Origin of the sequence: Radiobacillus sp. PE A8.2 (assembly GCF_045635475.1) — a bacterium.
In the GTDB taxonomy this organism is placed as follows: Bacteria; Bacillota; Bacilli; order Bacillales; family Amphibacillaceae; genus JBJGXI01.
Genome location: NZ_JBJGXI010000015.1, coordinates 1 through 57671, shown reverse-complemented (window position 1 = coordinate 57671; position 57671 = coordinate 1). Strand labels below are relative to the sequence as shown.

Sequence of the window (57671 nt, the reverse complement as noted above, 5' to 3'; positions counted from 1 at the left end):
CCACCGCTCGCATCGCATTTCTTATATTTGGATGAAAGGTATCCTCCGCTTTTGGACCGGCTTCCAACTGTTCGATTGCTAAAGTCATGCTTTTGTTATCGATATATTCACAAAAGATAGGGTCTTTAACTAATTGTTTCAATTCGTCTATAAACACCTCTTTATCTAATATCATCCGGTCCATCCAGTCCGCTGACTGCATTCCACGAGTTCGCTGATTTAATCGTACGTTATCAGGTAAATAACCTTCCGTGGCTCGTCTTATTAACGCTCGTCCAAATCCATCCTGCACAAATTGATCTTCCGGTAGTGCTAAACAAAATTGTACGACACGTAAGTCATTCGATGGATCTCGATTCCATACACCGTATTGCAATGACAATTTAGTAGCTGCCGTGCCAGTTGCATTCCAGACGTTCGTGTTTTCAAAGTGTTTACGCCTAATTTCGTCTGCATCCACCTTCTTTTCCATATCCATAGCCACCTGATGTTTTTTAGCAAAACGCTCATTAATCAATGGGAAACGATTATCAACCAATGTTGGAAAATTATCCCCATAGATTTGCGCTCGCTTTTTTATCACTGCTTTCACACGTCGACGCGTTAAACGTTGATTACGGCTATATTGCTTAACCTCTTTAGAAAGCTTGAGCCAGCGCCCCCTATTTAATAGCTTACGGTAATGGTCGATAGCAGAGCCCCAACCTATCGTATAATTACCTCTATCACCATTTAATAGAACCTTTACGTCGTCATTTTTCGCTTGCTCAAAGATTCCCTTAATCCAAAAAGAGTTCTCGAAAAATTTATACGGCATTTCCATCAGCTGCAACCATTCATCAATCGTTGAATAAGGATTATCACCTGTAAAAGATAAGTAATTTGCATGAATCCCTCCAACATGATCAACAACTTCTTCCATATACGAACGCTCATCTCCAGTTTGATAGCTCGGCGTCCAATCAAAAAAATCCTTTTCCGGTACAAAACTGTATGTGTTTAACTTTTTCCCACGCATCTTTAACGTTTCAGCAGCAAAACTCACCACCGCCCCGGAATTTAGCCCACCACTTAGCTGCGCACCTACCTGACCATAAGTACGGAGTCGATCATCAATCGCCGTTTGAAAAACCTCTCTGAAAGCTTCGACATATTCTTCGTCTTTTTTAAATTTCAACTTATTCAACGGCTTCGTTTCATACTTTTTTACGACAACCTTGTTATCTTCTACTTTCAACATATGACAAGGTGGAAGCTGGTTGATATCCTCCATGATTGTGATCGAACCATCAATCGTATCCGTCATATCTCGAATCGCTAAATATTCCGCAAGCCACTGTTCATTCAACTTCCCTGACACATAAGGTAAACGAACTAACGATTCCATTACCGTACTAAATGCGACACGTTCCGCATCCTGATAATAATAAAGTGTCCGCATCCCTGAAAAATCTCTAGCAGCAAACAGCTTATTGTTTTTTCCATCCCAAATAACAAACGCGAAATCACCAACTAAATAGGTAGGTACCCGCTCTCCCCACTTTGCATAGGCAAGTAAAATTAATTCGCTATCTGTCACTAACTTCCGCTCATATATACTCACCTGCAGCAAATCAAATAGCTCATTACGGTTGTCAATAATCGCATCTGCTGTAATGGTTAATTGCCTTTCCGCATCATAATAAGGTATCCGCTCCCCTATCGATTCTGGTGTAATCCACTGCGCATGACAGCTAAAAAACAGATGATCCTTTTTCCAAATTTGAATATCATCGATAGGAAACTTGTCCAATGATTGCATGATTGGTTCTATCACATCATCCGACACGATTTGCTTATTCATTTGATATATACCTGCGATCGCACTCATTTCTTCCACCCCTTTAATTTGCTTATATATTAACTTTTGCAACAAACCACTCGCTTCAACAGCTGTATGAAATGCTCCTATTCTTTTCGATCATTTCTGCATGGATAATCTTAAGCAGGAATCAACATCTATTACATAAATTACTCTCTGTATTAGTTATAACAAAGGCCATATAATATTCCATATATCAAAAGTTATAGAACTCTTAAAATTGTGAAATTTGACTAAGAGCAGGCATCAACGCTGTCCTCACCGGTTCCAAAAGATGGTAAAGTTCGAATCTAATTCAAAAGCTGCTAACATTGTTTTCAACAGGGATGAAATCGACGCACTCAATGAGGTTAGTAAACCGGGAGTCCATATCCGCAGTGGATGCTTGCCGTCCAGTACCAAAGATCTACTCGTTTTTTATGAGCTCAAATCCTTGGTATCCATTTGGCGCTTTACCAAACTAAATTCGACATAATCCTTTATAAACCGGGAAGCTTCCACAACCATAGACAATGAATCACGAGCGTAAGGGTGTACATGAAGGATGCAATATATGTTAGTGATTTTGCCCCATTTGTTCTTGGAATTTTATCAATGAAAATAAATACAAGTAGAAAAGCAGATAACAACGCTTTTAATACAATAAAAAATACAGGGCTTTGTTCGTATACATGATTCATAATTGGATTTGATTCTTCTATGAACGAATTGCTCAAGCCATATACCGTTAATGCACCATCAATCATATTTACAAGTGCTAAATAGACAAACAAGCGTTTCACCAACATTCCTTCCCCCTTTTTATTTACACACTTATAACCCGAAGACACTATAAAAAAAGCCATGACCCACTCAAATTGGATCATGGCTTTATATACCGTAGCTGAATATGATGGCGGTAATCGATAGAAATATACTTCCTTAACTAGTCTTCTGTTCTAGTAACTTCCTTAACTGATCACGATTACTAATATCCATTTTTTTGTACAGCATGGAAATATAGTTCTTAACTGTGCCTCTAGTAATATCTAATTCTTCAGCGATTAATTTATTCGTCCATCCTCGGTTAATATATTGAATGAGCTTTAGTTCTTTTTCACTAAGTTCCTTCTGTTGAAGCTTTCCTTCTATAAATGCCAAAGAGTCTTCCCTTTCTATTTTATGAAGCTCCGATAGCCTTTCAGAAAATTTATTTATAAAGTACTTTGGGACAACAAATTGATCATCCATTGCTAATAACAATACGTATTTAAATTGATCGAGGCTGGACTCTTTCAATATATATCCATCTATTCCGACAATGATGCCTCGTTCAAGCTGGGGGTGACTTTGCATTTCAGTGAGCATGATAACCTTCGTATTGGGGTAATTCTTTTTAATCCATTTCGCATACTCAAGGCCACTATCCTCTGGAAGCTGCATATCAATCAAACATAAATCAGGCAGTATTTCTCCCGTTTCTATATATGCAATAATTTCCTTACCATTGCTCACATGTGCAAGAACCTGGAATTCTTCCATTTTCATAACAAAGCTTGCAAGCATTTCACAAAAAAGTGTTTGCGGCTCTGCAATCAAGACGTTGTATGTTCCTTTCACTACTCTCATCTCCTTGGGACGAACTCCTTGCTGGCACCTTCTTCACAACCCTCTGTTTAATCAATTCCGAGTTAGGAAGCTTGATTATGATCACTTCTTTCACTATTAAGCTTTCTCCTATGCTTATTCCTTACTTTGATATAGTAATTCCCATCTGAAATACTAAAAAATAACTTTATCCCGAATAGCTTTAATGGCGAAAACACTTCCTTCATTTGAATTAACGGCATTACTCATTCTCCTTTCATTTGAGTCAATTTCATAGCTTTTTTCAGAAATTGTTGATTGGAAATGGTATAAAAGCAGTAATGGGAATTGATTAATTTACCAAAACATAAAAAAGACCAGCAAAATGGAAAGATGCGATCATAAATGGTTGTATATCTCTTATTTCAACATTTTATTATTTCTGGCATAGAGAGGCTCAAAAACACTGATAACGATAAAAGCCAGCATGATTCCAAAACCATCAGCAACAACTACATCAATGAATTGGCCTGTTCTTCCTGGAATAAATGTCTGATGAAATTCATCCAAGTAGGCAATTACAAATGCGAAGATTCCGCTTATTAAAAGTGTTTTTTTATGTGTTATTTTTCTTAGACGAAGGGTCAAAAAGCAAAGCAGCGTTAGTAAAAAATAGCCAACACTATGCCCAATTTTTCTTAATGCAAATTCGATAAATGCATATGGCGCACGAGTAGAAACGACTTGGCTATTGTATGTCATTGTAAATTCCGGCAATGGATGGTCAGAGAAATCTACTAATTTTCTCAACAGTGGCTTTATATCCTGTTGCTGATATGGCATACTTGAAAATAAAAAAATAACGACGAATATAATCGCCGTTACACTTGCAGATACTATAAAAAGTCGTTTTTGATTTAACAATACTGCTCACTTCTCTCAACAATCTTCAAGCCTTTTTGTTCTCTTTATCTATCAGACAGTCACTTTCTGAAATTGCTTTAAGCAATCGATAACGTTATCTCGTAATTCGCTCAACATTCTTTCACCTTCAAAACGGCCTGTTGCTTTCACCCCAAGATAAATACAAAGTGCTGCTTCTTCATCTGATTCCACAATACAAAACCATGATTCATTCAATAACTTTACTTTCAATATATTGGCCATTGGCAGTTGAATAGATTCTGATTTCCGTTTTTGCACAAAAATTCTTTCCCTCGCTCGATAATCTTCTACCTCACTAATTAGCTGATTAGCTAGTTTTGCCTGCTCATTAGCTACCCGGAAATACCGATAAACTTCATCCATGTATGTTTTTTGGTCCTGTTCACCTGGTACAAATGTCGCAACGTCTTCAAGAAAATAGCCGTACGTATCAAATAGCTCTAGCTGTGCATCGTATAACGTCATATCTTTTGATTTATAAAAGGCCGCAACTTCTGCGATCAATATCGCCGCTTGCATCCCATCCTGGTCACGCACAAAATCACTGATTAGATACCCATTACACGCATCATATCCAAATAGAAAACGATGCTCAGTAGCGTGCGCTAACTCGTTTACTTTCTCCCCTATATACTTAAATCCATTCAAAGTATCAATGGTTTTTAAGCCAAACGTAAGAGCAATTTCCCTGCCCAGTTCAGAAGTGACCAAGGTTTTTACGATTGTTCCATGCCTCGGCAGTTCACCTTTGGTTTGCATTTGTGAGATTATATAGTGTAAAATCAGAACCGCTAATTGATTGCTAGACAAGAGTTGATATTCACTACTGCCATCTTTAATAGCAACACGCAATCGACCACCCTCAGGAGCAATCATAAGTAACATATCAGCTCTTACCTCGTTACCATAGCCTGCCATATACTTAACTAACGCACTATTACTAGAAATAGATGAAAAGCTAGCATCTGACACTGAGGCTTCTTCATATTCGTGTATGTTGATAAAACCAATTGATGAAAGAGCAGGTTTAATCAGCTTCTTCGTACTTCCATTTGATGACGTATAAACAATGCACAAATCGTTTTCACTGATAACAGCTGGATTTACAACTATTTTTTGGAGTTCTGCCAAATATGCCTGGTCAACTTCGTCTCCTAAACTAGTAATTAAATTGATCAAGGTTAACTCCGGTACATTTGCTACTTCTACATCCAGAGCATTTTGAATCTTATCCACCTGTTCCATTAATTTAGTTGCTTCTTTTGTACGAAGTTGTGCTCCGTCTGCCCCATACACTTTAACCTCTAGATAGTCTGCTAAATCGTTATTAGTCGTAAACACGATTCCGGCATACGCATTTAGATAGCGTGTCGCAAAAGACAGCACTGGAATCGGAGACGACTGATCAAAGAAATAAATAGGAATACCGTGCAAGCCTATTGTTTTAGCAGCTTCTAAAGCAAATTCTGCTGACTGATTTTGAGAATCATAAGCAATAACGACGCCACGCACACGATCATAAATACTTTTTTCTTTCATGTATTGAGCTAGCCCCTCTGCTACCTTTCTTACATTATATTTATTAATACGATTGGGCCCCGGTCCAAGCTTACCATGCATTCCATCCAACCCAAATTTCAATTCGTCCGAGAAGCAATTGACTAATTGCCTGCAAACACGCTCCATCTCATCCAATTGCCTTCTTAACTCCTGGTCCAGCCCTTCAAATTGCTTCCACTTTTCATATTCCACTTGCCATTCCACTGCCACTCACCCCCTATCGCTCTACAAGTAAATCATGCTATTTGAATCAATTTCATTGTTAGCTTAAAGCCTTATCCAAAACTTGTTGCCTGAACACGACGTAAAATCATTATTAGGAAATTGATTAATATATCCATAAATTTCGATGTATCAGGAATATCCTAAATTGTAATGTTTAGACCCTTATACCAATGCATAAGGGCCAAGTATCTAACACTTCCTCTTGTTAGCTATAGTGAAGCTCAACCGACTCGTCTTCATCACTCCAGAGGAAGTCCACATTAGCTGTCCCAGGTCCCATCATTGTCTGCTTCACGTCAAGTACCTCTAACACCGGCTGTTGCCATTTCTTCATATGTATCACCTCCTTTATTCTCACATAATTTCTTAACATAGCGATATACGATTAAAGCACGCATTAGGACACGCAAAGCAGGGTGAAATGCATATTCCGGTTTTGGCCCATCCCTCGCTTCCTCTATAAAAGACTGGATCAACTCTATGTTTAGATACGGACAAATTACAGGATCTCCTACTAATTGATCTAGTTCTTGTAAAAATTGATCCCACACGGCAGCCATGCGATGAACCCAATCCGCACCCTGAACACCGCGTATTTTTTGATTCAACCGGACGTGATCTGGCAAATATCCTGCAGTTGAACGCCTGACTAATGCACGATCTTGCCCATTTTTGACGAACTGGTTCTCTGGAATCGATAAGCAATACTGGATGACTCGACTGTCATTGGTAGGATCACGATTCCACATTTTATAACGTAATGATAACTTTGTGGCAGATGTACCTGTTGCATTCCACACATAAGCACGTTGGAAATGCTGCCTTCTAACCTCACTAGAGCTCAATGGGCTTGTATCCAAAATATTTTCATCTTGTGCTGCTATTTTCTCGTACACGTTCATGTCCCGTCCAAAACTTTCATTAATTAACGCTGGGAGATGATAGTTTTGCTGTGATTGACGTAGAAATGGAAAAGCCTTTCTGCTAATTACAGAAAGGACGCGTTTTTGTGATACATGCATGTTGTTACTATATAGAGGTAGTTCTCGGTACAGTCGGAACCATTTCATCTTCCTAAGTAACTTACTATAATGCTCCAATGCAGACCCCCATGAGATTGTAAAATTTCCTCTTGCCCCATTTAACATCATCGTGACCTTTTCATTTTTGGCTGCTTCATAAATACCTTTCAACCAAAACGAATTCTCAAAAAATTTGTATGGCATTTCCATAATATCGAGCCATTCGTCCATTTCTGTATATGGGCTTATACCCTGAAAACTTAAGTAATTCGCATTTATATTTCCTACATGGTCAACGATGCCTTCAATCACCGAGCTTTCATCTGCCATTCTGTGGCTCGGGGTCCAGTCAACAAAATCGTGCTCTGGGACATACGTATATGTATGTAATGCTTTATTATCTTTTTTCAATACATTTGCTGCATAGCCTACAATAGCACCCGAATCTAGTCCACCACTCAGTTGCACACCTACTTGACCAGTCGTTCGTAGGCGATCGTTCACTGCGCGTTGAAATACGTCTTGAAATGCTGCTACATAGTCTTGCTCCTGTTTAAACTTAATCTTCTTACTTAAATCTAGGGCTGTATATTTTCTAATCATTATTTTTTCCCTGCTCGCGATTATTGAGTGGTTCGGAGGAAGCTGCTTTATATCTTGCATGACTGTAATTGTTGGATTTATCGCGTCAACCATGTCCGCAATGGCTAAATGCTCGGCAAGCCATTCCTCATTCAACTGTTTTCTTACATAAGGCAAACGAACCAGTGCTTCGATTGTCGTACAAAAACAGAAGCGGTTATCATCCTGGTAATAATAAAGCGTCCGCATGCCAGAGAAATCCCTTGCTCCGAACAACTCCTGACGCTGCTCATCCCAGATCATAAATGCAAAATCACCAACTAAGTACCCTGGAACATCCGCTCCCCACTTGCAATACGCCAAGAGAATGAGCTGGCTGTCAGGCATATTCTTCTGCCTGTCTTTTTGTATGTGCAACTGTTCAAACAGCTCTTTGCGATTATCGATGAGCGCATCCGCTGTAATCAATAATTTTCTTTCGCTATCATAATATGGCAACGGTTCTCCAATTGATTCCGGTGTAATCCACTGTGCATGACAACCGAAAAACACAGGTCCCTGTTCCCAGATTTGCACATCATCTGCTGGAAATTCACGTAATGCACTCATCATCAGCGATACGTTACTTGAGGAAATCGGTTGGTTATCGATTTGAAGAATACCGGCAATCGCACTCATTCCTATCCCCTCCATTGTCCGTTATTTATTGCACTTTAATCACTAATCTACGCTTGATTAACGAGCTTACTAAACAATCCATTCGTTTGCATGGAAAGCTGTTGAAATCCACCTTGTTGGATCACTTGCCCATTCTCCAAGACAATAACTTGATCGGCATTTTTAATTGTAGATAAACGATGCGCAATAATAATAATCGTCATTTTTCCTTTTAAGCGATCAATTGCTTGTTGGATGATTCTCTCATTCTCCGTATCTAGCGAACTCGTCGCTTCATCTAATACAAGCACGGATGGCTTTCGCAAAATTGCTCGTGCTAACACGAGCCGTTGCCGCTCTCCACCCGACAATTTTATACCACGATCACCGATTACTGTATCGAGATTTTCCGCTAAATTGCGCACAAAATCTGCAGCAGATGCGAATTCAATCGCTTCCCAAATTTGCACTTCACTCGCTTCTGGTGCGACTAGTAACATATTTTCTCTTATTGATGTATTAAACAAAAATGGATCCTGCGGAACATAGCTTAATGCGTTTCGTAATGCTCGTATTTTGTCACCCGCAAGGGGCTCACCGTCTATTGTTACACTTCCTGTCTCTGGACGATTAAGACCCATCAATAAGTCAACGAGTGTACTTTTTCCAGCACCAGATTTTCCGGCAATTGCAGTAATCTGATTTGCAGGTATGAAAATATTAGTATCCTTCAACGCATATACCGACTTCTCACTGTCATAGCGGAACGTCGTATTTACACATCTTATCCCATCGTTAATTTGAACAGGTTCTATAAGTTCATCGCTATCAGTAGCGAATTCCAGTTCTTCTTCTGTTTGGTATTGTAAAGCTTGCACAGCCTGGAGGGATGGAATCGTCATCGCGATTTGCTCCATCGAGTTCTGAATACCAGTAACCTGTGGCCACAACCTCGAGAAAATTACGATAATGATCGTCAATTGTGCTACCTGAGCAGCAAATAGTTGAATAGCCGCAAACACAAAGACAGCGATAAATACTGCAGATGCAATTTTGTAAATTGCTTGTGTCGTCGTTTTTAATTTTATAAAATCGACATGTTGTTCTTTCATTTGTTTCGTAATCGAATGATACCAACCTAACCTCGGCGCTTCTAAACTATTACTTTTAATATCTTTAATCCCGTTTATTTGATCGGTTATGCCAGCTAAATATGCTTTGCCGAGTTCTACATTGCGATTCCCTAGCTGCAACGAGCGTTTCAAGTAATTCCGGTTCATAAAAATCAGCACGAGCCCACATAACAAGACAAAAGAAGTAATCGTAGGTGACAGAAAAAAGGCGAGGATAATTTGCAAGGTCGTCAGGATAAACGATGCTAATAGCTTTAAGAAAGCTTGTGTACCTGCGTTCGTACGGGCAATTTCAGCAGATAATATATGGATTAAATCAGATTTTCTCGTTTTTCTAAAGAAGCTCCAATTTGCTTTCAGTAAGGATGTGTACGTTTGGATTTGTAAATAGCGCAAAAATCCTTGTTGAATAATCGTATTTCGTACTGTTATATGACGATGTAATAGATTTTGCCCAACAGCTATACATATATAGATAGACAGAATAAGTAATAGAGCGTATGTAGTTGGGAGTGAATCAAAGATAGTAAAAAGGCTTCCAAACGGCAGTTCAGCAGCATTCATATCGACAATACCGCTTAAGCTAATCATCGGTATAAGCAACAATATCGCAATTCCGTCTAATAAACCGGTCCCCATCATCGCAAGCACATTGATATATAGTTTTTTTCCGGCAAATTCATGTAGCTGTTTAAAAAAGTAAAATATATATTTCATTCGGTATCACCTCCCATGCTTGGATCCTAATTTTTTGCTATTATTCATGAACACGTACGATACCTTCTGCGATTAACTGACAAACAAATTCAATTGTATGTTGCTCACATTGCACTCTTTCTACTTGATATTGCTTCATTAACTCCGTTACCAAAGCTTCGATCGTAATTGGTTTCTCCAGCTGGTCCCAAATCTCGCCACCTAGCTCCCCAAGGTTATAATACTTACCATTTTGCACACTAAGCATTACCTTTTCTCCATTCATATTACTTACAATGTTACCTTCCACTTGACTAACGATTTGTTCTGTAGATATACTTTGTACCTTACTCATGATTTGATTATTCCCCTTTCGATTGTAGATAAAATTATTTCCGCAAGCTCATCAGCGGTAAACCGTGTTATTGGACGCTGCAGTTGATAAACACCAATATGACTAGCCATCTTCACACAGGTTTGAAAATGCCAATCTAGTAATCCTGAACGAGCAATTAATTGATTTCGATACGTATGCTTGAACAACATATGAAACTGATAGAGCCCGTCAATCGGTTGCACCCTTACCTCATTCTTGTCCGTCTTTACTAATTCAAAAACCGCCGCCAAAGGTAGCACGTTTGTTTCGAATTGCTCGGTAACTGGTACAGCGAACTTTGTGTCCCGAAAAACAATCGGCTTGAGCTCACTCGCATCCTGACCAAATTCATTTAATGATTCTAACCATAGCTTTTGATGTGGATATGCCGGCGTTAACATTGGCTGACCATCAGCTGTGAATGTGACAGGAATAATATCATCACTTAACAATTGATACTCCCTTTTCAAAAAAGCTCGTGCAAGCGTTGATTTTCCGGCACCGGAGTCCCCAACAACCGCATACGCTTTTCCGTTAATCGCAATTGCACTACCATGTAGCGGGATAATATTCCGCTGCATCAACATAACACCCATACACGTGCCAAGCAGATAAAGCCTCATATGATCTTGTTTGTTTTCATTGATTGGAGAAACAGCAATATGATTGCCATTCTTAATTAAAAAAGCGGCCGTTTCAGGTACATGGAACAACACCCAATTATCTTCAACGACAAAATAACTACCTGGTTGTGATTTTTCTTCCCACATGCTAACTAAATCAGCTTCCGTCCGGTCTATAATAATATCTGCTTCCGCTTCCAGCACAGGAGTTTCCGGTATTTCTGGTAAAGAAAAAGAACTGATCATATTAAACCCAAACGCTCGGTAAGTTAACTTTTCTCTCGTTTTTATCATCTCGTACGTGTCCCCCCATCGAATAACCTTTTACGAAAATAATGGCCCATTATACGTAATGTATAAGGACCTTATTTCCGTAACCTATCTCACCGCGATATGTAACATATCCGACGAAACAATTCCAATGTAATCATACAATTGCACGCTACCTTAGCTAAAAGTCAAATCGTCAAAATTTGCTCCAGCAGAGAAATCAGCATCCAACTGGTTACCGCTAGCTCCCGCCATTGTCATTTTAACGTCTAGTACTTCAAGCTCAGGCTTGCTCCATTGTTTATTCATCATATCACCTCCTTAAAACCTTCTACTTTCAATTAAATATTTGAACAAATCGATATACAATCAGCGCCCGCATTAACAACTTAAAATCAACATCTGTTGCATATTCTGCTTTCGGGCCTTGCTTCATTTTCTCAACAGCACGTTTCAATACATTGGTATCAAGATATTGTTGCATGCGCTCATCAGAAATTAGTTGCGTTGCTTCTTGTATAAAAGCTTCCCAATGTGTGCGCATCCGGTAGACCGTATCGACGCCTTGAAAACCGCGAACACGTTGATTTAACCGCACTTTATCTGGCAATACATGCTCCGTTGCTCGTCGAATTAACGCGCGGTCTAACCCTTTTTGGACGAATTGATTGGCTGGTAAAGCTAAACAAAAACTTACGACACGAATGTCATTGGTCGGATCACGTTTCAAAACGCCATACTGTAGCGATAATTTACAGGAAAGTGTGTTCCCGCAATTCCAAGGTGAGATGTCTTCATATATCAGTTCCCGCCCATCCCGATTGCTATCATCCGGAAACCAGCCATGCTCGTCAATGCCAAAGCGATCAAGCTTATCAAATACAGCTGTTCGTTTGGCAAATGAAGTGTTAATTAGCATTGGCATTGTTTCCGTCTCTCGTCTGTGCATGTCAAGAAATGGGAGACTATTTTTTGCAATAATTGATAATCTTTGCTTCCGAGAACCACCAACTTTTTGACTATACGCGGTAAGTTCTTGGTAAAGCTTGATTAACCGTAACTTTTTCAGAAGTGACGCATAATAATCGAGCGCCGCTCCCCAAGAAATGGTAAAATTGCCTCGATCCCCATTAAGTAAAATACCAACATCTTGCTCCTGTGCTTTTTCGAACATTCCTGTTAGCCAAATTGAGTTTTCAAAAAATTTATAAGGCATTTCCATCGCAGCTGTTGTTGCATCTATTTCCGAGTATGCATCTTTTCCTGGAAAATCCAGGTAATGTGTGCTTATACCGCCAATCTTGTCTACTGTCGCTTGAATATACTCACTTTCGTTAGCAACAAATGAGCTAGAAGTATAATCTTTAAAATCAGCAGGTGGTATATAACTATACGTATGTAGTTGTTTGCCTTGTTCTTGAAGCCGTTTGGCTGCAAACCCAGCAACCGCTCCAGAATCCAAACCGCCACTAAGCTGTGCACCAACATTACGATGCGTGCGTAATCGAACATCGACAGCATCCTGAAAGATATCTTGAAATGCTTCCACATACGCTTGATCATTTTTTAGTTTGATTTGCTTTCCAGAAGAGAAGCTACCGTATTTTGTTAACCTGCAAGTTTCACTCGTAATCGTGACCGAATGAAAGGGAGGTACTTGTTCAATATTTTGATAAGGTGTTAAACGAGCATCAACCGTATCAATTAGTCCTGATATGGCTAAGTGCTCTGCCAACCATTGTTCATTTAATTGCGACTGTACATTTGATAACGACAGTAGGGCTTCGATCGTTGTACTAAACGCAAATCTCTCTTGGTCACGCACATAATAAAGGGTTCGATAGCCGGAGGCATCCCTCGCACCAAATAGCTGCTGTTTTTTCTGATCCCAGACCATGAAAGCAAAATCACCAACTAAATATTTAGGTGCTTCTTCTCCCCACTTACAATACGCTAACAAGATCAGTTGACTATCGGGTATAGTCTTTCTTTTATCTTTCGGTATTTGTAGCAACTCATATAATGCCTGACGATTATCAAGCATCGCATCAGCAGTAATCGCTAGCTGTCTTTCATTATCTACATACGGCAGAGGTTCTCCAATTGACTCCGGTGTGATCCATTGTGCGAGACAGCCTAAAAACAGGTTATCTTGCTTATATATCCGGATATCATCTGCAGGATATTTACTTAGTGCATCCATCATCTGTGTGATGTTTTCGTCTGATACAGGCTGTTGATTAACCTGATAAATGCCTGTAATAGCACCCATATATATCCCCCCCTCACGCAACAAGTTTACTTTTCGAGCAATTTGGCGAAAACACGTACAACCGTAAAATTATGCATGATTTTACCGCCACTAATATACGCCGTACCACTTCGTAACCAGGCATGTGCAATTAGTTTGCCAGCATCATCTTTCGCCGTACCCATGTAGAGTGTACTTTCAATGTTACGCCGCTCTAGCATTTTCATCGCGGCGATTGCTTGTACAAGACAAGCACTTTCCCAAATCGTGTATTTGCTAATGGTTGTAATTGCTTTTGCCACATCTCTTTTTATAGATAAATCTTCGCTATCCTCTTGCGCTGTCTCCAACCATTCCTCGCCCAACAAGCGAGATACCCTAGAAAACGGCATAGCTTTTAATATTCTCGCTCTTGCAAGATTAAAATAGGCTTCTATATATAACAGTTTTTTACGAAAAGGGATATGAAGGAATCTTTTAATTTTTCGGAGTAACATTACAATCACACCCTTTCCACGAAAAGAAAAATTTTAATTTATGCATAAGTTTCTAATTTTTCATCAAGTAGATGGATCATCATTTCCTCTACCTGTGACCCAAATTCACTACTGTTCAATGCAAATGCTAAAGTTGTCTTAACGAATCCTAAAGCATCCCCAACATCATAGCTTTTGCCCTCATATTCATAAGCACGAACATCTTTCACTCGTTTTAATTGATCTATTGCTTTCGCTAGTTGAAAATCTCCATCAACATTTAAGAATTGGAATAACTCAGGTGTGAAAATATAACGGCCCATCAGCGCTAAATCAGAAGAAGCCGCGCGAGAAGCAGGTTTTTCTAAGCATGCTGCGATTTGATAAAGCTTCCCTTCTCTGCTTGCAGGTTGAACAATTCCGGAACGATGTGTTTTATGATCAGCAACTTGCTGCACGCCAATAACCGATGCACCTGTTTCTTCGTATTGCTCGATTAATTGTTTTAAACAAGGAATGTCGTGATCCACAATAGTATCGGGTAATAAAACAGCGAAAGGCTCATTACCGATAAAATTCCTAGCACACCAAATTGCATGTCCGAGTCCATTGGGCTGCTTTTGTCTAATAAAATGCATGTCTGCAAAAGTGGACGCATGATCTACTTTTGCTAATAAATCTAACTTCCCTTTTTCTGCAAGATGTCTTTCTAAATCAGGCACATGATCAAAATGGTCTTCTATCATTCGTTTTCCGTTTCCAGTAACGATTATAATATCCTCAATTCCTGATTCCACTGCCTCTTCCACTATGTATTGAATCGTTGGTTTATCTATGATTGGAAGCATTTCTTTAGGCATCGCCTTGGTTGTTGGCAAAAATCTCGTTCCAAGGCCTGCCGCCGGAATAATTGCTTTCTTAATTTTCCCCATTGCTTCCTCCCCCTTCCACTAAATCGCTAATGAAACAATACCTTCCAGGTACTATTTCATTAACAATTTAATACGATGACCCCGCCGTTCTTGAACGGCGATTAATCCGTATGTAAAATCACGGGCATCGAACCCACCCTCACATCATGCTATCGCCGACTAGCGCTAAGGTCAGGAATATTTCCAGCCCACAGCATGACCGAGTGCCTCCATTGATATGGGTTAGGAGGCATCACCCTTGTTGTCTTGCTACTTCGTTAAATCTGAGCTAAACATCCAAAGCATGTTGCCTTCTACTACAAAATCCATGAACGTCCAACTCATCGAATTCGCGCTGTTCCTCTTTGAACTATTTATATCAAACCAAAAGTAATAATCCATATACCAAAAGTTATAGATAGACTAATTTATTCCGATTTTTTTGATTTTTTCCACATTTCTAAACAGAAATAGCGACAAAAAGTGCTTTCCGGATAGTGGCTGGCTAAAAAAAGGCATTAGGCGCTGGCGTTAGTTCCATATTTCTCAAAGATGGTGAATATTCCTTACTAGAGGTTCTTTTGGTAAAGTTGGTTGTTTTTTAGACTTCGTAGAAATCAGCCGTACTAAAAAAAGCCCCTCGACAGATAAGAAACTCCTACCTGTCAAGAGGCTAACTACTCACTTAAATTGCGCGTTTCAGAAGGTGCTTTTTGAACAACTTTTTATAAGAAAGATGTAACTCTCATCTCTTTTTTCGCTTGATTACCAACTGTGTCACCTACTTAAAATACAATTGTATTCTGACCTTTGACCAGCTTTATATCGTACTTGCCATTTTCTGTTGCAGCTACTTTGATTTCATTTTCCCCTTCTATTAACGTCACTTGATAAGCACCTACTTCATTAGGTTCTACGATTTCTCCTGCTACCGTTACCTCGATCCCCCTGAAAAACATAGCCATTTAGATTCTATTCAGACAGGTCCTCTCTCCTTTTCCTGAATAATATGTCCGATCGACATGCCCAGACGTTTTTTCACCACCGCAATGACGCTCTCCTGCTATAGTTCCACCTACCAATCTCCCCGCGGCAAAACGCACGCACTCATATAGAACCACTCACACATATCGATCCAGAAGCACAAAAAAAGAGCCCCCAAAAAGGACTCTCTTCATTCACCCACTATAAAGCAACCGCAATTCCTTCGCTTTAAACACTGCTTTCGTGCGACGGTTAACACCTAATTTTGTAAAGATGTTATGATTGTGCACTTTAACCGTCCCTTCTTTTAATCCTAGCTTGCGGGCAATTTCTTGATTGGAGTTACCTGCTGCCATTAAATTAAGCACTTCGATTTCTCTTTCTGTTAACTCATCGAATAACATCATATCTGCTGTATCTTCCGCATGCTTGGTATGCGGTTCATGCTGACTAGGATTAAGTACTTGCAAAAGACTATAGCTGATAATCATCTGTGTACCAAGGTGTTTTACCGTATCTACCTGCTCTTTTGTAAATAATCCTGCGATCCAATGATTTTCCAAATACAAGATGCCTTTAATTTGTCCTTGAACCGATATCGGAAGACAAAGTGCTGATTTGGGCTTATGCCTTTTTACATAAGACAAATGTTTATAAACTTCATCTTCCGTCATATTATCGACCTGTACAATTCGCTGACTTCGTGACACATACCTAATCAGTTCACGGGGAACGTTTAAGGCATTTTCTAACGATTCATTTATGATCGTGCATTCATTTGATCCTGTTACAATCGACGTGATATAGATCTCTTTGTCTTCGACTGTGAAAAAAATTGCCCGCTCTGCTAATGATCTTTGTTTTATCGTACAAAGCCATTCTTTTAATAGCTTTTCGTTATTCACTTCATCTGATAACGTCTCCGAAATCCTCACGATACTTTCTAGATCTGTTTGTTGGTCATCGTTTAACGTGTCTGCTTCCAATCGTGATGTTTGTACTTGCTCCTCATTACAAAATGCTGGATACGCTTGACGAATTAATTTTACTTTTAGCGTTGCTCCCCATTCTTTGTAGTGATTGACTGCTTGTTGGAAATGAAATTTTGCAAGCCGATCCCTTCCAACAGCTAAATAAAATTTAGCTGTTAATTCGTGAGCAATCGCAACATTCCTTCCATAACCACTAGTTTCAGCTGATTTAATCGCTTGTTCATAAAGGCATGCAGCTTTTTCATAAAAGTGTTCTATCCTTGCATATTCTGCACGCAAAAGCCACTCTTTATGTTCGAATGCATTTTTGTTATCTTTTCTCCATATCGAAAATTGCCGTAATACTTTAGCCATTTCCCGTAACAATTGTTTACAATCTTCATGTTGTTTCTGAGACTGTGCGCTCGCCAATGATTTATAAAACAAAAACTCGGGATAGTGTGTGAAGTATTGCATATTTTCAATATTATCTTCAGCTTGACTAGCAAAATCAGTAGCTTCGGTATAGTGCTCATGGATAAAAGCAATTTGTGTTTTATACGTATAATACTGAAACATGCCGTATTGGCCCCTCCCGTTAGCTGATATCTCTTTCACCCACTCCGCTTCATTAAAATCCCCATTTTCTAATGTAAGTGAATCGTCTGTAAGACCTTGCAAGCAACGTGCAAATTGAATATATGCACTGGCTTGTAGCTTATTGTAGGAATCATTAATTTGCTCTAATCTCACCATCGATTGTTTGCTCGCAGCGGTGATATTATCTAATGTTTCATACATATATACAGCACTCATATGCATCGCTAATGCGTTACTCGCAAACACATAATCACCAACATTTAAGGCATGTTTGAGCGCTTTTTTCACATACGGCAAACCATTCTCTCCATGCCCGTACCATTGACAAACCCCTCCACCAAACAACACATATACTTTAGATAGGATCGACGGCATGCAAGAATCCTCAGCCAAGCTAACTGCTAATTGACCGATACGGTACCCTCTCTCTACCTGGTTTAATGCAGTACAGAGAAGGATACCATAGTTTACATACACCGCAGGGGCAATGTTCACCTTTCCATACGCTAGGGTAAGCTCGATGAACTTATGGAGAAGGAGAACGTGTAGATCACGATTTTGATAATAAGAAGGTATCAAGAGCTGATACAACAAGTCCATAGCCATAGCTACCTCTCGATTCCTTACATCTGGAAGATCACGTAATGTTTCAAATCCTTTTGGAAACTGTTCACGCATGTCTGTTAATGCGCGACGAACCTCAATCTTATCAGGATGCATTGCCAGATTTAGACCCGCAGTATTTAAACAGCTAAGCCCTATTTCGATTGCCTTAATAAAATTCCCTTGGCTATTCGCTACAGAAATTTTCCGACTATAGACACGTGCAATTGACTCCCAATCTTGGCTAACTTTCAGCAAGTAATCGTGAAGACATTCGCTTTGGCGATTATTTCCACACAGATATTCAACATCCGCTAGTTCAAGATATAAGTTAAAACAAAAGCTAAAATCACGCACCCACTTTTTATCGTCTAAATAACTAACTGCCTCCCGATAGTATTCGGCAGCCTTTTGATAGGCCACTGTCTTTTTCGCACAGTTTCCAGCATGCTCATTTAAAAGTAATAACTTTTCCTTTTCTTGTACATCTATTAAATCTTTACCTTTGTTATAATGATAGACAACCTTATAAAGCACCGCATCCGTTTGATTTATTTCATTTAAAAACCTACCTATTCGCAAATGCAACTGCTTTTTTTGCTCTTCTTTTAGAAGCGAATAAGCCATCTCACGAATATGATCATGGAAAAATGTAGACCGCTTTTTACCATTAGCTTTATCTGGTCCAAGAACGAGTCCTTCTGCTTGAGCTAATATTAATCCTGCATTCACTTCTGTTGTCGATAATGTAGAAAATCGATGAAGATCATCTTGATAAAATTCGGTACCAAAGCAAGCTGCTACCTTTAACATTTCAAACACATGCTTAGGTAGTCGATTAAGTTTATCGACCATGTGCGCAACGATATAATCTTTATCCGCAATTCCCTCAATTTCTTGCTCATTCCAAGACCATTTTCTTTTTTGTTTATCAAACGTTAGCCAACACTCGGTTTCCATCAACTGTAGTAACTGCTTTACGTAAAATGGATTCCCTGCTGTTTTGCGAAAAATCAATTGAGCTAACCCGAAACACTCATCTTCATCACTGTGAAGGGAGTCAGCAACGAGCTGCGCTACATCATCCACTAAGAGATTCGATAATGTCAACACATCATACTTTTGACCAGCCTTTTCCATCTTGTCGTAGCAAGTTTGTAAAGCAGCAGAAACCATGTCTCCCTCTTGCCTTACTGAAGCGATTACGAAGAACCGCTTACTCATTGGATCAGCTAACAGCGAATCTAGTAAATCCAGTGTCGCATCATCAGCCCACTGGATTTCATCAAGAAACAATACTAATGGTTGGTTCACGGTAGCGAACACCATGACGAAATTGCGAAACACTTGGACAAAGCGGTTTTTAAGCTTTCCAGATGACAATGATTCAACATGAGGTTGTTCACCAATAAGATCGGTTAATTCAGGAATCACATCGGTAATAATTTTTCCATTTCTCCCGATTGCCTTTTGAATAGCCATCCGCCATTCTTCTACTTGATCGTTCGGCTTCATCAAAATTTCTTGAATTACTTTCTTAAATGCCTTTACTAGTGCTTGGTATGGAATGTTTTGTCGAACTTGATCAAACTTCCCCGAAATAAAATACGCACGGTTTTGAATTAACCCCTTGAATTGTTCCTGCACCAACGTCGTTTTCCCGATACCTGCTGGCCCATTAATAAAAACTAGCTCTGTCGCACCGAATGCAGCACGTTGAAATATATCATAAAGCTCTTTTATTTCCTTTTCCCTTCCGTAAAACTGAGCGCTTATTGCAAATTCACCATTATTTGATGTTAGCGATAGCGGAAATGCTTGTATATTACCTGTTTCACAGATTTCTTGGTAGCAAGTAGATAAATCCTTTACAAGATCTACCGTATACTGGTACCTGTTCAACGGATCTTTTTCTAACAATGTCATGACGATATTATTAATCATCGCCGGAACCATTCGATTCATGTTCGTTAAAGCTATTGGTTGCACCGATATATGTAAGTGCTTCCATTTTTGATGTTCAAAATCAGCAAAAGGATACTTACCATTTGTGAATATTTCATACAATAATATACCAAATGCATACAAATCCGCCCTATAATTAAAAGCTTTTCCTTTGTGAAGAATCGACTCCGGCGACTGGTATTTCTGGTCACTATTTATTTCTTTAGGAAGTGGTAAAATACTAATCTGATTATTCGGTTGTAAGATAATTTGCTCTGGAACAATAGTTAGGTAGGCCCGATCTTGTTGATGAAACGCTTGAAGTGTTTGTGCGAGTTGAACAACGATATGCAGTGCATCTTCCGTATTTAATATTTTCTGCTTAAAAGCTACATGAAGAGGAATACCATCCGTATCTTCCAAGACAATGCCATTTTCAATGACAGCCACCGGCCGCAAAACATGCGGTAGTGAAAGTTGTCCATGCGCGTATAATTCCTTTTCTAATGCTTGTCCTCGCTGATTTTCATCCGTACTATTTTCACGTATAATGACATGTTTACTTGTTGAAACCCGGAGAGCTTTAACGAATTTATAACCTTTCACAAACCAACTAGACTCTAACAATTGATACTGATTAGATTTCATCCTATCCCCTCATACCCCTAATTTTTGTTACTTATATAATACAAAAGATATAGGCTTTATGATATATTTATCTGGTAATTTATTCTATAATCGTGTGACAATTTTCTCATGTTTTTGTGAAAAAATGTGTGTTTTTGTAGAAACGGCTCGGTTTTTGCGTGGGATCTATGTCACTTAATTTATGGAGCTAACTAGGAATAATATCTATTGTAGGACAATCTTGCGACTAAACCAACCCACTTTTAATAGTAAGCGACACCTTTGTGCCAAATCTCTAGAAGTGATACCACCCCAACCCTCAAACTCACCAAAAATTCCCAATACACATCCCCTCGATTTCACCTAAACAATCGTCCAATAAATTCGAGGAAAACGGTTATGCAGTGATTGTCCTGCCTGATAGTACATTTCTAACAAATCCAGACCAAGAAAAAATATTAACAGCAAATGTAGCTGACGAGCTATCAAGTGGAACTAATGTTGATCAATTGTTACAAACGGAAAGTGGTCAAATTACTTCGACTGTTGGGGATACAGAATATGAAATACATTATCAAAAGTAGGCTGGAAAATTTCATTGTAAAATCTAGTAATGTCCAAAACATCTCTCATAATACTAGCGATCACGCCAATAGTGTTTCAGCGGCAACTGAAGAGCAAGCATGCGTGATGGGAGAATTTGCCCAAGCTGCGGAATCATTAGCTGAAATGGCAAAAAGTTTACAAAACCAGATTAAACAATTTAGTCAATCAAAGCAGCAGGGTGTCCATTTACTAATTTGATGTGGGCACCCTGTTTTTTTTAAAAAGCCAACTATTTCTTCTACTTGAACACGACATCTTACCACAACAGCGCTAAGTGGCCCCCACCCCAAAAAAGGTTTAATTCTCCAATAACGAGGTAAACAGTACTTATAATATTAGTAGAATAGGAGTGTAATGGCGATGAAGGCATCCGAGGCTGTGGTCAGCATATTAAATGATTGGAAAGTTAACCATGTGTACGGTTATCCAGGTGACTCGGTCAATAACCTGATCGAAGAATTTAGAAAATCTAAAGATGAGATCCAGTTTATACAGGTGCGGCATGAGGAAGTTGCAGCACTTGCGGCATCAGCAGAGGCTAAGCTTTCGAACCAAATTGGTGTTTGTGTTTCGATTGGTGGACCTGGTGCCATCCATTTATTGAATGGCATGTATGATGCTAAAGAGGACCAAGCCCCGATGCTAGTGATTACTGGGCAAATATCACACGATTTGTTAGGAACAGAAAATTTTCAGGAGGTTAACCTCGAACGGTTATTTGATGATGTAGCTGTTTTTAACAGACGTATTACTTCTGGTGAACAGATGGAACCTCTTTTGAAGCAGGCCCTCAAAGAGGCATATGAGAAAAAAGGTGTGTCTGTGATTACCGTACCCGATGATTTGTTTAAAGCGAAAGTCCACAAACCAAAACTACGTTCAACCGTTACGAGTGAATATCATATACTGCCAGACCATACTAGCTTGAAGAATGCTGCTGCACTGATAGAGCAAGCAGAAAAGCCGGTTATTTTAGCCGGCAGAGGCGTACTCGATGCAAGAAGTGAATTAATTGAGTTCGCAGAAAAAATCGCTGCTCCTGTTGTTGTTTCTCTAAGGGGGAAAGGTGTGTTGCCGGACGAGCATCCACTAAACCTAGGGAATCTCGGTCAAATTGGAACGAAACCAGCTTATGAGGCCATGCAGGAAACAGATTTGCTATTACTAATCGGCACCTCTTATCCTTATCGTGAATTTTTACCAAAGCAGGTACCCGCTGTTCAAATCGATATCAATCCAAGCAGTATTGGCAAATGGTATCCGGTAGACGTTGGGCTTATTTGTTCTGCAAAGCATATGCTCACTGGTTTCAATGAACAGCTTAATTACAGGGAAAACCGGAATTTTTTACAAGCATGTCAGAAAAATATGCAAAATTGGTGGAAGCATCTTGATGGGATCGCTGCCGAATCACCCGAAGATAAGTCACTAGAAGGGCCACAGGTTATTGATCAATTACATAGCTTTATTGAGGATGACGCGATTTTATCGGTCGATGTCGGCAATGTTACGTCCTGGACTGCAAGATTTTTTCGACTCACCAATCAGCGGTTTGTAACGTCAAGTTGGTTAGCAACAATGGGCTGCGGATTGCCTGGAGCGATTGCCGCAAAAGTGAATGAACCAGACCGGCAAGTGGTCGCCATTTGTGGTGATGGTGGATTTTCAATGGTGATGCAAGATTTCTTAACCGCGGTAAAATATCAGCTTCCCATTACAGTGATCATACTGAACAATGAAAAAATCGCAATGATAAAATACGAACAGGAGCAATTAGGAAACATACCATACCAGACTGATTTACAACCGTTTCAATATCATCAGTTTGCCGAAATTTCTGGAGGCGAGGGCTATCAAGTAAGAAATAAACAGGAATTAGCAGCTGCTTTAACTGCTGCTAAAAAAAGCAAACGACCTGTAATTATAAATGTGGAAATAGATGATCGTGCACCTCTTCCTGGAAAAATTGAATGGTCACAGGCTGCATCCTATTCCAAGCATCTGTGGAAAAAAGTTATTGAAGGTAATGACGATTTGGATATGCCGCCGTTAAAAACAGTATTGAAGAGACTATTATAGGAGCTTTCAAATGAAATATTTACTAGTGCTTATCTGTTGTCTACCTACTTTATTAACAAGCGGCTGTTCGCTCAGGGTGCTAGATCCTGCGAGTAAAACCGCCAGTGCCCAATCCGATTTAATATATTTCAGTTTTTTTCTGATGCTTGTCGTTCTGCTGATTGTGTTTAGCTTGTTCGCACATTTTATTCGCAAATATCGCGCCGGAAACAGCGCGCACTCAACGTATAACTATCCGGATGATAATAGGCGGTTGGAATTGCTATGGACCATATTGCCAATTATTTTGTTAACCATATTGGCAGTTCCAACCGTTATAGTCACTTATCAGCAATCACCTAATCAGTACGTATCAACAGAAAAACAGCAGGAAGACCAGGTTCATATTCAGGTCACAGCTGAGCGGTACAGCTGGCAGTTCCGTTATGAAAATGGAGAAACGTCTACAAATAATTTGTACCTACCCAGTAATCAGGAAGTCGTCTTTCATCTTCAATCAAACGATGTGATCCATTCTTTCTGGATTCCGTCTCTTGGCGGTAAGGTTGATGTCCTTCCAGATCAGGAAAACAGCCTGACTATTGCCGATATGGAGGAAGGCGTGTACCAAGGAAAATGCGCAGAATTTTGCGGTATTGAACACAGTCGGATGCGTTTCACAGCACATGTATTATCTGCACAGGCATTTCAGCATTGGCTCAACCAATAAATTTTCACGAAGGCTTATTGTTAAAGATTGCTGCTATTGCGCAAAAAATACGCACTGCGGTGGCTTCAGTATTGTTCCTTTGCCAGTAGTAAGTGAAAACACTAACCCAAGATTACGTCGGTTTCTCCATCAATGATGAAGGCTAAAAGTAACTGCCTTCCCTAGGAGAACCCGAAAGAAAGAAGGACCGATATGAATTTCGAAATATCCTATGATACCTTATACCAGGCCTCAGACGTGATTGCTGCCTGGATTGTGTCAATTATTGCATTCTTTTTTCTTATTTATTTAATTTCGAAGCACCAAAAATGGGGAGTGGTATGGAGCTATATTCGAACAACAGATCACCGGAAAATCGGGCTGTTGTATTTACTCAGTGGTGTGTTGTTCTTTTTTCGGGGAGGAATGGATGCGTTACTAATTCGGACGCAACTGCTAGCACCAGAGCTAGATTTTTGGGTATTTCAGGGTGATAAATACAATGGTTTATTTACTACTCATGGTACTGTGATGATCTTTTTTGTGGCAATGCCTTTACTGATCGGTCTGATGAATGTTGCTGTACCATTGCAAATTGGTGCAAAGGATTTAGCATTTCCACTATTAAATTCACTCAGCTTCTGGTTGTTCTTTAGCGGGGCGCTACTCTTTAACCTTTCCTTTTTTCTAGGATCTCCCCCTAATGCAGGCTGGACAGCATATGCGCCATTAAGTGATAACAGCTTTACCTCAAGTGCTGGTAATGATTTTTATGTATTCAGTTTACAAATATCAGGTCTTGGGACACTGCTGACTGCCATAAACATGATCGTGACAATCATCCGGAACAGAACTCCCGGTATGAAGCTATTGCGGATGCCGTTGTTTACGTGGAGTACACTGGTTACCTCTTTTCTTATTATCGTGGCCTTTAGTACATTATCAGCAGCATTATTTTTATTAATGTTTGACAGATTATTCGGAACAGCCTTTTTCAATGCAGACGGGGGAAATCCTGTTTATTGGCAGCATTTGTTTTGGATCTTTGGTCATCCCGAAGTGTATGTGCTTGCTTTGCCTGCTTTTGGAATCTTTTCTGATGTGATTTCAACGTTTTCAAAAAAGGCTGTTTTCGGTTATCGTTCGATGATTTTTTCGATTATCTTAATCGGCTTTTTAGGCTTTATGGTTTGGGTGCACCATATGTTCACGGTCGGACTCGGCCCACTGATTAACACTTTTTTTGCGATTACAACAATGATGATTGCAATTCCAACTGGCATCAAAATATTTAACTGGCTGTTTACGATGCGTGGTGGAAACATTCAATTTACCACCCCGATGTTATTTGCTGTTGGATTTATTCCATCCTTTGTGATTGGCGGAGTAACTGGGGTCATGCTTGCTGTACCAGCTGCAGATTTTCAATTTCATGACAGTTACTTTGTAGTTGGTCATTTTCACTATGTCATCATTGGCGCCACCATTTTAGGAATATTTTCAGGAATTTATTATTGGTATCCTAAAATAACTGGGAAAAAGTTAGATGAAACACTAGGGAAATGGCACTTTTGGTTATTTGTTATTGGCTTTCATTTTACTTTCATGCCGATGCATTTTGCTGGACTGCAAGGCATGCCACGCCGTGTCTACACCTATCTTTGGGAAGATCATGTGTTTGTATTTAATGCGGTAAGCACTGTTGGTGCATTTATGATGGGGATCAGTATGCTGTTCTTTATCTGGAATATTTATCAGACAGCAAAATCCTCTGAACGAGTAGAAGCGGATTGTTGGGATGGCCGTACACTGGAATGGACGGTTGCCTCACCACCGGAGGAAAACCGCTTTGTCCCTTCACCAGTTGTGGAAGGAAGAGATCCTTTAGGGCGGGCAAAAGAAACGAATGAAACGATGAACTATACGAGTAACACCCGTGCCATGCCAGTTTCAACGGATACAGTTTTACCGGCTTTGATTGCCGGAAGCATGCTCTTATTCAGCTTAGCGATGATTTACGGGTGGCTTACCATCGCTGGTGGTTTATCTGTAGCTATTTTAGTACTGATCATTTGTTTTTCCTGGCGTGACCCTAAAAAAGAAGTCTATCGCCAAATACAATTTAGTAAATCGGATCGTCAGTCGCTATTCAAGGACAAAAAACTCGGGTTTTTCGGTTATCTCGTTATCGATGCCACCATGTTTACGATTTTATTTGTTACGTATATCTTGTTCACGCCATCTAAAGCAGGTCCTGATCCATCGCAGCTTTTTGAAGCAAAATCAGTGATTCTCTCTACTATTTTTCTAGTATCAAGTAGCGTAACACTGACCTTCAGCCGGAAAGCTACTAGCAGTAAGCAGTTGATTCAACATCTTGGGATTATTGTGACTTTTCTGCTAGGATTTCTATTTTTAATCGTAGAAGTATACGATTTTTATCATTACTGGGCGCAAGGATATACGATATCATCCAGCCTGTTTCTTTCTTCCTTTTATGTGTTGGTTGGATTTCATGCCGCACATATCTGTTTTGGACTTGGATGGCTGATTCAGTTATACACACAATCTATTCGAAAACATATACCGTTGACATTGTATGATGAAAAAATGACCGTTTTTGAATATTATTGGCACTTTGTAGATTTAATCTGGATGTTTATTATCCTATTCGTTTATTTGCCATATTTAGTATGACAGGAAGGATGTAAGATAAATGGAAACATCAATATTAATCGGAATAATTGTCTTGTTGCTGCTTCTTATTGTCGTCCCTGGTTTTTTGCTATTAAGATTGTACCTGCATGACGGCAAACAGAATCAGCATTCCGTACTAATAAATTATCCGATTTTAGGAAAGATGCGCTATATATTGGAAAAAATAGGACCGGAATTACGACAGTATTTATATTTAAATGACCGCGAAGGAGAGCCTTTTAATCGGAAACAATTTGAATTCGTAGTAAAGGCTGGAAAGTATAACAGCAGTCTGATGAGTTATGGCGCTGTTATCAACTTTGAAGAAGACGGATATTTTCTTGTCAACAATATGTTCCCGTTAATGAAAGATGAACTAAAGATTGGCAAGTACCCAAGCGTCACTAGTCTCGTTTATCAGCTGGAGCAGGAAAATCTGTTTAACAGAAAAGAGCATCAATCTGAAGTTGAAATGGATCCATATCTGCTCGGTCATGATGACACAGTTGTTCTCGGAAAAGAAACAGCCCGACATCCATTCTACATAAATGGATTAATCGGTCAGTCAGCCATGAGTTATGGTGCACTTGGTGAAAATGCGATATCTGCCTTATCGATGGGGCTTGGAATAGCTGGAGGTACATGGATGAATACCGGGGAAGGCGGCGTTTCACCGTATCACTTAAAAGGCAATACAGATCTTATCATGCAAATTAGTCCGGGGCTTTATGACGTGCGTACACATAATGGAGATTTTTCCTGGGAACAGTTTAAAAAACATGCCAACACCGATCAGATTAAAGCATTTGAATTGAAGCTTGGTCAGGGGGCTAAGACAAAAGGAGGACATGTGGATGGCGGCAAAATAACAAAAGAAATTGCTGAAATCAGGAAAATTGATGTCGGACAGGATGTGAACAGTCCCAATCGATTTCCGGGCATTTCTTCTCCAGAACAGTTACTTGCATTTGTAGATGAATTGCGTGAAGTTGGAGGAAAACCGGTTGGCATTAAAATAGTCGTAGGTAATGACAGACAGGTGGAACGATTAGTCAAAGCGATGGCTGAAATTAATATTGTTCCTGATTTTATCACCGTAGATGGTAGCGAAGGAGGGACAGGTGCTTCATACTATGGATTAGCTTATTCTGTAGGTTTACCTGCCTTTGCTGCGATACCACTTGTTGAGGACTGCTTAAAAAAATATCAGCTGAGAAACCATACCAAAATCATCGCATCAGGTAAATTGATAACTCCGGATAAAATCGCGATGGCATTATGTCTTGGTGCAGATCTGATTAATATTGCCAGAGGCTTCATGATCAGTGTCGGGTGTATTATGGCGCAGGTATGTCATACCAATACCTGCCCCGTTGGTGTAGCGACGACTGACGAGAAACTACAAAAGGCCTTGACCGTTGATGAGAAAAAGTATCGAGTTGCTAATTATGTGATTACTTTAAGAAACGACTTATTTGATTTAGCTGCCGTAGCAGGATTAGATAGCCCGACGAAATTTTCAAGAGAACATCTGATTTACCGGTCCCGATTGAAAGAATATCTATCTTGAGACAGGGGACGATTCCGTCCCTACTCTATCCAAAATTCCGGCTCTTTAATAATACAATCGATATGTACGCCTGCTTCGGTTTTTCCTCCGAAGGATTTGTTGCTTCCAAAGGCGATATGTACGGTCCCGAATACTTTTTCATCTTCTAAAACATTTCCAATTAGTCGCGCTTTTTTATTTGTACCAATACCGAATTCGGCAATGGTACGCCCATCTCCATCTCCTAATAGCGCTAATAGTTTTTGTCCATTTGCCCCTGTTGCGTCCACTAATCTTCCTGATTCAATCTTTAAGATAATCGGTTCGTCAAGTACGCCGATATTGCTTACAGACCCGTCAATCATCATCGTACCATTCGCAGAATCTTCTATTGGCGCTATGTAGCTTTCACCCGAAGGCACGTTGCCTGATTCACCTTTTTGTTTAAAAACACCTGTACTTCTGATACTCTTTCTTCCTTTGATAGAGAAAGTTAACTCATGATTTTCTTTCACAATCTTCACAGTCTCACCACGCTCTAATTGCTGACAATATTCTTCAGTAAGCTCTTGAACTTCATTATAATCAGCAGAAATCGCACCGTTTTCAAGCATATCTAATGTTATACCCGGCATGGTAGCCACTCTTGCGCCTGCATCACAAGCTTGTTTTCTAGCTTGTGTGTGCGTCAGTGAATGTTCGGTTACACATAATATCACGTCTGCCACCGTCATTAAGGAAGCAATCATTTGAGATGGTTCTTCACCAGATTTTTGTCGGGTTGGCATTTTGACAATAATAGACTCGGAGGAGAGCGCTTTACCAGCTTGGTAAAATAAATCTGCAATATCATGTTTTTCATCATCTGTTATAACAAGAACACGTTCATCTGTTCTTACATGCATATTTTGTCGTAGTACTGATTTAGCAATATCGATTAAATCCATGCTATATTCCCCTTTCGTTAAAGCAAGCCAAAATTAGAGCCGTATTTCTCCATAGCTGTTTTGAGATCCATATCAGCTTGAGATAACTCGCTAATAAACAATAAAATTTGTTTCTCTTCAATACGATATTTAGGTCCTGATACCGTTAATGAGCCAATAACCTTTTCTTTATTGAAAATAGGAATGGCAACAGCAATTACATCTTCTGTATATTCACCTTCACTAACTGCATAGCCCTTTTGCAAAATCATTTGTAAATCTTCTCTAATTACTTCCGGGTCTACCATCGTTTTATCTGTGTATTTTATAAACTTATTAGCTAAATAATTATCTATAAATTCAGTTGGCATATGCGCTAATATAGCACGATAGGATGCTCCGGCATGTAAAGGAGTTCGACTCCCTATTGAAACCGAGAATCGCACCGTAGTCCTCGCTTCCACTGCATCAAAAGTTAAACCATTTTCTCCATCCAACACAGTAAGAAATACAGATTCATTTGTTCTTTCACTAACTTTTTCTAAAATAGGATGTATTATTTCTTTTATATTGAAGTTTTCCGAGATTGAATTTCCAAGTTCCCAGACTGCAAAACCAAGGGAGTACTTCTTTGTTTCTTTATTTTTAATTAAGAATTGGTGCATTTCTAACGTTTCTAAAATTCGGTATATTTTTGTATGGTTAATATCTAATTCTGCCGCTAATTCTCGCCCTCCCCATGTTGGCTTATTTTTCGTAAACATTTTCATTACTTCTAAAGCAAGGCTTAGTGTTTTTAACATTGATTAAATTACCCTCCTTTAACTGCATAAATGGTGCATATATTAGAAGTATACTAATATATGCACCTTAAAAATCACTTACTTACATTTACGCTTCATATAGATAATCAATAACCGCTGCAATATATACTTTACAGCACCTTACGATATCTTCTACCTTAACTTTTTCATTATATCCATGAATACTTGGTAAAAAGGCAGGGCCATATTGTAGTACAGGTATGTTATGGTTTCTGAAATGTCGTGCATCACTACTAGCCCATTGACTAACACCATACGCATCATGCTCTGTTACATATGTGATATTATCAATGATTGCTCTACATACCGGATCTTCGGCACTAGTGTAGTTAGCGTCACTGCGGAATCCAAATCGGCTAATTTCATATTCGATTCCTAGTGCGTCAAGTTTTTCATGTACATAGTCTGAAACTTCGTCTTGTGTGATACCAAACGGAAGTCTACAGTCAACTTCTACTTCGCAGCTTTCAGGTATCATATTTGATTTTGTTCCGCCTTGGATCTTGCCGATATTTACAGTTATATGATCCATTACTGGTTGAAAGCGCTTGCGGTCTTTCTCAACTTCACGCATGTATCGCTTCGATTTCTCAATTAACGGCTTCACTTCATCTGGAATCTCAATCTCTAAATCCCATAATTTACGAATCTCATTAATTGCATCGATCATACTCACAATCGCGTTATTTCCCGCTAACGGTGATAGACTACCATGTCCTGGTTCGCCATACACTTTTAGTTTAAACCAAAAGGAACCCTTTTGACCAATTGTTGGGTTAAAACGTGATGAAGGCTCTGCAATTAAGCAGCCATCACCAGCAATAAGGTTTCGGTCCAAAAGCCAAGGAACACCAAATTCTCCACCAGTTTCTTCATCTGGTACCACAGCTAATGTTAATTTTCCAGGTAGGTCGATATTTAATTTTTTTAACAGTGCAAAGGTATAAATGAGTCCACCTAAGCCCGCTTTCATATCACTTGCCCCTCTTCCAAGTAACCATCCATCTACGATTTCACCAGAAGTTGGGCTAAAATCCCACTTGGAAAGGTCACCTGCTGGCACGACGTCAGAGTGGCCACAATAAATTAAATGTTTTCCCTCTTCCCCTCCACCAATGGTAGATATTAGATTATACATTTTATCAGTGGATTCATGCCATGCTGTGTCAGCACCTGCATTTTTTAAATAATTATCAATAAATGTCGTAATTTCTGTTGAATCACCTGGTGGGTTTTCACTCGGAATTTTAATCAGTTGACTACAAAAATCGATTAATTCATCTTTATTATTTTCAATTTCTTGAATTAGACGATCTTTAAGCTCCTGTTTGTTTACCATATTTTTAAACATCCTCCTTAGTTAATTCAATTTCATAATACTAATTTCATGCGATTCTCAGGCAACAATTACGAAATTGAAGCATTTACCGCTTTTTGTAAGTGTGTCATCTTTCCGTATAGTTGCTCTAAACGTGCAAATTCTTTCTCGCTATAGAAATCACATTTCGATTGACCATATACTTTTGCCACTTCAATACAATAACGAACAACTTCTTCAATGTCGGTCACACGGCTAGCTCCAGTGCCACAGCCAGCAACTGCTGTCTCTGTTGTAATCGCAACACCTACAACTGGCTTATCCGTTGCTACTGAAGGTTGAAGGATACTGTTAACATGATAAACATCATTCCCGTACGGTGTAATATCTTGAGTAGTAATTGGCATCGTAACAGGAAGTTTACCAACTGATTGTGTATAGACATGAAGTAAGTCATCACTTACTTTTAAGATATATCCTTCTTTAACGGTCGGCGTAATTGCAAACCCACGATGGTTAATAATTTGATTACCTTTTGTTGTATCAATGGAAAGAATAGCGTCCATCTCTTCAGCCACTTCATAATCATTCATCGTTAAGATATCTACCGGTGAATCCATAAATGGTACTGGATCATGTGGTTGCGTAGGTGCATCTGGACAAATGTGTGTCGTCAAGATGACATCTCCATCTAATTGATCTCCTTTATTTTCCATATCTAGTAATTTTGCTGCTGCCGCCATACTAGATAGCGCACCATCTCCATCGGAAACAAACCCAATCATTTCTGGACGAGCGCCAATCCCGCCTAACCGTCCAATAATACCTAGTGTTGGTGCATTACCACCATTGGATTTTCCATTTTTACCTGGAATAAGTACTTTAACAAAATCCGTTTTTCCTTTATTACCTTTGATGGTGTGAACATCTATTTGACCACTCTCATTAATCTCCAATAAATAATCTTTCACTTTTTCTCCAGTAACGGATCGATCATCCATTAAATCATACATTTCTATCACGTGTTTTAACGACATTTTCCTACCTCCTATTGATTAACCAAATGACAAGATGCTTGATGGGAATTTTCTGTTGTGACAACTTTAGGTACTTTTGTTTTGCATATATCTATTGCCACTGGACAACGCTCGTGGAAACTACATCCAGATGGCGGATTCAACGGGCTCGGAACAGTGCCTTTTAAAATAATACGTTCTTTTTCCTCAAATGGACTTTCTTTAGGGATTGCTGAGAACAGTGCCTTCGTATAAGGATGCTGAGGGTTCGAATAGATTTGCTCATACGTACCAACCTCAACAATTTTTCCTAGATACATTACTGCAATACGGTCGCACACATAACGAACAACATTTAAATCATGTGAAATAAAAATATAAGTTAAATTAAATTCCTGTTGTAACCTTTTTAATAGATTGATAACTTGAGCTTGAACAGAGACGTCTAATGCAGAAACAGGTTCATCACAAATGACAAGGTCTGGATTTAAGGTTAAAGCTCTTGCGATATTAATCCGCTGCCTTTGACCTCCCGAGAATTCATGAGGGTAGCGATCAGCAAATCTCTTGTTGAGGCCTACAATTTCAAGTAATTCTTCAACTTTTTTTCTTCTACTTACTTTGTCCCCAACTTTATGAATCACAAGGGGCTCTGCAATGAGCTTGCCTACTTTTTTCCGAGGATCAAGCGAAGCATACGGATCTTGGAATATCATTTGGATTTTCTTCCGAGTCTCTCGTAGTGTTTTGGCATCCATATCAATAAGATTTTTATTTTGGAAATTAACTACCCCATCTGTTGGCTTAATCAGCTGATTGACAAGGCGTGCCATTGTTGATTTACCACACCCAGATTCTCCAACAACGCCTAGCGTCTCACCAGGGTACACATTGAAACTAACTCCATCAACAGCTTTCACACTTTGCGTAGTCTTTTTAAATGGAACGTTATTTGCCATTGGAAAATGTTTCTTTAAATCCTTAACTTCAAGAAGAGCTTCCATCGAGGTATGCATCCTCCCTTCTCTCTAACTTCTCATCTGCTGTTTGAAAATGGCAGGCGACCGCATGTCCATCAGTAGGTTCAAGCAACTGCGGTGGTTTCTCATGACATATACTTTGGGCATATGGACAACGATCGACAAACGGACATCCTTCTATTTCATAACTTAAATCCGGTGGGCTTCCAGGAATCGCTGACAATGAATTGATACTTTCTTGAGCTTCTGTAATTTGCGAATCAAGTAGCCCCCATGTATATGGATGTAATGGATTTTTATAAACTTCTTTCACATCACCGGATTCTACAACTCTACCAGCGTACATCACGATGATTTTGTCACACGTTTCCCATACGACTCCTAAATCATGCGTAATCATGATGATCGACATATTCAGCTTATCCTGTAACTCCTTCATTAGATTAAGAATTTGTGCTTGAACAGTCACATCTAATGCAGTTGTAGGTTCATCTGCAATAAGTAGCTTCGGATCACAAGATAACGCAATCGCAATCATAACCCGTTGACGCATCCCACCAGAAAATTCGTGCGGGTACATGTCTATTCTTTTTTCAGGAGCTGGAATCCCAACTAAATCTAGCATTTCGATTGCTTTTTTCTTTGCTTCTTTCTTGGACATCTTCTTATGATTTCGAATCGATTCTACTAACTGGTCCCTCACGGTAAACACAGGGTTTAAACTTGTAGAAGGATCTTGGAAAATCATTGAAATCTCATTTCCACGAATTTTTCTAATCTCATTGTTGGAAAGTTTTAATAAATCTCGATCTTTAAAATTAATTTCACCACCAGTTATTTTTCCAGGTGGATTCGGAATCAGCCGAAGAATGGAAGTTGCTGTAACACTTTTACCTGAACCCGATTCCCCAACAATACCTATATTTTCATTTTCATTAAGGTCAAAACTAACACCATTAACAGCTTTCGTAATAATTGATCCTGATTTAAACTCGACTTGTAAGTCCTTCACACTTAATAATTTCTCTGACATACGTTCACCTCCTGCTATAACTTCATCTTAGGATCAAGCGCATCTCTTAATCCATCACCAAACAAGTTAATACCGAGCACCGTAATTAATATCGCTAATCCTGAGATCGTTGCTAACTCTGGACTAAGCACTAGAAAGTCTTTTCCCTCTTGTAACATACTTCCCCAAGAAGCTGTTGGAGGTTGTACACCTAGTCCTAAGAAACTTAAAGATGCCTCAGATATAATTGCTCCAGCAACTCCCATCGTCGCATAGACGATTAATGGCGCTATACTATTTGGCACAATGTGCATAAACAAAATCCTTCCATGCTTGGCACCTAATGAACGAGTTACTTCTATAAATTCAGACTCCTTAACATTTAACACCTGACCTCTAACCACTCTAGCAAAACCAGGAATGTTAGAGATCCCGATGGCGATAATTACATTTACTAGACCTTGTCCTAATACGGTCATTAAGGTAATAGCTAGTAAGATGAAAGGAAAAGCCATCATCCCATCCATAAATCTCATGATGATTGCATCCGTTCTTCCGCCAAAATATCCAGAAATCAAACCCAATGATGAGCCGAAAACAGCTCCAAATAATACAGCTGAGATTCCGACAATTAAAGATACACGCGCACCATAAACAATACGACTAAATATGTCACGACCGTAGCTATCTGTTCCTAAAATGTGGCCTGCTTCACCCGGACCTAACAAAGTATTCGTCACATCCATCACGTAGGGATCATGCGTCGCAAAGAAGGGTGCAAAAATCGCCGTTAGGATTAAAACTAATATGACAAATAAACCTAATGCAGCAAATCTATTTCGCAATAATTTACGCATAAAAGACTGTTCTTTTTTAGATTTCTTATATTGAAGCTCTTTTGCCTGTTCAAGCTCTTCCATAGTATTCATTCTTATTTTGCACCTCCACCATTGGAGTCAAGGTTAACTTTCGGATTCACAACTTTATAGAGAATGTCAACGATTAAGTTAATGACTACATAGATAACCGCAACAAAGATAACAGTGCTTTGAACAACGACAAAATCACGTTTTTCAATAGCATCTATAATTAATAAGCCCATCCCTGGCCAACTGAAAATTGTCTCCGTTAATACAGCACCACCTAATAAATTTGAAAATTGCAAACCCATTACGGTTAATAAAGGTGTCAGCGCATTTTTTAATGCATGTTTGTTAATCACAAAAAACTCTTTTAAACCTTTTGCACGAGCTGTTTTAATATAATCGTGTGAAATTGTTTCTAACATACTAGAACGAATAATTCTTGCAAATTGAGCAGTAGGTATTGTAGCTAATGCCAAACTAGGCAAGATAAGATGACTAATAAATTCCCAAAGACCATCTTCAAGTGACCCCATACCTGTAGCAGGTAGCCAGCCCAAATTAACACTGAAATAAAGCACTAGCATGACACCTAACCAAAAGATTGGCATCGAAACTCCTACTAGAGATACCGTCGTAACGAGATAATCAATAATCGTATTCTGTTTTCTTGCAGCGATAATACCGGCAGGCACACCAATAATTACAGCGATAAGTAGCGCACTTATTGCTAAGATTATAGTATTAGGAAAGCGTTCCGTGATTAAATCTACAATTGGTTGATTATAGGAAAGTGAATTTCCAAAATCAAATGAAATTAAATTGATTAAATAATCCCAAAACTGCAAATAAAGCGGATCGTTTAACCCCAATCTCTCTGCGTATGCCGCTATGTCCTCTGCACTCGCTTGTGGGCCAAGCATAACTGCTGCTGGATTACCTGGTAGCATTCGTGTAATAAAGAATACAATTACCGCAACGATAAATAATGTAGGTATTAATTGTACAATTCTTTTAAAGAGAAATCCCTTCAACAAACTCCCTCCTTGATTCATTATTTGAATCGTTGTTTTAATATGTGAATAAATTGAATCTTATCATCCATTATTTTCGATGTAAATAGAATTTCTACAAAAAACACTAAATTTTTAGATTTTTCTAGATTTTTAGATAATTGTATTTACAATATTGTTAATTTTGTGTTAACTTTAGTTATATTCATTATTTGAATCTATGTATCACTATGTGAATCAAATAAAAGGGGGAAATTCAATTGAAAAACAGTAAATGGAAAATAGCTCTATTTGCTATTATCTTTGGTCTATTAACAATGGTATTAGCAGCATGCTCTTCCGAATCTAATTCTGGAGAAGGTAATTCAACAGATGATGACGGAAACGCAACTGAAGGTACTGAAGGTGAAGGCTCTAGTAGTGGTAGTGGTGGTGTTTTGAACATTGGTTTGTCGTCTAACGCGGCAACGTTAGACCCTACCCTTTATACAGGAACATATGAATCACAAATTATGCGCTCCATAGCTGATACCGTAATTGTGTACGACAAAGACTTACAAAGCATGGTACCTTCATTAGCAACGGAGTGGAGTGCTGCAGATGATATGATGTCATATACATTCAAATTAAGAGATGATGTTTACTTCCAACAAGGTGAATACCAAGATGGAAGACAAATGACAGCAGAGGACGTTAAGTACAGCTTAGAACGATCAGCTGAGAACTCGGCTCAAAACCGTCTAAGTGGTGTTGAAAGTGTGGAAGTTACAGGTGAATTCGAAGTTGTCATTCACGTAGAAGAACCTAATGCAGCACTACTAGCAATGCTAACAGACCAAGGTAATATTATTGTTCCAAAAGAAGAAGTGGAAGGCTGGGGAGACCAATTTGGTGCTCACTTAGTAGGGACAGGTCCATTCATTCTTGATGAATGGCAAACGGATCAACAAGTAGAATTAGTTAAGAACGAAAACTATTGGGGAGAAGAACCTAACCTTGATGGTGTAACATACAAATTTATCTCTGATGCATCCATGATGACAAATGCGTTACGTTCTGGTGATATTGATATTGCAACAGACATTAAAGGACAAAATAGAGAAGTTATAGAACAAGATGAAAACCTAGATCTACTATCAACTCCGGGTCTTTCGATTACTTATCTTGATATGAACTTCCAACAAGGTCCTACAGCAAATCCACTAGTAAGAGAGGCTATTTATAAAGCAACTAATATCGAAGAAATTGTACAAGGTGTACACCAATGGGGTGGAGGCACGGTTGCCAATGGACCACTTCCAAAAGGTTCTTGGGGGTATGATGATTCTTTTGAGTCATTAACGCCTGAATATAATCCAGAAGAAGCGAAAGAAATTTTAGATCAAACAGAATATGCAGGTGGATTTGAAATCGACCTATATGTACTAGAAACACGTAAGAACTATGCGACAATCTTCCAAAACCAAATGAAAGAAAACTTAAATATCGATGTTAACATTCAAGTTTCTGAATGGGGAACGTTAACAGAGACAATTTCTAGTAACAACGCACCGATGAACATTGGTGGATGGTCTTGGTATCCAGATCCATATTTCTTCCTTAATCCACGTTTCCACTCGAGTCAACATGGATCTAATGGTAACGGTAAAGCATATGAAAGTGAAAAAGTAGATGAACTACTCGATCGTGCACTTACAGAAACAGCTGATCAAGCAGAACGTGCTGAATTATACCAGGAGGCTGTTGCAGAAATCTTAGCAGATCATGCAACGATTGAATTTGATAACTTAGACATTGCAACTGGTATTAATCCAAAAGTTAAAGGATTTAACCTTTCTCCAGATGGATCGATTCATGTTGTAAGTCCAAATGGTGTTAACATTTCAATTGAAGAATAAGAACAAAAGCGCAGAGCTCCGGTTAGCGACGTACGGACTGGACTGAACCGCAGGAGATAAAGGAAACACGGTGAACGAAGTGAATCGATGTTGACTTATCGTACGGAGGTGAGGGAAGTCTCGCTAGTCGCTGGCGCTCGAAGCTGGCCGTGGCTAAATAACTCAGCAAGATATCCACAACTGTTTATTTTTATAATTTCCTAGACCATTAGAAAAGCGCAGGCGCCTTGCTCACCTCCGACAAGCTTAATTCAAACCTCGGAGTGGTGGTCTTCGCCACATAGAGGTTTGAATTAAGACCTCGAGGAGGTAGGCGCCGGAGCTGGACATCTTCAAATTTATTACTTTATTATCTTTCAAGCAAAGAGAAGTAGGGATTGTCCCTACTTCTCTTTCTTCAAAGGGAGGTATATTAATGAACAAAAAGATCGGTGTGATTACAATTGGTCAAGCTCCAAGAACAGACTTGTTACCCGAAGTAGAAAGGTTCTTTTCCTCCGATGTAGAATTTATCCAACGAGGTGTACTTGATGGTTTCGGTAAAAAGGAACTAGAACAAATAAAGCCCGAACCAAATCAGACAACACTTGTTTCAAGGCTCAAGGATGGTACTTCTGCCACGATGGCAAAAGAAAAAACACTTCCGATTATCCAACAAATTATCGACGATTTTAATCGAGATCAAGTCCATTTAATTATTATAGCTTGCACAGGCGAATTTAAACTTTTTCAATCTAATGTTCCAATCATCTACCCCGATTATTTATTGAACCATGTTGCACAAGGTATTTTTAGAAACAAAGGAAAAATTGGCGTCATCGTACCACTTCCAGAGCAATATGAATCAATAGAAAAAAAGTGGCAAGCTGCAGGTTTTTCACCTACATCTTGCGCAAGCTCGCCTTACATCTATGATGAAAGCTCACTTATCAAAGTAACAAATGAACTTGAAAAATCAGATATAAGTACGATTGTACTAGATTGTATCGGCTATACCCAAGATATGAAAGATATTGTTAAAAAGCATACGAGGAAAAATGTTATCTTATCTAGAAATATTGTATTTAAAAATGTGGCAGAATTACTTTAATTAGGATTTTTGTATGGATGCACTTCCTACAAAGATACTATCCTATGGGTACATGCTACAGATCTTAGATAAAATTCGATTTCTAACACGTATAGACATTTGCTAGCAATGGTGAGGTGGCCTCCCAACTTGAATCATCTTAGATAAAATAATATAAGAACGAAAAAGATACTTTTGCATAGCCTGAGAATCCAGAGAAGAACACCCGAAGTGTTACACTCTACGCCAACTTCGGAAAGTGACACCTCTTACCACTAAAACAAGGCAATCTATCGAAAGGATTGCCTTGCTCCTGTTCCCTATACTTCCAAATTCCGCCTGCCTAGCTCATCTTTTAACAACTGTATAAAGTCTTCACTCAACTTTAATGACAGCGCTTTTGTATAGGCGACAATTAATTCTTCATCATTTAAATGTAAAATACCAATACCAGTCATTACATGAACAACATCCTACAAAATTCAGTCGGTTGCACTAGACGCTCCCGGTTATTTAAGTGCCCACGTAAAAATAATCGTTCATCGCTTCTGTATACAAATCTTAGCTTTATTGACTTTTGAATGCAATAGGGTTATTTATAGATGTTATACTACTACATGTATAAAATATTCCACATACGTCGTTCAGAATGAACAAAGTATAATCACCTTTTTGCACAAGACCCGTTTTTGGAAGTAACCATGGAAGATAAGCCAAAGGTGATGGTGATTTGATTTTCCAAAATTTCCACTTGTAAAGTAAAAGAATTCATAGTACAATCTTCAAAGTGTCCACAAATTAAATATTGAAACTGTATAACCTCAAGAATATGGCTTGAGGGTCTCTACCAGGAACCTTAAAATCCTGATTACAGAAAATGAATCGTTAATAATTCGTTTTTTGTAATCTGGATTTTTTTGTACTTTCCTTTCGAGAAGGTTGGATTCAAGCATGAGAATGCGGGCTAGTAAGTCTTCGTGTTCTTTAGCACGATCGACAAGCACAACATCACCCTGGAAGACCGTCGCACCCTAACAAACGTAGAAAGGAAGATTAACAAACTATGAATATAAAAGTATTTATTTTAGCTTTTGCAACACTATCAGTTGGATTAGTTGAATTAATCGTAGGCGGGATTTTGCCGACTCTTGCTGAGGATTTAAATATAGCTTTAAGTACGGCAGGACAGTTCATCACAGTATTTGCTCTTATTTATGCCTTAGCGGGGCCAATTTTGCTTGTTATTACGAAAAAAATCGAACGCAAGAAACTGTATCTGATTGCCCTGTTGGTTTTCTCACTTGGCAATGTTATGACTTATTTTAGTCCTGATTTTACATGGATGATGGTTGCCCGGGTAATTACCGCTGCTAGTACAGCGCTGATTGTCGTATTGTCGCTCATTATTGCCCCAAAAATTGTTGCGCCTACCCATCGCGCAAAGGCGGTTGGGCTCGTTTATATGGGGATTAGTTCCTCGCTCGTACTCGGTGTGCCTCTCGGAATTCTAATTTCGAACACATTTGGCTGGCGCGTTATCTTCCTTGGAATTGCCGTGTTATCGCTTGTCGCAATGGTGCTGATTGCCTTGTTTTTAGAGGATGTACCAGGAGAAGCCGCTGTACCGCTCAAGCAACAGCTGAAAGCAGTTTGCAGTCCCAAAATTGGCTGTGCCCATCTTGCCACGTTATTTTTCCTAGCGGGTCATTATACACTATATGCGTATTTTACACCGTTCCTGGAAACAGAGCTGCATTTGAATTCCTATTGGATTAGTGTGTGCTACTTCATTTTCGGAATTGCAGCAGTTGGCGGTGGAGCTTTAGGTGGAACACTTTCTGATTGGATTGGTACGAAGAAAAGCATTTTGATGGTGATCATCGCCTTTGTAGTTGTGCTTGGAATCTTGCCGTTCACCACTTTTTCACTTGCACTGTTTATTCCAGTGATGATCATCTGGGCAGCGCTAAGTTGGGCACTAGCTCCACCACAGCAAAGCTATTTGATTCAAGCCGCCCCAGCCACCTCGGATATCCAGCAGAGCTTTAACAATTCCGCACTGCAAGTTGGGATTGCCGTAGGTTCTGCGATGGGCGGAATTGCGTTGGAACAAACCGGCACCGTGGCTCAAATGCCATGGGTTGGGAGCATCGTTACCGTAATTGCTTTACTGTGTGCCGTATATTCTTTATCTAAAACGAAAAATAGAAGACAGAAGAACATCTCTACCTCATCGTTACAGGAATCAGGGGTTTAGGTAGGAGATTCCAAATCCAAACATCCTAGATTGGCGTATCGCTGGTCTAGGATCCTTTTTAATTTAACTGGTTAGCATTCATTATACACGATACTCTTTTGCACTGTTAATAAAAAATTCTAGTAAACTTTTGGTTAAAAAATAGGTGAGTCTAAGCCAAGCACTGTTAAAATTATAAAGCACTTCCTCTAGAAGTCCCAACCGGCACATTATAAAAAAAGGGAAGTTACATCCACAATTCCACCCCCAACAAATATTATTCCAAAATGTTAATTGTTTTACATCAAATTGAATATAAGCACATTATAATTAAAGGAGTTAATCAAGCATTAGTTCCTCGTTTGCTAGATTGGCGAGGTTATCCAGATTATTAATGATGTAGTATCGCCCATCCTTTCTTATATATTTATTTTCTTCAAGCCATTTTATATTTTTAGCGATTGTTACGCGGGTAATGCCTAACAAGTTGGCCATTTCCTGGTGTGTGAAATTAATCGTTAGTCTAATTTCTTGAGATGCAAGTGTTTCGCCATATCTAATAGATAGATGAACAAAGGTTGCACACATTCTAGGAAGGGATTTTGTATAACTTAGTTGGAGTGTTTGCATGCACAATAGTCTATATTTTTTGGTAATCAAATCTAATACTTGACTTGTATATCTAGGTTCATTGCTGATTTTTTCCAAAAACACATCTTTACTAATTCTAATAAGTTCAACTTCTGAAGCCGTGATAGCACTGCTTGAATAACGGGAATCATCATTTAAAATACATTCGCCTATTAGTCCGTTCGTGCCGATGACAGCAAGTGCTTTTTCTTCTCCATTGGGAGAAATAAGAAATAAACGCACTCTACCTTTTATAACAAGATATAGGTCGTTGCCATCTTCATTTTGTCTAAAAACGATTTCATGCTTTTTAAAAGAATTTTTTTGACCAAGGTCTTTCAATATTGTCCAATCATAATCCATTTCATCAAACCAAGGATTTAGTACGTTAAATCTTTTTTCAATCTCATTTGACATTATCAACACCCCTAAAGAAAGGAAGATTTTTTATGAACAATACGTTATTGCCAATTGCACGAGAAATGTATCCAATATTATCAGAAAAAATTATGCTGTCAAGCTGCTCACAGAGTGCGCTCTCTACTAAAGTTTTACAAGCAATAGATTCATATAAAGATAGTTTAACAACTAACGGCATGGACTGGGCATTATGGATGGAAAAAGTAAATCAAGCAAAGGCTAAATTTGCCCAATTGATTAACTGTACTCCTGAAGAAGTTGCTGTCTTATCTTCTGTGTCAGATTGTATTTCTTCTATATTAAATGCTATGGATCTTGAAAATAAAGAGATATGTGTAACAGAATTGGATTTCCCTTGTATTGGGCAATCGATACTAGCACAGCAACAAAAACAAAATTTTAAAATTAACTATATCCCTCATAATGATCATTATACTATACCGTTAGAATATTATGAAAATAGTTTGTCGAAGCGTGTCGCTATTACTTGTATTCCACACGTATCTTATTATAGTGGATTTAAACAAAATTTAAAGGAAATATCTAAACTTGTCCATGATTCTAGCTCTCTGTTATTTGTAGATGCCTATCAGTCTGCGGGCAGTATGGAAATAGATGTAAAAGACATGGGAATTGATATATTAGTAGCCGGTATGCAAAAGTACTTATTAGGTGTACCTGGTATCTCTTTTATGTATGTAAAGAAAGACATTGCTGAACAATTACAACCACCTGTAACTGGTTGGTTTGGCCAACAAAACCCATTCGATTTTAATTTAAAATCACTAGACTATGGCAGTGGTGCACAACGATTCAACACTGGCACTCCACCAGTAATCAATGCGTACATAGCTGACGCAGCTTTAGCTACGATTAACTCGATTGGAATGCCGACTATTGAAGCATACTTAAATGAACTATCACTTTATACAATCGAAAAAGCTAAAGAGCTTAATTTAACAGTCGTCAGCCCACAGGAAGTAGCACACAAATCACCTAGCACCGCTATTTATGTGGAAAATGCAGCAGAGATTGAAGAACAGATGAAACGAAGAAATATTATTGTTTCTGCCAGACAAGATGTTATTCGAATAGCTCCTCATTTCTATAACACGAAAGAGGATATTGAAACAGCACTAGTAACTTTAAAAAACTTATTATCGTGATCTACCCCATTTATATAAATCTTGGACTAAAACAATAGTTTTAGTCTCTTTTTTTCGTGCTTTAAATGTTTAAAAACCCCCACAAAATTGCGGGGGTTCTCATAGCATACTTCCTATTCACATCGCTTAAATATAATCTTCTGTTGGCCATTATTGTTTATATCCTGACCCATCTTTGCTAATTTCTCTAATTCTGCTTCACCATCTACTTGCGCAAACAAGTTTCCTGGAAGCCATCCCATTGGAAAAAATGTTCTTGCATCTCTCCCATAAAACAGGCCTACGTCATAAATAGGGAAAGGTAAGCCTGAAAATGAGAATTCTGGCATAAATGTAAATAATATATCCCCTGGTAATGGAAAGCACGTTAAATTTTCTTTTGCTGGATCGTGTAACAACGATACTTCCTTATCACTCGGAGCGATTTGTACTGAAATTTCTCTACCTGTATACATCGCGTGTTTGCCCGACGTGTGAATCGGCTCTTTGATAGCATCCCAAAAACCTTCACAAGTTTTCGGTGCTTTATCAAATAATAACTTAACCTTTACTTCAATATTAACTTCTGGAAATACAATAAGAAAATGACTCAATGATAACACTCCTTATACAACACTTGGTTCAAACAACAGTTCATTTTTAGAAAATCTATTAAAATGTAAGCTTGAAACATCAATCGTCGTTGGTAGACTGAGAATAATATCAGCCATCGCTTGTCCCACTGCCGGTGACATCATAAAGCCGTGTCCACTCATACCAACAGCTTGATAATAGCCTTGCTTCGAATCAACATCACCTAAGATGGCCTGATGATCTGGTGTACTGTCATAGGTACCATCAACATGTGTCCGGAACTCCAATTTTTCAATTGGCGGAAAAATCTCTTTACCTACTTCTATCACTTTATCTTTAAACTCATACATACTATAAGGTGCCTTCAGCTCTCCACCTAAATAACTCGAATAAGCAATACCACTAGCTAACTGCTTACCAGCAAAGCCAGTTTCAGACGAAATAATCAACGGCTCTATTAGTCGTTGCTCCATGCGGTTTGAATATAATATTCTTCTATTCTCGAATTCGATTGGCAGCTCTACTCCAATGGTAGCGGCCAGTTGCTTCGAGCCTAAACCAGCAGCATTCACTACAAAATTTGCTGAGATAAATCCTTCTTCCTTCATATCAATTCCTGTTACGACACCATTTTCATCTGTTATACGAATTACCTCACTGTTTACAAATGTTACACCTTTACGCTTTGCCGCTTCAGCGAAGCTGCTCGTAACGTGGTACACATCGTCTACAAATCCGTCTGTTTCACAAAATGCCGCTTGAAGAAATCGATCTGTATTTATTCCAGGCACAATTTTTTCGACTTCTTCTGGACTAATGAGCGTTGTAGGAATCCCAAAGCTATTTTGCAGTTTAATATTATTTTTATAGTTTTCGATTGCCTCTTCACTATGAAGCAAATTCAAATAGCCCACACTGCGAAATTTTATTTCCTTTTCAGGCTGTAAGTGTTCATTGATCCGTTCAAAAAAATCAACGGAAAACTTAGACATCCTACAATTTATTTCTGTGCCCCATTGTTGGCGAACACCGCCAGGACATATACCTGTTATATCGGAAGCAATTCCACCTTTGTCAATAACGAGTAGATTCGTACAGCCCTTTTCCGCTAAAAAATATGCGATCGAACATCCTGTAATACCTGCACCAACAATAATACCGTCATAATGGGTCATCTTTTCTATCATCCTTTCTACTCATGTAGGTGACATGCAACAATTTGATTATTCCCTACATCCTTTAACTGTGGAACTTCACTCTTACACCGGTCCATCACAAGTGGGCAACGCGTATGGAACGGACAACCACTCGGAGGATTAACAGGACTCGGTACATCTCCTTGCAAAATAACTCTTTCCTTTTTCAATTTAGGGTTAGGTTCTGGAATAGCAGAGATCAACGCTCCCGAATAAGGATGTTTCGGATCCTTGAAAAAGGTTTCCCGATCTGCAATTTCGACTATTTTACCAAGGTACATAACAGCAATTCGGTTAGAAATATGTTTTACAACACTTAAATTATGTGTAATAAACAAGTAAGTAAGTTGATATTTTTCTTGTAAATCCTGTATCAGATTAAGCACCTGCGCCTGGACAGATACGTCTAATGCCGACACGGGTTCATCCATCACAATTAGTTTCGGCTGGACCGCAATAGCTCTAGCAATACCAATCCGCTGACGTTGACCGCCGGAAAATTCATGCGGATATCTTTCTAAATAAGATTCATCCAATCCGACGTCTTGCATTAATTGAGATAATTTTTCTCTTCTTTGTTTTTTAGTTAAATTCGTATGAATGATTAACGGTTCTTCAATAATGCTCCGCACTTTCAACCTTGGGTTTAAGGAAGCATAAGGATCTTGAAAAACGATTTGCATCTCGTTTCTTTTTTTCTTCAGACGTGAACTTGATAAATTGTAAATATCTTCTCCGTCCAAAAAAACGGAACCTTCTGTAGCCTCAAGCAGCCGCAAAACACTCCTACCTGCCGTTGATTTCCCGCATCCAGATTCACCGACTAGTCCTAGCGTTTCTCCTTTATTTATAAAAAAACTAATATCATCTACTGCCTTTAAAAATTGTTTTTTCTGGGGAAAAAAGCTATCACTATCCACTGGAAACCACTTTTTAAGATTTTTTACTTCCAACAGCTTTTGTTCCACTTGATTTCCCCTCCTTTGCACTAGAGTCGTCCCATCGATCTGAATACATCCAGCATTTTACTTGTTGTTTTCCGTTATCAATAAAACCAGGCTCTTCTTCAATACATATGTCTCTGACAAATTCACAGCGAGTACAAAATCTGCATCCATTTTTAATGTCTGTAGGCTTTGGTACTTGCCCTTTAATAGGATTTAACCGACTCACACTATTGACCATGCTTGGTATCGATTTTAATAATCCTTGTGAATAAGGATGTTTTGGATCTTCAAAAAATGTTTCCACATCGGTATACTCTACAATTCTACCTAAATACATAACTGCTACCTTATCTGCTGAGTCAGCAACCACACCTAAATCATGCGTGATGAGTAACATAGACATGTTAAACTTCGCTTTTAGATCCTTTAGTAGTTCGAGAATTTGTGCCTGTGTCGTCACATCAAGGGCAGTTGTTGGTTCATCTGCAATAAGTAGCTCCGGATCACACGCTAGCGCCATTGCGATCATAATTCGCTGCCGCATTCCACCGGACAGCTGGTGTGGGTAATCATCAATTCTTCTTATCGCTAGTGGAATACCTACCAAATCAAGTAGCTCTAGTGCTCGACTCCTAGCTTTTTTCTTATCTAACTTTTGGTGAAGTATTAACACTTCTATGATTTGATCACCTACAGTAAATACTGGGTTAAGTGAGGTCATCGGCTCTTGAAAAATCATTGAAATATCGTTGCCTCTAATTTGTCTAATTTGTTTTTCATTATAATCGAGCAAGTTTTTTCCATTAAACTTGATTTCGCCATCAATAATCTTTCCATGAGGCTCTGGTACAAGTTGTAATATTGATAAAGATGTTATACTTTTACCACTACCAGATTCCCCTACTAAACCGAGTGTTTCCCCTTTTCTAATTTCAAAGGACACACCATCAACTGCAGGTATTTCTTCACCATCACTTTGAAAATATGTTTTTAGATTTTTCACTTCTAATATATTCGTCATCTTAACCCTCCTATCCCATTACTGAGAGCTGAATGTGTCGATCGGTATTCGTTAATACTTCACACCCATCTTTTGTAACCAACACCATATCCTCCAAACGAACTCCACCTTTATCCGGTAAGTATAATCCGGGTTCAATCGTGAAGATCATGCCTTCTTCGATCGGTTCCTCACCGTTCAACACAACTCTTGGGTTCTCATGAATTTCTAAACCAACACCATGACCTAATCCGCGTAAGCTATATTGTTCCACCCCTGCATCTAGAAAGACCTTTCTTGCAACATAATCAAGTTCATGACCAGATATGCCGGGTTTTACAGCTGCAACAGCTTCTTCAATAGCAATTGCAACGTAATCATAGATTTGCTGCAGTTCTTTTGAAGGTTCACCAATCCAGATCGTTCTCGTCATATCAGACATATATCCCTGGTAAGTAACGCCATAATCAATTAATAGTAAATCATTCATTTTAACTTGGTTATCTGAAGGCTTTGCGTGTGGCAGTGCAGCTCGTTTATCTGAAGCCACAATCGTTCCAAAGGCCGGACTTTCATTTCCTAATTTCATTTTTATATATTCTAATTCAATCAATACTTGCTTCTCCGTCATACCTGGTTGAATAATCGGTAATAAATCTGAAAAAGCTTGATCAGAAATGGCAACTGATCGCTTAATCATCGATATCTCACTTGCGTCCTTAATCTTTCGTATATCTAATAACTCCGTTGTTAGAGGTGCCCACTGAAATGAAGAACATAGGTTACGCAACTGTTCATATAAAGACACAGGCATTTTCAGAGATTCAAAGCCTATTGCTTTAATATCAAACCGACTAAATTGCTCTTTTAATGTAATAAATGGGTCAATACCATGTGTAATAACCTCATAATCTTTTGCTTGTTCTTGCGCTTGACTCGTATACCTTTGATCTGTAATTAAAATAGATTCATTTGCTGTAATTATTAAATATGCATTGCTTCCTGCAAACCCTGAAAAATACCGATAATTCTCATAGGAACTAATAAACAGTGCACATAAACCTTGTTCTAACATTAGATTTCTAGCCTTTTTCAACCGATGCTTGGACAACGATACCACTCCCACTCAAATGGAAAGATAGAAGAAGACAAATAAAGTGCATCTTATTTGTCTTCCTATTTGTTATTATTCTGTAACAGACCAATTTTCTGCAGTAAAGGTTATTCCTCTGAAATCAGGTTCAAAGCCAGCTACTCGCTTATTGAATACGAACGGATTATCTTGTTCATATAACGGAATCCAAATTTCATCTTCTGCAAGCTTTTGACCAACGTCCCAAATTAATTGCTGACGCGCATCAAGATCTACTTCTAACGTTTGCGCCTCAAGCATTTCGTCTACATCTGGATCAGAGTATCCCACAAAGTTGTATCCATTTGGCGGCATATAGCTGCTACCAAAATAGCTACGATATTCATCTGGGTCTGCTTCAACACCAAATCCTAAAATGTAGGCTGCAAAATCATCAGCAGTTACTTCACGCTGTTTTCCGTCATCCGTTTGTGGTAATAGCTTTGTAACTAGTGTTGCAAAATCCTGCGTTTGCAGTTCTACTTTAACGCCAACCTCTTCCCACATCTGCTTTAACAATGTTGCTGTTTTTTCACGTTCTTTATTACCAGTTGGAACTTCTAACGTAAAGCTAATCTCTTGTCCATCCTTTTCATAAATCCCATCACCATTTTTTGCATAGCCAGCTTCTTCTAAAAGCGATTCTGCTGTTGCAGTGTCAAACTCATAAGTTGGTAGATCCGGGTTATGCGACCAGTGTTTAGAAGGAAATACGTCATCGGAAATAGTTCCATATTCACCTAATATAGAAGCAACAATTGCATTCTTGTCAACTGCATGTGCAAGTGCCTGTCTAACAAGCTTATCGCCGAAGTGTTCATTTCTAGCATTAAACCCAACGTAATATACACTTAAAGTAGACTGTGTAATTAATTCAGAATAGTCAAGTGAACTTACTGATTGCACCTCTGAAACTGGTACAGCTGTAATATCAATTTCTTTACTCATGAATGATGCCAACATCGAATTGGCGTCACCAAATCGTACGAAAATACTATCTAGTTTTGCAGGTTCTTTAAAGTAATCTTCATTTTTGGCTACTTCTATATATTGACCAGTTTTCCACTCGACAAATTCAAATGGACCAGTACCAATGGGATTACGGTTGGAATCATGTTTTTCCCATTCACCTGGAGGCACATCACCTAAAATGTGCTTCGGTAAAACACCGATAAACAATCCCGAAATAAATGGAGCATATGCTTCTTTTGTTGTAAATGAAATCGTGTTTTGATCAATAACTTCGATACCCTCGACACTATCTGCCTCACCAGCATGATATTCAGCAGCACCAACAACTGGTTCCACACGCCAGTATGCACCAGCATCATATGATGGGTCTGCAATCGACGTAAATGTAAACGCAACATCCTCTGCGGTAAACGGCTCTCCGTCATGCCATGTGATTCCTTCATTTAGATGGAATGTATATGTTTTACCATCCTCTGAAAGATCCCAGTCTTTAGCAAGACTTCCTACCATTTTTAATTCTTCATCAGGGATAACCAAAGAGTCATAAATCATATGCGTAACAACTGTGTCAGAAGTTGTTGCCCATACGACAGGATTCAAGTTCGCTGGCTCACTATTAGAAGCAACTGTGACTGAACCTCCACTTGAAACTTCAGCATCGTTCTCCCCTTCCGTATCTTCAGTTGGTGTATCTGTGTTATCCGGCTCCTCACTTTGCTGACCGCTATCGTCACTACACCCAATCAGTAGTGCAAAAATTAAGAATATTGCTGCTAAAAAAAGGTTCTTTTTCATTGTAAATCCCCCTTGTTTAATTTTTTATTTTAGGATCTAATGCATCACGTAATCCATCACCAAGGAAATTGATACATAAGATCGTAATTAATATTGCAAATCCGGCCGGCATCCAAATCCAAGGCTTAAACTGTAACACCATAATTGATGTGGCATCGTTTAACATGTTTCCCCAACTCGGATATGGTTGTTGCACCCCTACACCAAGAAAGCTTAGAGCTGATTCTGTTAAAATCGCCTCTGCGGTTTGTAGGGTGGCTTGGACGACAATTGGAGCAATAATGTTCGGTAAAATATGCTTCGCTATAATCACACCGTTGTTTTGTCCGATTGACCTAGCGGCTTCAACATATTCCATTTCTCTTATTTTTAATACTTCTCCCCTAACGAGTCTTGTCATCGTCGTCCAACTGACAAAACTAATGATAATAATTACATTCATGATTCCCGGGGTGAGAATCGTTGCAGCTGTAATTGCCAAAAATAACACTGGGAAACAAATGACAACATCGGTGATTCGCATAATGATGTTATCGATCCACTTTCCATAATATCCAGCAACAACACCCATGAAGACACCGATTAATGTTGAAATCAATACAGCTGTAAGGGCAACTGATAAGGAAACCCTAGCCCCATAAATTAATCGACTCATCATGTCCCTTCCAGTACCATCTGTACCTAGAAGGTGTTCTGCTGATGGTGGTGCATAAACATCGTACGTGCCAAGCTCATTCTTCGGTGACGTATAAGGATCATGAGGTGCAATGAACGGCGCAAACACAGCGATTAATATAAGTAACCCTAAAACAATTAGTCCAAAAACGGCTAACTTATTCTTTTTAAACCTTTTCCATCCTGCATGTTCTTTTTTCACTTTATTTTCAAGCGCTACTGGCATTCCAGGCTGCTGATAGTGTAAATCATTACTCATCGAATCTCCCCCTTCGATATGAACTACTTAGTATCTGATACGAGGATCAGCCCAAGCATACATAATATCAGCAATTAAATTACCTGACATAACCAGAACAGAAGTAAATAAATTTAATGCCATAATGACTGGATACTCTCTACCCTCGATCGCTTGAATACCTAAGCTCCCCATACCAGGCCAGTTGAAAATGTATTCTGTAATATAAGCACCACCAAACAAAAATGGGATCGATAATCCAAATATCGTAATGACAGGAATGAGTGCATTTCTTAGTGCGTGCTTTAAATACACGACTCGTGTACCCAATCCTTTAGATTTCGCTGTACGGATATAATCCTGATTCAATACTTCTAGCATGCTAGATCTCGTGAAGCGCATAACCACAGCAACGGTAGGAAGTGCTAACACAATCGCTGGCATGAATACGTGCTTTAGATAGTCCCAAAATAATGCAAGCCCGGTAGCATTACCACCGATTGTTTCCATCCCAGAAGCAGGCAACCATCCAAGCTGTAAGGCAAAAATGAAAATCATCCCGAGTCCAAAGAAAAAGGATGGAACAGAGATACCAATAAAGGCGAAAACAGTTAGTAAATAATCAGGTAACTTATATTGATGTGTTGCAGAATAAACACCAAAAGGCACACCGATTACAAATGCAAGTACAAATGCTGATCCTGTTAGTATTAAAGTGGCTGGTAACCGCTCAATGATTAAATGTGCAACTGATTCACCAGATTTAACTGTATAACCGAGATTGCCTTGGACAATCTCTTTTAACCAATTAAAGTACTGCATAAAAACTGGATCATTCATCCCTAAGTTATCCTGTGCCCTTTGTAATTCTTCAGGAGATATTTTCGGGTCAATCATTGTCTCCATCGGACTACCAGGGGCCAACTGAATAATTAAAAATGTTAAAACTGTAATCCCTACTAAAATAGGAATAGATTGAAATATCCTTCTTATCACATATTTTTTCAAGGTTATTTCACACCTTCTTCCCTTACACTTTTAATTAAAATGAGATTATCCTGCCGTTTGGTTAAATAGTCTATGCCGTCTTTTGTTACAAGTACGTTTTCTTCAACGATAAAGTGAATCCCACCCTCTAAAAACAAGGTTGGTTCAATTGTAAAAACCATACCTTCCTGGATCTCTTCGTAAGGGGACTGGCCATACCGTTCCCAACGAGGTGCTAGTAGCGCCCCACCATCATGAACGTCCCTTCCGATTTGGTGGCCTGTCGCATGGGTTATTTCTGGATAACCTGATTCCACATAATAATTTCTTGCTGCTGCATCAACTTCATGGCCTAGTGCTCCAGGCTTGAGTTTGTCAGCAGCTAAACTAATCGCCTGATGGACTGCTTGGAAAGCATCCCCGATTTCTTTCGGAGCTTCTGTTTCATTATCTTTTAAAAAGTAAACTGTTCGTGCTATGTCTGACACATAGCCATCGATTTCCACGCTGAAATCCATAATTACCATATCGCCTTTGTTAATAACAGCATTTCCTGGTGGGCGATGAGCGATGTTTTCTTTCATTACTATCGGCATCGATAATGTTCGGTCTACCCCATTCACTACACCGTTTTGCTGCATCTCTTGAATAAATAATTGCCCAACTTGTTTCTCCGTCATTCCAGCTTGTAACTGATCAAAAACTGAAGCATAAATGTCTAATGTGACATCAACAGCTTGTTTGATTTTAGATACCTCCGCCGGAGATTTAATACTTCTAAGCAACTTTAGAAACGGTTCAGAAGAAATATATTTGCCTGTAAAAACCGATTGTAACGTGTGTTGCAACCAGCGATATCGGCCCGTTGTTAACCCATCAGCCAAGTGTTCCTCTTTGGAAATATTAAGAGCAATCGTATTTGGTGCTATATCCTGAACAATAGATGCGAGTGTTTCTGCTAAACTACCTTTATATTTGTACACCTGGTCAAACAGTTCTGACTGCTCAATATCCTGTGCATCAATCGAACTACAAACGGCTAGCTTGTTTCCTTGTTTGGTGACCATAAATGCTCCAGGGCCGACTGTTCCAACCCCTGTCACTAAAGGAATACAAGGATCACTTCCTTCACTCGTATAAATGAGCCACATATCAATATCCATTTCTTTTAAATACTGAACAGCTTGATATAGCTTTTCTTTTTGTGTTTCGAACATTTATTACACCTCCATTTGCAAGCAATAATGATGTACAACTTTCCGCATAAGATTTACCCCATAAACAAAAGCATCAGTTTCGATTCGTTCATCTGCACTATGAACGCGTTTTAACACTTCTGAAAAGGGCACCGTTACAGGAGATAATCCATAAACATTTTTCGCTATCTTTCCGATAAATCGTCCATCTGTTTTACCTAAAGCTGTAAAAGGGACCCATGTTCCGCTAAAACCATAGTCTGGAGAATATTGTTGAAATAACTTCATAACTTCTGCGTCCACTTCACTTAAATAACCTTGCTGGAAATCAATCAATTCCCATGAAACATTACTATTTTCAAAGAGTTGGTTCATATATTTTTCGAATGCATCCTTATTTACCGACGGTAGTGTCCGAAATTCGAAAGTAACTTCACCTTTATAAGGAATAACGTTTACTTGCGTTCCAATTTCCAAGTAATCAATCATGGTCGTTTGGAATTTCATATATTCGTAAAGCTTTGCTACTAATTGGTCATCTGGAGTGGGTTGTGTATTTGATTTTAAAAGTTGCTGAAAAGTTTCAGTATATGTTGTTAAAACGGAATACTCATGACAGTGTGGTTCTTGTTGTAGTAAGTATTGAAGTGCTTGTGTAATATGAGCTATTGCCTGGTTATCCGGTGGACTGCCGGCATGTCCGCTGTCCCCGGTACCAACAATTTTAATCACCGCTGTACCTTTTTCCCCTGAAGCGAAAAGCATGTATGGTTTACCATCAGAGCCCGCAACTGTGAATCCACCGCCCTCACTTAGAACTGTAGCATTATCAAAAATTTCAGGACACGTTTCCGCTAGGTATTCCATGCCTTCCTTGCTACCATTTTCCTCATCTGCCGATGCAACAAAATAAACATCACGATTCAATGTTTGTTCCGAATGGTAGAGTTCTAAGAAAGCAATCAGGTGCATGACCGTTAGTTGCTTCGTATCTAATGTACCTCTTCCCCATATACACCCTTCTGCTTCTTCACCAGCAAACGGCGGAAAACTCCAAGTATCACGATCAGCAGCGACAACGTCAAGATGTGATAGAAGCACCAGCGGTTCCTTTATTGGTTGCACTGCCTCCAAGTGAGCTATAAGGTTGGCACGCCCATTCGGGCTGTAGATAATTTTCGATGCAATACCCGCTCGTTCTAACACATCTTCTATATAAAGCGCCGCCTCGTACTCGGTTGCATACTCATTCGTTGTGTCGATCTTAACCAAATCTTGAAGTATCGCTATCGCATCATTAGTCTTCATCTGTTTACGCATGAATCATAACCACCTAGGATGAAATTAGTACAATCTCTGTCTGTCGCTTACTCAAAATTACTGGCTTATGGTCGGTAACAAGCACATTTTCCTCGACGAGTATACACGGCAATCCATCATCTTGAATGACTGTCGGTTCAACCGCATAAATTTCCCCCGCTTCGATGACACCCTCAACCTCGGGTCTTTTTGGAGTACGTAATGGGCCAAGTATTGTGCCGCCATCATGCGTTGCTCGCCCAATTTGATGACCAACGGAGTGGCGAATTGTCGGGTAATCATTTAACTCAATCTGCCTTCGACCTACAGCATCAACTTCAAAACCTTTAGCCCCTGGTTTGAGAGCTTTAATAGATGCCGTAATTGCTGTAATTGCCGTGTCAAAAGCGTGCTGTATGCTGTCAGGCGCTTTTTCTTCACCAGGCTTTAATATATAGCAAGTCCTAGCAATATCTGAAACGTAATTTTGATATTTCAGACTAAAATCAATAATGATAATATCACCTGGAATCGTTTTGAAATCTCCTGGTTTTCTATGGGCAAGTCCATTTCGCACGGTACATACGAGTGGTGGATCAAATGGATTTCCAAGCCCGTTTGATACACCGCGTTTCTTCATTTCTTCCACGAACAATAAGCCAATCTCTTTTTCTGTCATACCACAAACAATTTGGTTAAACACTGCTTCATAAACTTCTACTGTGAGTTCAACAGCCTTTTTAACGAGGGCTACTTCTGTAGGTGATTTAATACTTCTTAACCTTTTTAATATCAATTGACTACTAACTTCCATACTAGTGAGTACTTCTGCTCCCACTACATCTGTTAGCCACTGATATAATCCCGCCGTTAATCCATCACACAAATGATCACTCTCAGAGATATTTAACGCCAATTTCTTTACCGCAAGCTGTTCAAAAACAGCTCGGAATGCATCATCCATGCTTGCTTCATAAGTAATTACTTCGTTAAAAAGATTAGTATCTTGATAGCTTCCTTTATCACTGACAGACGTGAGAACGATATGTTTGTTATCACTTCTTAGAAAAATTGCTGCCTGATGGACTGATCTGACTCCTACAAGTAACGGTAATGCAGGATCTGTTCCTTCTCTTGTTAGAATTAACCACGTGTCAATGTTTTCGGCTTTCATTAGCTGAACTGCTTGAGCAATTTTTTCAGCTGCAATCTTCGGATCTCCTAATTGCATTTAGAATCACTCCTTCCCAATCGACAATAAAATGTTATACATATTTAGAATCCCAAAACGCAGTGACTCGAGTGGAATTTTTTCATTCACGCCATGAACCATTTTTATAACTTTATCAAAGGACATGTCCGGTAACATCGGGCAATACCCATAAACCTTTGACTGGTATGGAAGAAGATGCCTACCATCACTGCTTCCGATAGATAGATAAGGTACAACTACCGCGTCCTTTACTTCACCTTGAAGATTCTGTTCGAAAAGCTTGAGCATTTGATCGTTTAATTTTGTTTCATAGCCTTGCGAAAATTGAAATAAATCATAATCAACCGGAAGCCCTTTGATTAACTCCTCGATATAACTTTTGACTGCACCTTCATCTACAAATGGCAACGTTCGGCAATCAATGATAATTTCAGTACTACCTTTTAAGGATGGATGCTTCCTGCCACCATTCCACTTCGTTATCGAAAAGGTTGTTTTTGTCATAGCCTTAAACATAGTTACTAGATGCTCAGGTATTTGATTGAAAAAAGCAGTTAGATCATCTTTGTCAAAAGCTATTCCTTGTCGCTTACATATTGTTTGAAACATCATCTCTGTAATATGAGGAAGCGGTTCAGTTATATTAGCATTCATCACTTGCTGTATTACTTGCATGATTGTTTGCATCGCAGCATTGCTTGGCATATAAGGATTGTCGCCTTGCTGATGAACTACGGTAAGCTTGAATCTTGCTACTCCCTTTTGACCCATCTCTGCTAGATAATAGTTTTGACCTTCAAGCGCAATTGGAAAGCCACCTCCCTCATTAAAAACCGTTGCATTCGTAAACAATGCACCTTCTGTTTTCAACAACGCTAGCAAACCATATTTACTACCATTTTCTTCATCTGCTGTTGCAACCATTACAATCTTTTTTCCAAAAGAGATATTATTTCTTCTGAGTAGAATCAGAATCATAAGATGGGTAATCGTTAATTGCTTCGTATCGATAGTTCCTCTCCCCCAGAGAGTATCTTCAATGATCGCTCCACTAAACGGATGAACGTCCCAATCTGCTTCATCTGCAGGAACAACATCAACATGCGATAACAGGATGGTCGGATTCTCATACGTTGACTCCAAAGAAATGATAATATTTCCTCGTTGTTCACCTGTTGTTTGAATGGTTGTATATAGCCCGTTCCGTTCAGCCACGCTTTTCAAAAATTGGATTGCTAGCATTTCATACCCTGGAGGATTTGTCGTATTCAATTGTACGAGCTGACTCAAATAGCCTGATGCCTCTTGTTTTACTTCCTGCCAGTTTATCTCCATCACTGCACTCCAAACTTTATATATTTTTAACAATACTAATACGGTTCGGTTATTTTTGATGTAAACTACTTTACAATTCAGAATATTTTAACAATGTTTTGTTTTGGAAAGGGTATGATATATTTAACCGTAAGAAAGCCCAATACCAATTTGGTAATGAGCTGTTATATATCAATAACTGTAATTCAGCCTAAAGTAATCTGTTTTAAATACACTTTTCTGTAGAAAAAACACTTAAAA

General features: G+C 39.0%; 49 protein-coding genes and 2 riboswitches (1 of these 51 running past the window's edge). Of the genes, 10 read left to right on the top strand and 39 right to left on the bottom strand.

The genetic code is table 11. The annotated features are described in order from the left end of the window. From ACI6MV_RS10090 to ACI6MV_RS10010, 17 genes are all read right to left on the bottom strand, one after another. Window positions 1-1870, bottom strand: partial view of an asparagine synthase-related protein gene (locus ACI6MV_RS10090; RefSeq protein ID WP_407270165.1) — the 5' portion only. It extends 77 nt beyond the left edge of the window; 1870 of the gene's 1947 nt are visible here — the first part of the coding sequence; its start codon is at window positions 1868-1870; its stop codon lies beyond the left edge, outside the window. Between the two features lie 470 nt (window positions 1871-2340). Beyond that, entirely contained in the window at window positions 2341-2643 is a 303-nt protein-coding gene (locus ACI6MV_RS10085) for a DUF5658 family protein (RefSeq protein ID WP_407270186.1), read from the bottom strand. A 139-nt stretch (window positions 2644-2782) separates the two neighbouring features. Further along, on the bottom strand, window positions 2783-3469 hold the full coding sequence (locus ACI6MV_RS10080; protein ID WP_407270164.1) for a response regulator: 687 nt from the start codon (window positions 3467-3469) through the stop codon (window positions 2783-2785). A gap of 62 nt (window positions 3470-3531) precedes the next feature. Continuing rightward, window positions 3532-3690 carry a hypothetical protein gene (locus ACI6MV_RS10075; protein WP_407270163.1) on the bottom strand — a complete coding sequence of 53 codons (159 nt, stop codon included), beginning with the start codon at window positions 3688-3690 and terminating at the stop codon, window positions 3532-3534. A 157-nt stretch (window positions 3691-3847) separates the two neighbouring features. Further along, complete coding sequence (locus tag ACI6MV_RS10070) at window positions 3848-4351, bottom strand: VanZ family protein (RefSeq protein WP_407270162.1); 504 nt, start codon at window positions 4349-4351, stop codon at window positions 3848-3850. Between the two features lie 51 nt (window positions 4352-4402). Further along, window positions 4403-6136: a phosphohexomutase domain-containing protein gene (locus tag ACI6MV_RS10065; RefSeq protein ID WP_407270161.1), complete on the bottom strand. Its 1734-nt coding sequence runs from the start codon at window positions 6134-6136 to the stop codon at window positions 4403-4405. Window positions 6137-6362: 226 nt separating this feature from the next. After that, the gene (locus tag ACI6MV_RS10060) at window positions 6363-6491 is read right to left on the bottom strand and encodes a paeninodin family lasso peptide (RefSeq protein WP_407270160.1); all 129 of its coding nucleotides are present in this window, start codon (window positions 6489-6491) and stop codon (window positions 6363-6365) included. Then, window positions 6454-8439: an asparagine synthase-related protein gene (locus ACI6MV_RS10055; RefSeq protein ID WP_407270159.1), complete on the bottom strand. Its 1986-nt coding sequence runs from the start codon at window positions 8437-8439 to the stop codon at window positions 6454-6456. The genes ACI6MV_RS10060 and ACI6MV_RS10055 overlap by 38 nt, the downstream gene beginning before the upstream one ends. A 47-nt stretch (window positions 8440-8486) precedes the next feature. Next, window positions 8487-10268 (bottom strand): ABC transporter ATP-binding protein, encoded by a 1782-nt coding sequence (locus ACI6MV_RS10050; protein ID WP_407270158.1) that lies wholly within the window; start codon window positions 10266-10268, stop codon window positions 8487-8489. A 40-nt stretch (window positions 10269-10308) separates the two neighbouring features. Beyond that, window positions 10309-10605, bottom strand: a complete 297-nt coding sequence (locus ACI6MV_RS10045; RefSeq protein WP_407270185.1) for a lasso peptide biosynthesis PqqD family chaperone — start codon at window positions 10603-10605, stop codon at window positions 10309-10311. Beyond that, entirely contained in the window at window positions 10599-11540 is a 942-nt protein-coding gene (locus tag ACI6MV_RS10040; RefSeq protein WP_407270157.1) for an aldolase, read from the bottom strand. The genes ACI6MV_RS10045 and ACI6MV_RS10040 overlap by 7 nt, the downstream gene beginning before the upstream one ends. Window positions 11541-11693: 153 nt before the next feature. Further along, entirely contained in the window at window positions 11694-11825 is a 132-nt protein-coding gene (locus ACI6MV_RS10035; RefSeq protein ID WP_407270156.1) for a paeninodin family lasso peptide, read from the bottom strand. Between the two features lie 28 nt (window positions 11826-11853). Further along, entirely contained in the window at window positions 11854-13788 is a 1935-nt protein-coding gene (locus ACI6MV_RS10030; protein ID WP_407270155.1) for an asparagine synthase-related protein, read from the bottom strand. Between the two features lie 26 nt (window positions 13789-13814). Continuing rightward, window positions 13815-14264: a lasso peptide biosynthesis B2 protein gene (locus ACI6MV_RS10025; protein ID WP_407270154.1), complete on the bottom strand. Its 450-nt coding sequence runs from the start codon at window positions 14262-14264 to the stop codon at window positions 13815-13817. 38 nt (window positions 14265-14302) lie between these two features. Continuing rightward, window positions 14303-15175 carry a UTP--glucose-1-phosphate uridylyltransferase gene (locus ACI6MV_RS10020; RefSeq protein WP_407270153.1) on the bottom strand — a complete coding sequence of 291 codons (873 nt, stop codon included), beginning with the start codon at window positions 15173-15175 and terminating at the stop codon, window positions 14303-14305. Window positions 15176-15939: 764 nt separating this feature from the next. Then, window positions 15940-16119 (bottom strand): hypothetical protein, encoded by a 180-nt coding sequence (locus ACI6MV_RS10015; protein ID WP_407270152.1) that lies wholly within the window; start codon window positions 16117-16119, stop codon window positions 15940-15942. Between the two features lie 213 nt (window positions 16120-16332). Beyond that, window positions 16333-20904: an AAA family ATPase gene (locus ACI6MV_RS10010; RefSeq protein ID WP_407270151.1), complete on the bottom strand. Its 4572-nt coding sequence runs from the start codon at window positions 20902-20904 to the stop codon at window positions 16333-16335. A gap of 383 nt (window positions 20905-21287) precedes the next feature. Here ACI6MV_RS10010 and ACI6MV_RS10005 point away from each other — a divergent pair, with 383 nt between their 5' ends. The 6 genes from ACI6MV_RS10005 (at window position 21288) to ACI6MV_RS09980 (ending at window position 28523) form a co-directional block, all read left to right on the top strand. Next, window positions 21288-21467 carry a PDC sensor domain-containing protein gene (locus ACI6MV_RS10005; RefSeq protein ID WP_407270150.1) on the top strand — a complete coding sequence of 60 codons (180 nt, stop codon included), beginning with the start codon at window positions 21288-21290 and terminating at the stop codon, window positions 21465-21467. Continuing rightward, window positions 21445-21687, top strand: coding sequence for a hypothetical protein (locus ACI6MV_RS10000; RefSeq protein WP_407270149.1), 243 nt, complete (start codon window positions 21445-21447; stop codon window positions 21685-21687). The genes ACI6MV_RS10005 and ACI6MV_RS10000 overlap by 23 nt, the downstream gene beginning before the upstream one ends. Window positions 21688-21843: 156 nt before the next feature. After that, window positions 21844-23568: a pyruvate oxidase gene (locus tag ACI6MV_RS09995; RefSeq protein ID WP_407270148.1), complete on the top strand. Its 1725-nt coding sequence runs from the start codon at window positions 21844-21846 to the stop codon at window positions 23566-23568. Window positions 23569-23578: 10 nt separating this feature from the next. Continuing rightward, window positions 23579-24277: a cytochrome c oxidase subunit II gene (gene coxB, locus ACI6MV_RS09990; protein WP_407270147.1), complete on the top strand. Its 699-nt coding sequence runs from the start codon at window positions 23579-23581 to the stop codon at window positions 24275-24277. 192 nt (window positions 24278-24469) lie between these two features. Next, window positions 24470-26953 (top strand): cbb3-type cytochrome c oxidase subunit I, encoded by a 2484-nt coding sequence (locus tag ACI6MV_RS09985; RefSeq protein WP_407270146.1) that lies wholly within the window; start codon window positions 24470-24472, stop codon window positions 26951-26953. Between the two features lie 19 nt (window positions 26954-26972). Continuing rightward, window positions 26973-28523, top strand: a complete 1551-nt coding sequence (locus tag ACI6MV_RS09980; RefSeq protein WP_407270145.1) for an FMN-binding glutamate synthase family protein — start codon at window positions 26973-26975, stop codon at window positions 28521-28523. Window positions 28524-28543: 20 nt separating this feature from the next. Here the strand turns inward: ACI6MV_RS09980 and ACI6MV_RS09975 are convergent, their stop codons facing one another. The 8 genes from ACI6MV_RS09975 to ACI6MV_RS09940 all read right to left on the bottom strand — a co-directional run bounded on the left by ACI6MV_RS09975 (window position 28544) and on the right by ACI6MV_RS09940 (window position 36475). Then, window positions 28544-29449, bottom strand: coding sequence for an aminopeptidase (locus ACI6MV_RS09975; RefSeq protein ID WP_407270144.1), 906 nt, complete (start codon window positions 29447-29449; stop codon window positions 28544-28546). Between the two features lie 17 nt (window positions 29450-29466). Continuing rightward, a complete protein-coding gene (locus ACI6MV_RS09970) occupies window positions 29467-30231 on the bottom strand; it encodes an IclR family transcriptional regulator (RefSeq protein ID WP_407270143.1) in 765 nt (254 codons plus the stop codon). Between the two features lie 88 nt (window positions 30232-30319). Then, entirely contained in the window at window positions 30320-31591 is a 1272-nt protein-coding gene (locus ACI6MV_RS09965; RefSeq protein WP_407270142.1) for a M20 family metallopeptidase, read from the bottom strand. A 68-nt stretch (window positions 31592-31659) separates the two neighbouring features. Continuing rightward, complete coding sequence (locus tag ACI6MV_RS09960; RefSeq protein WP_407270141.1) at window positions 31660-32607, bottom strand: DUF1177 domain-containing protein; 948 nt, start codon at window positions 32605-32607, stop codon at window positions 31660-31662. 11 nt (window positions 32608-32618) lie between these two features. Next, entirely contained in the window at window positions 32619-33590 is a 972-nt protein-coding gene (locus ACI6MV_RS09955; protein WP_407270140.1) for an ABC transporter ATP-binding protein, read from the bottom strand. After that, window positions 33574-34599, bottom strand: coding sequence for an ABC transporter ATP-binding protein (locus ACI6MV_RS09950; RefSeq protein WP_407270139.1), 1026 nt, complete (start codon window positions 34597-34599; stop codon window positions 33574-33576). Before ACI6MV_RS09950 ends, ACI6MV_RS09955 begins: the two co-directional genes overlap by 17 nt. Window positions 34600-34613: 14 nt before the next feature. Next, entirely contained in the window at window positions 34614-35507 is an 894-nt protein-coding gene (locus ACI6MV_RS09945; protein ID WP_407270138.1) for an ABC transporter permease, read from the bottom strand. 2 nt (window positions 35508-35509) lie between these two features. Further along, the gene (locus ACI6MV_RS09940) at window positions 35510-36475 is read right to left on the bottom strand and encodes an ABC transporter permease (RefSeq protein WP_407270137.1); all 966 of its coding nucleotides are present in this window, start codon (window positions 36473-36475) and stop codon (window positions 35510-35512) included. A gap of 239 nt (window positions 36476-36714) precedes the next feature. Between ACI6MV_RS09940 and ACI6MV_RS09935 the strand changes: the two genes are divergently transcribed. Together ACI6MV_RS09935 and ACI6MV_RS09930 are read left to right on the top strand one after the other, a co-directional pair. Beyond that, window positions 36715-38352 carry an ABC transporter substrate-binding protein gene (locus ACI6MV_RS09935; RefSeq protein WP_407270136.1) on the top strand — a complete coding sequence of 546 codons (1638 nt, stop codon included), beginning with the start codon at window positions 36715-36717 and terminating at the stop codon, window positions 38350-38352. 415 nt (window positions 38353-38767) lie between these two features. Further along, the gene (locus tag ACI6MV_RS09930; RefSeq protein WP_407270135.1) at window positions 38768-39442 is read left to right on the top strand and encodes an AroM family protein; all 675 of its coding nucleotides are present in this window, start codon (window positions 38768-38770) and stop codon (window positions 39440-39442) included. Window positions 39443-39741: 299 nt separating this feature from the next. On the opposite strand, the gene sda is transcribed toward ACI6MV_RS09930, so the two are convergent. Further along, window positions 39742-39879 carry a sporulation histidine kinase inhibitor Sda gene (gene sda / locus ACI6MV_RS09925; RefSeq protein ID WP_407270134.1) on the bottom strand — a complete coding sequence of 46 codons (138 nt, stop codon included), beginning with the start codon at window positions 39877-39879 and terminating at the stop codon, window positions 39742-39744. A 17-nt stretch (window positions 39880-39896) separates the two neighbouring features. Further along, window positions 39897-39980: riboswitch (cyclic di-GMP riboswitch) on the bottom strand. Between the two features lie 232 nt (window positions 39981-40212). Then, a riboswitch (purine riboswitch) is annotated at window positions 40213-40312 on the top strand. Between the two features lie 172 nt (window positions 40313-40484). Between sda and ACI6MV_RS09920 the strand changes: the two genes are divergently transcribed. Continuing rightward, window positions 40485-41678: an MFS transporter gene (locus ACI6MV_RS09920; protein ID WP_407270133.1), complete on the top strand. Its 1194-nt coding sequence runs from the start codon at window positions 40485-40487 to the stop codon at window positions 41676-41678. Window positions 41679-41996: 318 nt separating this feature from the next. Here ACI6MV_RS09920 and ACI6MV_RS09915 read toward each other — a convergent pair whose 3' ends face one another. Further along, window positions 41997-42704: a Crp/Fnr family transcriptional regulator gene (locus ACI6MV_RS09915; RefSeq protein ID WP_407270132.1), complete on the bottom strand. Its 708-nt coding sequence runs from the start codon at window positions 42702-42704 to the stop codon at window positions 41997-41999. A 32-nt stretch (window positions 42705-42736) separates the two neighbouring features. On the opposite strand from ACI6MV_RS09915, the gene ACI6MV_RS09910 reads away from it, so the two are divergent. Continuing rightward, window positions 42737-43873, top strand: a complete 1137-nt coding sequence (locus tag ACI6MV_RS09910; RefSeq protein ID WP_407270131.1) for an aminotransferase class V-fold PLP-dependent enzyme — start codon at window positions 42737-42739, stop codon at window positions 43871-43873. Between the two features lie 113 nt (window positions 43874-43986). On the opposite strand, the gene ACI6MV_RS09905 is transcribed toward ACI6MV_RS09910, so the two are convergent. From ACI6MV_RS09905 to ACI6MV_RS09850, 12 genes are all read right to left on the bottom strand, one after another. Further along, complete coding sequence (locus tag ACI6MV_RS09905) at window positions 43987-44466, bottom strand: DUF3830 family protein (RefSeq protein WP_407270130.1); 480 nt, start codon at window positions 44464-44466, stop codon at window positions 43987-43989. Window positions 44467-44478: 12 nt separating this feature from the next. Beyond that, window positions 44479-45633: an NAD(P)/FAD-dependent oxidoreductase gene (locus ACI6MV_RS09900; RefSeq protein WP_407270129.1), complete on the bottom strand. Its 1155-nt coding sequence runs from the start codon at window positions 45631-45633 to the stop codon at window positions 44479-44481. A gap of 5 nt (window positions 45634-45638) precedes the next feature. Next, complete coding sequence (locus ACI6MV_RS09895) at window positions 45639-46610, bottom strand: ABC transporter ATP-binding protein (protein ID WP_407270128.1); 972 nt, start codon at window positions 46608-46610, stop codon at window positions 45639-45641. Further along, window positions 46576-47610 (bottom strand): ABC transporter ATP-binding protein, encoded by a 1035-nt coding sequence (locus tag ACI6MV_RS09890; RefSeq protein ID WP_407270127.1) that lies wholly within the window; start codon window positions 47608-47610, stop codon window positions 46576-46578. The genes ACI6MV_RS09895 and ACI6MV_RS09890 overlap by 35 nt, the downstream gene beginning before the upstream one ends. Window positions 47611-47620: 10 nt before the next feature. Beyond that, complete coding sequence (locus tag ACI6MV_RS09885; protein WP_407270126.1) at window positions 47621-48700, bottom strand: M24 family metallopeptidase; 1080 nt, start codon at window positions 48698-48700, stop codon at window positions 47621-47623. 75 nt (window positions 48701-48775) lie between these two features. Continuing rightward, entirely contained in the window at window positions 48776-50488 is a 1713-nt protein-coding gene (locus ACI6MV_RS09880) for an ABC transporter substrate-binding protein (RefSeq protein WP_407270125.1), read from the bottom strand. A gap of 16 nt (window positions 50489-50504) precedes the next feature. Then, window positions 50505-51422 (bottom strand): oligopeptide ABC transporter permease, encoded by a 918-nt coding sequence (opp4C, locus tag ACI6MV_RS09875; RefSeq protein WP_407270124.1) that lies wholly within the window; start codon window positions 51420-51422, stop codon window positions 50505-50507. Window positions 51423-51449: 27 nt separating this feature from the next. Beyond that, entirely contained in the window at window positions 51450-52409 is a 960-nt protein-coding gene (locus ACI6MV_RS09870) for an ABC transporter permease (protein ID WP_407270123.1), read from the bottom strand. A gap of 2 nt (window positions 52410-52411) precedes the next feature. Continuing rightward, window positions 52412-53605: a M24 family metallopeptidase gene (locus ACI6MV_RS09865; RefSeq protein WP_407270122.1), complete on the bottom strand. Its 1194-nt coding sequence runs from the start codon at window positions 53603-53605 to the stop codon at window positions 52412-52414. 3 nt (window positions 53606-53608) lie between these two features. Beyond that, window positions 53609-54904, bottom strand: coding sequence for a M20/M25/M40 family metallo-hydrolase (locus ACI6MV_RS09860; protein WP_407270121.1), 1296 nt, complete (start codon window positions 54902-54904; stop codon window positions 53609-53611). A gap of 13 nt (window positions 54905-54917) precedes the next feature. Then, the gene (locus ACI6MV_RS09855; protein ID WP_407270120.1) at window positions 54918-56114 is read right to left on the bottom strand and encodes a M24 family metallopeptidase; all 1197 of its coding nucleotides are present in this window, start codon (window positions 56112-56114) and stop codon (window positions 54918-54920) included. Window positions 56115-56120: 6 nt separating this feature from the next. Continuing rightward, the gene (locus ACI6MV_RS09850) at window positions 56121-57464 is read right to left on the bottom strand and encodes a M20/M25/M40 family metallo-hydrolase (RefSeq protein WP_407270119.1); all 1344 of its coding nucleotides are present in this window, start codon (window positions 57462-57464) and stop codon (window positions 56121-56123) included. Between the last annotated feature and the right edge of the window lie 207 nt (window positions 57465-57671).

Excerpts from the sequence above, each read along its gene's own strand:
- ACI6MV_RS09975 (WP_407270144.1), bottom strand. The coding sequence starts at position 29,449 with ATGGATTTAATCGATATTGCTAAATCAGTACTACGACAAAATATGCAT.
- ACI6MV_RS09960 (WP_407270141.1), bottom strand. The coding sequence starts at position 32,607 with ATGTCGTTAAAACACGTGATAGAAATGTATGATTTAATGGATGATCGA.
- ACI6MV_RS10025 (WP_407270154.1), bottom strand. The coding sequence starts at position 14,264 with ATGTTACTCCGAAAAATTAAAAGATTCCTTCATATCCCTTTTCGTAAA.
- ACI6MV_RS09950 (WP_407270139.1), bottom strand. The coding sequence starts at position 34,599 with ATGTCAGAGAAATTATTAAGTGTGAAGGACTTACAAGTCGAGTTTAAA.
- ACI6MV_RS09910 (WP_407270131.1), top strand. The coding sequence starts at position 42,737 with ATGAACAATACGTTATTGCCAATTGCACGAGAAATGTATCCAATATTA.
- ACI6MV_RS10060 (WP_407270160.1), bottom strand. The coding sequence starts at position 6,491 with ATGAAGAAATGGCAACAGCCGGTGTTAGAGGTACTTGACGTGAAGCAG.
- ACI6MV_RS10030 (WP_407270155.1), bottom strand. The coding sequence starts at position 13,788 with ATGGGTGCTATTACAGGCATTTATCAGGTTAATCAACAGCCTGTATCA.
- ACI6MV_RS10040 (WP_407270157.1), bottom strand. The coding sequence starts at position 11,540 with ATGATAAAAACGAGAGAAAAGTTAACTTACCGAGCGTTTGGGTTTAAT.
- ACI6MV_RS09995 (WP_407270148.1), top strand. The coding sequence starts at position 21,844 with ATGGCGATGAAGGCATCCGAGGCTGTGGTCAGCATATTAAATGATTGG.
- coxB (WP_407270147.1), top strand. The coding sequence starts at position 23,579 with ATGAAATATTTACTAGTGCTTATCTGTTGTCTACCTACTTTATTAACA.
- ACI6MV_RS10020 (WP_407270153.1), bottom strand. The coding sequence starts at position 15,175 with ATGGGGAAAATTAAGAAAGCAATTATTCCGGCGGCAGGCCTTGGAACG.
- ACI6MV_RS09970 (WP_407270143.1), bottom strand. The coding sequence starts at position 30,231 with ATGTTAAAAACACTAAGCCTTGCTTTAGAAGTAATGAAAATGTTTACG.
- ACI6MV_RS09865 (WP_407270122.1), bottom strand. The coding sequence starts at position 53,605 with ATGTTCGAAACACAAAAAGAAAAGCTATATCAAGCTGTTCAGTATTTA.
- sda (WP_407270134.1), bottom strand. The coding sequence starts at position 39,879 with ATGACTGGTATTGGTATTTTACATTTAAATGATGAAGAATTAATTGTC.
- ACI6MV_RS10015 (WP_407270152.1), bottom strand. The coding sequence starts at position 16,119 with ATGGCTATGTTTTTCAGGGGGATCGAGGTAACGGTAGCAGGAGAAATC.
- ACI6MV_RS09980 (WP_407270145.1), top strand. The coding sequence starts at position 26,973 with ATGGAAACATCAATATTAATCGGAATAATTGTCTTGTTGCTGCTTCTT.
- opp4C (WP_407270124.1), bottom strand. The coding sequence starts at position 51,422 with ATGAGTAATGATTTACACTATCAGCAGCCTGGAATGCCAGTAGCGCTT.
- ACI6MV_RS09855 (WP_407270120.1), bottom strand. The coding sequence starts at position 56,114 with ATGCAATTAGGAGATCCGAAGATTGCAGCTGAAAAAATTGCTCAAGCA.
- ACI6MV_RS09945 (WP_407270138.1), bottom strand. The coding sequence starts at position 35,507 with ATGAATACTATGGAAGAGCTTGAACAGGCAAAAGAGCTTCAATATAAG.
- ACI6MV_RS09880 (WP_407270125.1), bottom strand. The coding sequence starts at position 50,488 with ATGAAAAAGAACCTTTTTTTAGCAGCAATATTCTTAATTTTTGCACTA.
- ACI6MV_RS09860 (WP_407270121.1), bottom strand. The coding sequence starts at position 54,904 with ATGCGTAAACAGATGAAGACTAATGATGCGATAGCGATACTTCAAGAT.
- ACI6MV_RS10050 (WP_407270158.1), bottom strand. The coding sequence starts at position 10,268 with ATGAAATATATATTTTACTTTTTTAAACAGCTACATGAATTTGCCGGA.
- ACI6MV_RS10000 (WP_407270149.1), top strand. The coding sequence starts at position 21,445 with ATGAAATACATTATCAAAAGTAGGCTGGAAAATTTCATTGTAAAATCT.
- ACI6MV_RS09985 (WP_407270146.1), top strand. The coding sequence starts at position 24,470 with ATGAATTTCGAAATATCCTATGATACCTTATACCAGGCCTCAGACGTG.
- ACI6MV_RS09900 (WP_407270129.1), bottom strand. The coding sequence starts at position 45,633 with ATGATAGAAAAGATGACCCATTATGACGGTATTATTGTTGGTGCAGGT.
- ACI6MV_RS10080 (WP_407270164.1), bottom strand. The coding sequence starts at position 3,469 with ATGAGAGTAGTGAAAGGAACATACAACGTCTTGATTGCAGAGCCGCAA.
- ACI6MV_RS10035 (WP_407270156.1), bottom strand. The coding sequence starts at position 11,825 with ATGAATAAACAATGGAGCAAGCCTGAGCTTGAAGTACTAGACGTTAAA.
- ACI6MV_RS09930 (WP_407270135.1), top strand. The coding sequence starts at position 38,768 with ATGAACAAAAAGATCGGTGTGATTACAATTGGTCAAGCTCCAAGAACA.
- ACI6MV_RS09965 (WP_407270142.1), bottom strand. The coding sequence starts at position 31,591 with ATGGTAAACAAACAGGAGCTTAAAGATCGTCTAATTCAAGAAATTGAA.
- ACI6MV_RS09955 (WP_407270140.1), bottom strand. The coding sequence starts at position 33,590 with ATGGAAGCTCTTCTTGAAGTTAAGGATTTAAAGAAACATTTTCCAATG.
- ACI6MV_RS09920 (WP_407270133.1), top strand. The coding sequence starts at position 40,485 with ATGAATATAAAAGTATTTATTTTAGCTTTTGCAACACTATCAGTTGGA.
- ACI6MV_RS10075 (WP_407270163.1), bottom strand. The coding sequence starts at position 3,690 with ATGCCGTTAATTCAAATGAAGGAAGTGTTTTCGCCATTAAAGCTATTC.
- ACI6MV_RS10010 (WP_407270151.1), bottom strand. The coding sequence starts at position 20,904 with ATGAAATCTAATCAGTATCAATTGTTAGAGTCTAGTTGGTTTGTGAAA.
- ACI6MV_RS09915 (WP_407270132.1), bottom strand. The coding sequence starts at position 42,704 with ATGTCAAATGAGATTGAAAAAAGATTTAACGTACTAAATCCTTGGTTT.
- ACI6MV_RS09890 (WP_407270127.1), bottom strand. The coding sequence starts at position 47,610 with ATGACGAATATATTAGAAGTGAAAAATCTAAAAACATATTTTCAAAGT.
- ACI6MV_RS10055 (WP_407270159.1), bottom strand. The coding sequence starts at position 8,439 with ATGAGTGCGATTGCCGGTATTCTTCAAATCGATAACCAACCGATTTCC.